This window comes from Dyella choica, from assembly GCF_003977665.1.
Lineage (GTDB): Bacteria > Pseudomonadota > Gammaproteobacteria > Xanthomonadales > Rhodanobacteraceae > Dyella_B > Dyella_B choica.
In genome coordinates this window covers 115344-172512 of record NZ_RYYV01000004.1, presented here as the reverse complement: position 1 = coordinate 172512, position 57169 = coordinate 115344, and the positions used below count along the sequence as shown (strand labels likewise).

Annotated in this window: 52 protein-coding genes (2 of these 52 only partly in view); 22 read left to right on the top strand and 30 right to left on the bottom strand. The window is 61.0% G+C overall.

The genetic code is table 11. The annotated features are described in order from the left end of the window. A protein-coding gene (locus EKH80_RS06915) for a hypothetical protein (RefSeq protein ID WP_126683997.1) crosses the window boundary here: on the bottom strand, positions 1 to 13 show its 5' portion. It extends 338 nt beyond the left edge of the window; only the first 13 of its 351 coding nucleotides appear in the window; its start codon is at positions 11 to 13; its stop codon lies beyond the left edge, outside the window. Between the two features lie 216 nt (positions 14 to 229). Between EKH80_RS06915 and chrA the strand changes: the two genes are divergently transcribed. Further along, on the top strand, positions 230 to 1618 hold the full coding sequence (gene chrA / locus EKH80_RS06910; RefSeq protein WP_126683996.1) for a chromate efflux transporter: 1389 nt from the start codon (positions 230 to 232) through the stop codon (positions 1616 to 1618). 13 nt (positions 1619 to 1631) lie between these two features. On the opposite strand, the gene EKH80_RS06905 is transcribed toward chrA, so the two are convergent. From EKH80_RS06905 to EKH80_RS06895, 3 genes are all read right to left on the bottom strand, one after another. Continuing rightward, positions 1632 to 2660, bottom strand: a complete 1029-nt coding sequence (locus tag EKH80_RS06905) for a sialidase family protein (protein WP_126683995.1) — start codon at positions 2658 to 2660, stop codon at positions 1632 to 1634. A 666-nt stretch (positions 2661 to 3326) separates the two neighbouring features. Then, on the bottom strand, positions 3327 to 3653 hold the full coding sequence (locus EKH80_RS06900) for a nucleoside triphosphate pyrophosphohydrolase family protein (protein WP_126683994.1): 327 nt from the start codon (positions 3651 to 3653) through the stop codon (positions 3327 to 3329). Between the two features lie 308 nt (positions 3654 to 3961). Further along, positions 3962 to 4540 (bottom strand): hypothetical protein, encoded by a 579-nt coding sequence (locus EKH80_RS06895; protein WP_230473472.1) that lies wholly within the window; start codon positions 4538 to 4540, stop codon positions 3962 to 3964. A 441-nt stretch (positions 4541 to 4981) separates the two neighbouring features. On the opposite strand from EKH80_RS06895, the gene EKH80_RS06890 reads away from it, so the two are divergent. The 5 genes from EKH80_RS06890 to EKH80_RS06870 are packed head-to-tail and all read left to right on the top strand — an operon-like array spanning position 4982 to position 10921. Further along, on the top strand, positions 4982 to 5509 hold the full coding sequence (locus EKH80_RS06890) for a winged helix-turn-helix transcriptional regulator (protein WP_126683993.1): 528 nt from the start codon (positions 4982 to 4984) through the stop codon (positions 5507 to 5509). A gap of 14 nt (positions 5510 to 5523) precedes the next feature. Continuing rightward, positions 5524 to 6630, top strand: coding sequence for an HlyD family secretion protein (locus tag EKH80_RS06885; RefSeq protein ID WP_126683992.1), 1107 nt, complete (start codon positions 5524 to 5526; stop codon positions 6628 to 6630). Continuing rightward, complete coding sequence (locus tag EKH80_RS06880) at positions 6627 to 8204, top strand: DHA2 family efflux MFS transporter permease subunit (RefSeq protein ID WP_230473471.1); 1578 nt, start codon at positions 6627 to 6629, stop codon at positions 8202 to 8204. Before EKH80_RS06885 ends, EKH80_RS06880 begins: the two co-directional genes overlap by 4 nt. A 10-nt stretch (positions 8205 to 8214) precedes the next feature. After that, the gene (locus EKH80_RS06875; RefSeq protein WP_126683991.1) at positions 8215 to 9711 is read left to right on the top strand and encodes an efflux transporter outer membrane subunit; all 1497 of its coding nucleotides are present in this window, start codon (positions 8215 to 8217) and stop codon (positions 9709 to 9711) included. A gap of 28 nt (positions 9712 to 9739) precedes the next feature. Next, positions 9740 to 10921: a thiolase family protein gene (locus EKH80_RS06870; RefSeq protein WP_126683990.1), complete on the top strand. Its 1182-nt coding sequence runs from the start codon at positions 9740 to 9742 to the stop codon at positions 10919 to 10921. Positions 10922 to 11102: 181 nt separating this feature from the next. Here EKH80_RS06870 and EKH80_RS06865 read toward each other — a convergent pair whose 3' ends face one another. Then, positions 11103 to 13490 carry a phosphoketolase family protein gene (locus EKH80_RS06865; protein ID WP_126683989.1) on the bottom strand — a complete coding sequence of 796 codons (2388 nt, stop codon included), beginning with the start codon at positions 13488 to 13490 and terminating at the stop codon, positions 11103 to 11105. Between the two features lie 222 nt (positions 13491 to 13712). Here EKH80_RS06865 and EKH80_RS06860 point away from each other — a divergent pair, with 222 nt between their 5' ends. Next, positions 13713 to 13982: a hypothetical protein gene (locus tag EKH80_RS06860; RefSeq protein WP_126683988.1), complete on the top strand. Its 270-nt coding sequence runs from the start codon at positions 13713 to 13715 to the stop codon at positions 13980 to 13982. Positions 13983 to 14093: 111 nt separating this feature from the next. After that, positions 14094 to 14936 (top strand): polyphosphate kinase 2 family protein, encoded by an 843-nt coding sequence (locus EKH80_RS06855; RefSeq protein WP_126683987.1) that lies wholly within the window; start codon positions 14094 to 14096, stop codon positions 14934 to 14936. A 34-nt stretch (positions 14937 to 14970) separates the two neighbouring features. Here EKH80_RS06855 and EKH80_RS06850 read toward each other — a convergent pair whose 3' ends face one another. Continuing rightward, a complete protein-coding gene (locus EKH80_RS06850; protein WP_230473470.1) occupies positions 14971 to 16356 on the bottom strand; it encodes a cytochrome C in 1386 nt (461 codons plus the stop codon). A gap of 151 nt (positions 16357 to 16507) precedes the next feature. On the opposite strand from EKH80_RS06850, the gene EKH80_RS06845 reads away from it, so the two are divergent. After that, positions 16508 to 16840 (top strand): high-potential iron-sulfur protein, encoded by a 333-nt coding sequence (locus EKH80_RS06845; protein ID WP_126683986.1) that lies wholly within the window; start codon positions 16508 to 16510, stop codon positions 16838 to 16840. A 13-nt stretch (positions 16841 to 16853) separates the two neighbouring features. Here EKH80_RS06845 and EKH80_RS24325 read toward each other — a convergent pair whose 3' ends face one another. Both EKH80_RS24325 and EKH80_RS06840 read right to left on the bottom strand, forming a co-directional pair. After that, a complete protein-coding gene (locus EKH80_RS24325; RefSeq protein ID WP_268991831.1) occupies positions 16854 to 16979 on the bottom strand; it encodes a hypothetical protein in 126 nt (41 codons plus the stop codon). A gap of 607 nt (positions 16980 to 17586) precedes the next feature. Then, the gene (locus tag EKH80_RS06840) at positions 17587 to 18549 is read right to left on the bottom strand and encodes a GlxA family transcriptional regulator (protein ID WP_126683985.1); all 963 of its coding nucleotides are present in this window, start codon (positions 18547 to 18549) and stop codon (positions 17587 to 17589) included. A gap of 110 nt (positions 18550 to 18659) precedes the next feature. Between EKH80_RS06840 and EKH80_RS06835 the strand changes: the two genes are divergently transcribed. The 3 genes from EKH80_RS06835 to EKH80_RS06825 all read left to right on the top strand — a co-directional run bounded on the left by EKH80_RS06835 (position 18660) and on the right by EKH80_RS06825 (position 21692). Beyond that, positions 18660 to 18965, top strand: a complete 306-nt coding sequence (locus EKH80_RS06835) for a putative quinol monooxygenase (protein ID WP_126683984.1) — start codon at positions 18660 to 18662, stop codon at positions 18963 to 18965. A gap of 140 nt (positions 18966 to 19105) precedes the next feature. After that, entirely contained in the window at positions 19106 to 19864 is a 759-nt protein-coding gene (locus EKH80_RS06830; protein WP_126683983.1) for an alpha/beta fold hydrolase, read from the top strand. A gap of 106 nt (positions 19865 to 19970) precedes the next feature. Then, entirely contained in the window at positions 19971 to 21692 is a 1722-nt protein-coding gene (locus EKH80_RS06825; RefSeq protein WP_126683982.1) for a cytochrome c biogenesis protein DipZ, read from the top strand. A 37-nt stretch (positions 21693 to 21729) separates the two neighbouring features. On the opposite strand, the gene cyoD is transcribed toward EKH80_RS06825, so the two are convergent. From cyoD to cyoA, 4 genes are read right to left on the bottom strand one after another with little or no spacing between them, the layout of a single operon-like run. Beyond that, positions 21730 to 22038: a cytochrome o ubiquinol oxidase subunit IV gene (gene cyoD, locus EKH80_RS06820; RefSeq protein ID WP_230473469.1), complete on the bottom strand. Its 309-nt coding sequence runs from the start codon at positions 22036 to 22038 to the stop codon at positions 21730 to 21732. A 56-nt stretch (positions 22039 to 22094) separates the two neighbouring features. Beyond that, positions 22095 to 22697 (bottom strand): cytochrome o ubiquinol oxidase subunit III, encoded by a 603-nt coding sequence (gene cyoC / locus EKH80_RS06815; protein WP_126683980.1) that lies wholly within the window; start codon positions 22695 to 22697, stop codon positions 22095 to 22097. 2 nt (positions 22698 to 22699) lie between these two features. Next, complete coding sequence (gene cyoB, locus EKH80_RS06810) at positions 22700 to 24715, bottom strand: cytochrome o ubiquinol oxidase subunit I (RefSeq protein WP_126683979.1); 2016 nt, start codon at positions 24713 to 24715, stop codon at positions 22700 to 22702. Positions 24716 to 24720: 5 nt separating this feature from the next. Further along, the gene (gene cyoA / locus EKH80_RS06805; RefSeq protein ID WP_126683978.1) at positions 24721 to 25653 is read right to left on the bottom strand and encodes a ubiquinol oxidase subunit II; all 933 of its coding nucleotides are present in this window, start codon (positions 25651 to 25653) and stop codon (positions 24721 to 24723) included. Between the two features lie 167 nt (positions 25654 to 25820). On the opposite strand from cyoA, the gene EKH80_RS06800 reads away from it, so the two are divergent. Continuing rightward, the gene (locus EKH80_RS06800; RefSeq protein ID WP_230473490.1) at positions 25821 to 27140 is read left to right on the top strand and encodes an aminotransferase-like domain-containing protein; all 1320 of its coding nucleotides are present in this window, start codon (positions 25821 to 25823) and stop codon (positions 27138 to 27140) included. Positions 27141 to 27251: 111 nt separating this feature from the next. Here the strand turns inward: EKH80_RS06800 and EKH80_RS06795 are convergent, their stop codons facing one another. The 5 genes from EKH80_RS06795 to EKH80_RS06775 all read right to left on the bottom strand — a co-directional run bounded on the left by EKH80_RS06795 (position 27252) and on the right by EKH80_RS06775 (position 31802). Further along, complete coding sequence (locus EKH80_RS06795) at positions 27252 to 27824, bottom strand: hypothetical protein (protein WP_126683976.1); 573 nt, start codon at positions 27822 to 27824, stop codon at positions 27252 to 27254. Between the two features lie 115 nt (positions 27825 to 27939). Then, entirely contained in the window at positions 27940 to 28857 is a 918-nt protein-coding gene (locus EKH80_RS06790) for a hypothetical protein (protein ID WP_126683975.1), read from the bottom strand. 395 nt (positions 28858 to 29252) lie between these two features. Next, the gene (locus EKH80_RS06785) at positions 29253 to 29639 is read right to left on the bottom strand and encodes a VOC family protein (RefSeq protein ID WP_126683974.1); all 387 of its coding nucleotides are present in this window, start codon (positions 29637 to 29639) and stop codon (positions 29253 to 29255) included. A 161-nt stretch (positions 29640 to 29800) separates the two neighbouring features. Continuing rightward, a complete protein-coding gene (locus EKH80_RS06780; RefSeq protein WP_126683973.1) occupies positions 29801 to 30715 on the bottom strand; it encodes a hypothetical protein in 915 nt (304 codons plus the stop codon). An 85-nt stretch (positions 30716 to 30800) separates the two neighbouring features. Next, positions 30801 to 31802, bottom strand: a complete 1002-nt coding sequence (locus EKH80_RS06775; protein WP_126683972.1) for a LysR substrate-binding domain-containing protein — start codon at positions 31800 to 31802, stop codon at positions 30801 to 30803. A 57-nt stretch (positions 31803 to 31859) separates the two neighbouring features. On the opposite strand from EKH80_RS06775, the gene EKH80_RS06770 reads away from it, so the two are divergent. From EKH80_RS06770 to EKH80_RS06745, 6 genes are all read left to right on the top strand, one after another. Continuing rightward, complete coding sequence (locus tag EKH80_RS06770; protein ID WP_230473468.1) at positions 31860 to 32501, top strand: hypothetical protein; 642 nt, start codon at positions 31860 to 31862, stop codon at positions 32499 to 32501. 164 nt (positions 32502 to 32665) lie between these two features. Next, the gene (locus EKH80_RS06765; RefSeq protein ID WP_126683971.1) at positions 32666 to 33601 is read left to right on the top strand and encodes a GlxA family transcriptional regulator; all 936 of its coding nucleotides are present in this window, start codon (positions 32666 to 32668) and stop codon (positions 33599 to 33601) included. A 208-nt stretch (positions 33602 to 33809) separates the two neighbouring features. After that, a complete protein-coding gene (locus EKH80_RS06760) occupies positions 33810 to 34898 on the top strand; it encodes a hypothetical protein (RefSeq protein ID WP_126683970.1) in 1089 nt (362 codons plus the stop codon). Positions 34899 to 35110: 212 nt separating this feature from the next. Continuing rightward, positions 35111 to 36103 (top strand): VOC family protein, encoded by a 993-nt coding sequence (locus tag EKH80_RS06755; protein ID WP_126683969.1) that lies wholly within the window; start codon positions 35111 to 35113, stop codon positions 36101 to 36103. Beyond that, on the top strand, positions 36082 to 37335 hold the full coding sequence (locus EKH80_RS06750) for a TolB family protein (RefSeq protein WP_126683968.1): 1254 nt from the start codon (positions 36082 to 36084) through the stop codon (positions 37333 to 37335). Before EKH80_RS06755 ends, EKH80_RS06750 begins: the two co-directional genes overlap by 22 nt. Positions 37336 to 37461: 126 nt before the next feature. Further along, complete coding sequence (locus tag EKH80_RS06745; RefSeq protein WP_126683967.1) at positions 37462 to 37830, top strand: hypothetical protein; 369 nt, start codon at positions 37462 to 37464, stop codon at positions 37828 to 37830. Positions 37831 to 37971: 141 nt separating this feature from the next. Here the strand turns inward: EKH80_RS06745 and EKH80_RS06740 are convergent, their stop codons facing one another. Next, positions 37972 to 38676 carry a YceI family protein gene (locus EKH80_RS06740; protein WP_126683966.1) on the bottom strand — a complete coding sequence of 235 codons (705 nt, stop codon included), beginning with the start codon at positions 38674 to 38676 and terminating at the stop codon, positions 37972 to 37974. 416 nt (positions 38677 to 39092) lie between these two features. Between EKH80_RS06740 and EKH80_RS06735 the strand changes: the two genes are divergently transcribed. Further along, positions 39093 to 40952: a hypothetical protein gene (locus EKH80_RS06735; protein WP_126683965.1), complete on the top strand. Its 1860-nt coding sequence runs from the start codon at positions 39093 to 39095 to the stop codon at positions 40950 to 40952. Between the two features lie 221 nt (positions 40953 to 41173). On the opposite strand, the gene EKH80_RS06730 is transcribed toward EKH80_RS06735, so the two are convergent. Continuing rightward, on the bottom strand, positions 41174 to 41998 hold the full coding sequence (locus EKH80_RS06730; protein ID WP_126683964.1) for a ParB N-terminal domain-containing protein: 825 nt from the start codon (positions 41996 to 41998) through the stop codon (positions 41174 to 41176). A gap of 192 nt (positions 41999 to 42190) precedes the next feature. Between EKH80_RS06730 and EKH80_RS06725 the strand changes: the two genes are divergently transcribed. Then, a complete protein-coding gene (locus EKH80_RS06725; RefSeq protein ID WP_126683963.1) occupies positions 42191 to 42661 on the top strand; it encodes a hypothetical protein in 471 nt (156 codons plus the stop codon). Between the two features lie 347 nt (positions 42662 to 43008). Continuing rightward, positions 43009 to 43554, top strand: coding sequence for a hypothetical protein (locus tag EKH80_RS06720; protein ID WP_126683962.1), 546 nt, complete (start codon positions 43009 to 43011; stop codon positions 43552 to 43554). Positions 43555 to 43642: 88 nt separating this feature from the next. On the opposite strand, the gene EKH80_RS06715 is transcribed toward EKH80_RS06720, so the two are convergent. The 11 genes from EKH80_RS06715 to EKH80_RS06665 all read right to left on the bottom strand — a co-directional run. Next, a complete protein-coding gene (locus EKH80_RS06715; protein ID WP_126683961.1) occupies positions 43643 to 44659 on the bottom strand; it encodes a diguanylate cyclase domain-containing protein in 1017 nt (338 codons plus the stop codon). Continuing rightward, positions 44656 to 45693, bottom strand: a complete 1038-nt coding sequence (gene cheB / locus EKH80_RS06710) for a chemotaxis response regulator protein-glutamate methylesterase (protein ID WP_126683960.1) — start codon at positions 45691 to 45693, stop codon at positions 44656 to 44658. Before cheB ends, EKH80_RS06715 begins: the two co-directional genes overlap by 4 nt. Beyond that, positions 45690 to 47930, bottom strand: coding sequence for a hybrid sensor histidine kinase/response regulator (locus tag EKH80_RS06705; protein WP_126683959.1), 2241 nt, complete (start codon positions 47928 to 47930; stop codon positions 45690 to 45692). Before EKH80_RS06705 ends, cheB begins: the two co-directional genes overlap by 4 nt. Before the next feature lie 11 nt (positions 47931 to 47941). After that, positions 47942 to 48652, bottom strand: coding sequence for a chemotaxis protein CheW (locus EKH80_RS06700; protein ID WP_126683958.1), 711 nt, complete (start codon positions 48650 to 48652; stop codon positions 47942 to 47944). 1 nt (position 48653) lies between these two features. Next, a complete protein-coding gene (locus EKH80_RS06695) occupies positions 48654 to 49919 on the bottom strand; it encodes a CheR family methyltransferase (RefSeq protein WP_158628782.1) in 1266 nt (421 codons plus the stop codon). Beyond that, a complete protein-coding gene (locus EKH80_RS06690) occupies positions 49916 to 50377 on the bottom strand; it encodes a chemotaxis protein CheW (protein ID WP_126683956.1) in 462 nt (153 codons plus the stop codon). Before EKH80_RS06690 ends, EKH80_RS06695 begins: the two co-directional genes overlap by 4 nt. A 46-nt stretch (positions 50378 to 50423) precedes the next feature. Further along, the gene (locus EKH80_RS24385; RefSeq protein ID WP_126683955.1) at positions 50424 to 52064 is read right to left on the bottom strand and encodes a methyl-accepting chemotaxis protein; all 1641 of its coding nucleotides are present in this window, start codon (positions 52062 to 52064) and stop codon (positions 50424 to 50426) included. Between the two features lie 345 nt (positions 52065 to 52409). After that, positions 52410 to 53183, bottom strand: coding sequence for a type I methionyl aminopeptidase (gene map / locus EKH80_RS06680; protein ID WP_126683954.1), 774 nt, complete (start codon positions 53181 to 53183; stop codon positions 52410 to 52412). Next, positions 53180 to 53392: a ParD-like family protein gene (locus tag EKH80_RS06675; RefSeq protein WP_126683953.1), complete on the bottom strand. Its 213-nt coding sequence runs from the start codon at positions 53390 to 53392 to the stop codon at positions 53180 to 53182. The genes map and EKH80_RS06675 overlap by 4 nt, the downstream gene beginning before the upstream one ends. A 559-nt stretch (positions 53393 to 53951) precedes the next feature. Then, a complete protein-coding gene (locus EKH80_RS06670; RefSeq protein ID WP_126683952.1) occupies positions 53952 to 54920 on the bottom strand; it encodes a Csu type fimbrial protein in 969 nt (322 codons plus the stop codon). After that, positions 54917 to 57169 carry the 3' portion of a fimbria/pilus outer membrane usher protein gene (locus EKH80_RS06665; RefSeq protein ID WP_126683951.1) on the bottom strand. The gene runs 84 nt beyond the window's last position, so only the last 2253 of its 2337 coding nucleotides appear in the window; its start codon lies off the right edge, out of view; the stop codon is at positions 54917 to 54919. Before EKH80_RS06665 ends, EKH80_RS06670 begins: the two co-directional genes overlap by 4 nt.

Sequence of the window (57169 nt, the reverse complement as noted above, 5' to 3'; positions counted from 1 at the left end):
TGATATCCGGCATCGGAAGCTCCTTGATGCGGTGGTTGTTCTCGCAAGCCAGCTTTACGTCAGAGGATATCTGCTAATCCTGACCTTCCGCAGCCCGCAGCGGCCGGTGCCCGCGCCCGCCGCCGCACCATTGGACACAGCCGTTCGCAAAGGGCTGTCTGAGCCATTGATCCTTGCTCATCATGAGAACGATCATGACGGCGATTCCACCCGTTGAGCGTTTGACCGCATGGCAACGACGACAGACCACATCGATCCGCGTGCAGCCGAAGTGCCGTCTTTGCGTGAAGCCACCCGTGTCTGGATGAAAGTGGGGCTGCTGAGTTTTGGCGGGCCGGCCGGTCAAATTGCCCTCATGCACCGTGAACTGGTGGAGCGGCACAAGTGGATCAGCGATCAGCGCTTTCTGCATGCGTTGAGCTACTGCATGCTGTTACCCGGTCCGGAGGCCGCCCAGCTTGCCATTTACATCGGCTGGATGCTGCATCGAACGCGAGGCGGGCTTATTGCGGGTTTGCTGTTCGTGCTGCCCGGCTTCGTCACCATTCTGGGCTTGAGCATCGTCTATGCGCTTTATGGGCAGGTTCCGGTCATTGCGGCCGTGTTCTTTGGGTTGAAAGCCGCCGTGCTGGCAGTCGTGGTCGAAGCCGTGCTTCGCATCGGCCGGAAGGCGCTTAAGAATCGGATCATGGTGGGCATCGCCGCGCTGGCCTTTATCGGCATCTACGTCTTCAGGATGCCGTTCCCACTGATCGTTGTGGCGGCGGGTACGCTCGGTGCGCTGGGCAGATGGTGGTTGCCCCGAGGGTTTTCGCCGCCGGCATCGACCGCCATGGATGCATCGTCGGAATACCTCATCGATCGCCTGATCGGGCAGGGGCAACTTCGGCATACGAAGCCGTCTGCGAGACGCTCGATTCGCGTTACGCTGATCTGGATGGCTATCTGGCTCTTGCCCGTCATGGCCGTTATCGGCGCCTTTGGCTTTCGCAGTGTGCTGGCCCAGGAAGGCATTTTCTTTTCCCAGACCGCGGTGGTGACGTTTGGCGGAGCTTATGCCGTATTGGCTTATGTCGCCCAACGCGCGGTCGAGCACTTCCACTGGATTACGCCAGGCCAGATGCTCGATGGATTGGCGCTTGCCGAGACGACGCCCGGCCCTTTGATCATGGTGTTGCAGTTCGTGGGGTTCATGGGTGCTTTTCATCACGAAGCGGCCTTGTCGCCAATGGCTGCTGGCGTGGTGGGTTCGATCCTCACCACGTGGGTAACCTTCGCGCCCTGTTTCCTGTGGATCTTCCTCGGCGCGCCTTATGTGGAAGCCCTGCGCGGCAACCGCACGATCAACGCGGCGCTATCGGCCGTCACCGCAGCCATCGTCGGTGTTGTGCTGAATCTCTCCGTCTGGTTCTCGCTTCATGCGCTTTTCCGGGAAGTCCATCGCTGGGGAGCTTGGTCCATGGAGGTACCGCAATGGCGTTCCGTAAACCTTTTGGCACTGCTCCTGGCGGTGCTGGCGCTAGTGGCCATGCTGCGATGGAAAGTAGGGATGGGCTGGGTTCTGGGTGGCAGCGGCCTGGTTAGCGTGGTGTACATCAGCTTGGCAGGCGGGTTGTAAGGCCGTTTCCGGTTCAGGGGATGACGCTATCCGGTGGAATGACGCGCCCGAGGCCGCCTGCGAAAGGCAGGTGTCCCACATAGACCGAGCAGCCCGGCCCGAACTTCGCGTCCGCACGATCGGCCTTGGTGGCCAGCTCGACGATGCCTCTTCCATCCGGATAGCCGAGCAGTGCCGAAGAGTAGTTCTCGCAATTGATGTGCGTGGCTGTCGGTATGCCGGAAATCGGCACGGGTGCAGGAATACGCTTCCACACGCCACGCCCGTCCGGGTCGTCATTCATGAACAGCACTTGCCCGTCCAGCGGTGCAGGTTGTCCGTTCGCCTGGACGAGATTTCTGCCGACGACAAAGAGGCTGCCGGCCGGATGCGAAGGCGTAGCGATCCACACATTCGAAGGCGCGACCTCGAAGTACTCGCCTTGCTCGTCGGTGGGGCGAAACCCCAGCTTGGCCGGATCGCCAAAATCCCAGCCATCTTTCGAAATGCGCGCGTACACGGCCCCTTGGTGGGCGGAACCCTGCACTTCATAGGTCATGAAGAAGTCGCCAGCGGACAACTGGTTCACCACCGCCATGCCGGGACGATCGCCAGGTACACGGCTTGCGACCGTATCCTTCTCGTCCTGCCAGCCATGACCCTGGAAGTAGTTGCGCATCTGGGCGAGCTTCTGACTATGTGCGGGATCGGTTTCATCGGACCAGAACATCACCAGCGCACCATCCTTGGCGACCTCGAACTGCGGCTCCCATAGCCCATGATGATCGGCATTGCCCCTGACCACGGGGGTGCCCTGAAAGGCCCAGGTCCGGCCGTGGTCATTGCTCAGGTAATACCCAATCGCCGGCGTGTCGCCTTTCAGGTAGGACGCGGCGTAGATCAGAGTTCCTTCCCGGAGCTTGCCCACTGGTCGCGGGAGCTGGAACAAGGTAGAGCAGCAGCGCCACGTCAGGCCATCTGCCGCCGGATCAATCGTGGCGATCACCTGCCAGGTATGGCCATGATCGTAACTCTCGAAAATCTTGTCCTTGGAGCTCGCCACAAGATCGCCTGTGACGCGACCTGTAGCGTCAACGACGCGAACCACTCTCGGGTATCCAGAACTTCCATCGATATGCGATTGGAGCTGGGGCGCAGCGGGAAAAGACATGGCTGCCGTTCCATCCGCTGCGACGGAGGTGGTCATCGTTCGAGCACCCGCGGCCAAGGCCGCGCTCAAGCAGAAAAAGCTTACAACTCCAAAGACATACACAGATGGTTTGCGCATGTTCACACAGCTCCTTATCTATCCCTAATGACGACCAGCCAGCGCACTTCCTCGTCACAGCAGTGAACTTGCCTCTGCTTGTGAGCGACTACGAAATTCGGGACGACGCCTCTCCCCGCAGATACGCTAAACGAGCGCGCCAATGGCGCGTTGACCTGCCATCCGGGAGCAGGCCAAACGATTCAGCGCGCGCTTAGCTTCGAATCCATGCGGCATGGTCGATAGCGAGCGGCGTGTGGCCGGTCGCGACGCGGTCCGGAAACTTCGGGTCGCCTGCAGAACGATTTTATCAATCCGTTGCATCGACCGGCTGAATCCGCAGTCGAATGCGGACACTCAAAAATCCACGGTCGTCCTCTGATCATGGCACGTAACGTCCGTGTTCACGCGCGAGTTTGGTGACGCAAAGCGGCACCGAATTCGTCGCCGTGTGACCTCTTGTTATGTGACAAGCTCGCTAGATACATGTTCGGCTAGCTCTCTGGTGTTTCTGACAAACTCAGCCTCTAAATCAATGCCACACTTATTTGCAAGAACAATAATCGACCACAAACAGTCCGACAATTCATGACCAAGTTTAGCTTTGCAGTTATCAATATCTCGAATACCAGCGTTTGCCTGGATCAGTTTTGCCAGATCGCCTACGTCCCCCACGAAACCAAGCGCAAGTTCTGCTGTGGTCCAGATGCGCCCCCACCTCTTGATCTCAAGCTGTTCGTAGAGCTCGTTTAGCTGTAGTGCCGACTTCTCAAGATCACTGAATTCCATATTGATTGCACCTAACACAGGTTATACGACGCGATGATGATGGTGCCCCCATCGCCATCATTTCAAAGAGATGATTGTAGCAGCGCCTATTCTTTTTCTCGTCATTCCGGCGAAGGCCGGAATCCATGGCAAGTACGAAGCATGGATTGACCAGCTTCGCTGTTGTAAAGCGCCTCGGCCTTCGCCGGAATGACGACCCGCTTTGAAACGGCATCAACGTAACGTAGATTTTTGCGGGAATGATTGCCGGAAAAACGCGGGGATGCCTCAGACTCTGACCCTCGTTCCTGCAAGCGGACCTTACTGCGTCAACCGAGGCCAGAATCACCTACGTCACCGACGGAGTAGACGGCGATGATGCGATAAGGTCCCGGTTCACAGCGGTGAAAGCTGCCTTGCTCGATGACAGCCTTCGCTTCCTCAAAGCTCCCAAGCAGGCAATGCTCGTTAGTAAGTAATTCATCAGCCCGTGCGTTGCATGACAAAGGGGAGCATTCGGGTGCATTTCCAAGCGAAAACGATGTGATGTCGAATCCCTCCAATCTCCGGTTTTTTGGGGTGGCAATCTCGGTGGTAAAGGACAACTCGGGTGTGAATTTTGACCAAGTCTGCGCATCTTCGTCGTATTGAAGCTCGTAGGCTTCGTAGTAGAAAAGCTTTTGTTGCTCCATGGACAGCGAGGCATCGTTGACGATTTCAGCGATGATGTCAGGCGAATCGAACAGCCAGTAGCCGTTGTGCTTCCAGTAGCGGACGTAATCCGTGAAGTCCTTTGATACACAGTTACTGAGAGAGTAGATGTCGGTTACCTGCGCGGCCTTCAGCCACTCAGGACGGCTGGCGACCTGCTTATAGAGATAGCCCAGCGGGATCATGAGTCGTGTCATGGATTTCTAATCGACGGCGCAATTTTTGGCCCGGTCCGTTACGAAGGAAAGGGCCGCTCCGGGTTGAAAGCGGGACCCTTTACAGAATATAGCCCGGGGGCCAGACAGCAGCAGGCCATTCGACCCTGGTCAGCACCAGCAGGGCGTTCAGCGCTGGCCGAAATCAAGGTTCAGCGTGACGAGCATCCGCGCGAAGCGCAGGAAGAGGCTGGCATCCCGCCCCAGGGCGGTGGGGGAATGAACCCCGAATCGACGTCGTTGAGACGCAGGCGCGGAATCTCCCGGGCCAAGGCCATCGCCGCGGCGAGGAGGCCTTGCTTCGAAGTGGCGTAGGCGCCCGTGCCCGGCATCGTGGAGCCGTTGGACGAAGTAACTTGCATAATGATAGTTACTAGGGCATGATACGTACCCATGCAATCCCTGCCTGGGTGGTGAACCGCCATGCAACGAACCAGTTTCAGTGACGCGCGATGCCCGATCGCGCGCAGCCTCGAGCGCGTCGGGGAGTGGTGGAGCATCCTGATTCTGCGCGATGCTTCGCTGGGCATTACGCGTTTCGACGATTTCCAGGCCAGTCTCGGCATCGCGCCGAACATGCTGACGCGGCGCCTACGCGCGCTGACCGAATCCGGCCTGCTGGAGCGGCGGCGCTACAACGACAAGCCGCCGCGCTACGAGTACGTGCTGACGCCGCGCGGGCGCGACTTCCGCCCGGTAATGGTGGCCTTGCTGGCATGGGGCAACCGCCACTTCGCGGTCGAAGGGCCAGCCATGCAGCTGATCGACGAAGTCACCGGTGAAGCGGTCGAGCCGGTGATGGTCGACGCGAAGACGGGCGAGCTGATCGACCGTGCACGTCACAGGATGCAGGCAGGGCCTGCCGCCGACGAACGCATCCGCGCACGCGTCGAAACCTATTTACATCAGCGCGCACAACAGCGTGCGGCGTCAACTCCTTCAGCGCAGTAATTGCGGAGCAAGTCATGAACACCGTGGTAGCCGACAAGCGGCTCGATCTTCCCGACGTGACCGAGGCGCCTCCACGCAGCAAGCGCAAGCTCGCGCTGCGTATCGCCTTGGGCGCTGCATTGCTGGCGGGCGTGGTCTACGGCGTTCACTGGTGGACCGCCGGCCGATTCATCCAGGACACCGACGATGCCTATGTCGGCGGCGACATCACCGTGATCGGGCCCAAGGTGTCGGGCTACGTCACCGTCCTGAATGTCACCGACAACCAACGGGTGCATGCCGGCGAGCTGCTGGTGAAGATCGACGATCGCGACTACCGCGCCGCGCTGGCCAAGGCCGAGGGCGCCGTCGCCGCGCAGGAAGCCTTGCTGTCCAATCTTGACGCCACCGAGCAATTGCAACAGGCCGTCATCAACGAAGCCAAGGCCAGTATTGCCGCTGCCGGCGCCGAAGCCACCCGCGCGCATGACGACGAGGTGCGTTACCGCGACCTGGCCGGACGCGCAGCAGTGTCCGTGGAAAGCGCGCAGCGTGCGGATGCGGAAGACAAGACTGCCCGCGCCAATACCGAAAAGGCCGAGGCGGCGTGGGTCGCCGCGCAGCGCCAGCTCAACGTGATCGCCTCGCAGAAACAGCAGGCGCGCGCGGCCCTGGCGCAAGCGAAAGCGGAGCGAGATATTGCCGCCCTGAACGTGGGCTACACCGAATTGCGCGCGCCGGTGGATGGCGTGATCGGCAATCGCCGTGCGCGGGTAGGCGCGTATGCCGCCGCTGGTACCCAACTGTTGTCCGTGGTGCCCGCGCACGGCTTGTGGGTGGATGCGAATTTCAAGGAAGACCAGTTGGCGCGCATGCAGCCAGGCCAGTTGGTGCGGATTCGCGCCGATGTGCTGCCGGGCCGCGTCTTCCATGGCCGTGTGAGCAGTCTCGCGCCGGCCACCGGCGCCGAGTTCAGCGTATTGCCGCCGGAAAACGCCACCGGCAATTTCACCAAGATCGTGCAGCGCGTGCCGGTGCGCGTCGTGCTGGACAAGCAGGACGACGCGCTTGGACTGCTGCGCCCCGGACTGTCCGTGATTGCCGATGTCGATACGCGCGTATCGGGTGGCGGCGTGCCGTGAACCTCCGCGCCATCCTTACTGCCGCGCCGATCGATCCGTCCAGGCTGGGCAACGCGCAGAAGATCTTCGCCTTCGCCAGCATGTGCGTGGGCATGTTCATCGCGCTGTTGGACATCCAGATCGTATCGGCCTCGCTGCGCGATATCGGCGGCGGGCTCTCGGCCGGCGTGGATGAAACGGCGTGGGTGCAAACCAGCTACCTGATCGCCGAGATCGTGGTGATTCCGTTGTCCGGCTGGTTGTCGCGCGTGTTCTCCACGCGTTGGCTGTTCGCTGCGTCGGCCGTGGGTTTCACGCTCGCCAGTCTGTTGTGCGGCGTCGCCTGGAACATCCAGAGCATGATCGTGTTTCGCGCGCTGCAGGGTTTTCTCGGCGGCTCGATGATCCCGATGGTGTTCACGAGCGCTTTTGTGTTCTTCGGCGGCAAGCAGCGTGTGATCGCCGCGGCGACCATCGGCGCCATTGCCTCGATCGCGCCGACGCTAGGCCCGACGCTAGGCGGCTGGATCACCGATCATTGGTCGTGGCACTGGCTGTTCTACATCAACTTGGTTCCTGGCCTGTTCGTCACCCTAGCGGTGCCGATGCTGGTGAACATCGACTCGCCGGACCTTTCGCTGCTGCGTCGCGCCGACTACCTGGGCATGCTGCTGCTGGCGGTGTTCCTGGGCTGCCTGGAATACACGCTGGAAGAAGGGCCGCGCTGGAACTGGCTGAGCGACAGCACGATTACCGCCACGGCCTGGCTTTCCGGAATTTGCGGGGTGGCGTTCGTGATGCGCAGCCTTACCTACGATCATCCGGTGGTGGACCTGCGCGCGCTGCGCGATCTCAACTTCGCGCTGGGCTGCCTGTTCTCCTTCATCACCGGCATCGGCATTTTCGCCACCATCTACCTCACGCCGATCTTCCTTGGCCGGGTGGAAGGCTATAGCGCCCTGCAGATCGGCGAGGCGGTGTTTTCCACCGGCGTGTTCCAGATCCTCACCATTCCGCTGTATGCCTACCTTGCGCAGCGCTACGACCTGCGCTGGATCCTGATGGCCGGGCTGGCCGTGTTCGCGCTGTCGATGTGGGATTTCACGCCGATCACGCACGACTGGGGCGCGCACCAGCTGCTGCTGCCGCAGGCTTTGCGCGGTGCGGCGCAGCAGCTGGCGGTGCCGCCGGTGGTAACGCTGACGCTTGGCGGATTGCCGCCCGCGCGCCTGCGGCTGGCATCCGGGCTGTTCAATCTGATGCGCAACCTCGGCGGCGCCATCGGCATCGCGGTCTGCGCGACGATCCTCAACGATCGCACCAACCTGCATTTCTACCGGTTGGCCGAGCATCTGAATACGACCAACGAGTCGATGAACCAGTGGCTCGCGCAAAGCGCCGGACAATTCGCGGCCGTGGGTGATCCCAACGGGGAGTTTCGCGCCTTGTGGCAGCTCACCTTCCGCGAGGCGCAGACGCTCTCCTACGCGGATGCGTTCCTCGCCATCACCATCTGTTTTGTGCTTGCCACCGTCCTGGTTCCGTTGATGCGCAAGGTGGTGCCACCTCCCGCGCCTTCGGCCGACGCGCACTGAGGACTGTCTTATGCGTTCGTTATCCCTGCTTGTTCCCGCCGTGCGCCGCGCGCTCGCACCCACCGTATGGCTGGCCATGGCCGCCACGGGATTGGCCGGCTGCATGGTCGGCCCCGACTACACCAGGCCGGCGGTGTCGGTGAATGAGCACTACGTCGGGCAGCAGCCACTGGCTCAGCGCACGGCTGCGTCGGCCGCGCCAGCGCTCGACACCTGGTGGACGGGCTTCGACGATGCGGAACTTGCGCGCATCATCGGTCGCGTGACCGCGCAGAACCTTGACCTGGCGGCCGCGATGGCGCGTGTCGATCAGGCGCGCGCGGCCGCACGGGAAGCGGGCGCTGCTCTGCTGCCGCAAGGCAGCCTGGATGCGCAGGTGGCGCGTCAGTATCAGTCAGTTGAAGGACCGCTCGGCGAAATCGGCAGCGCCCACCCGGGCTACCGTCGCAATCAGACGCTGGAAACCATCAGTGCGGGTGCGAGCTGGGAACTGGACCTGGCCGGCGGCCTGCACCGCGGCGTTGAAGCAGCGCAGGCGGAAGCGCAGGCGGCGGAGGCCTCCGGCGTAGGCGTACGCGTTTCGCTCGCGGCGGAAGCGGCTGATGCGTATTTCCGCGTGCGCGGTGCGCAGGCGCGTATCGCGCTGGCGCAACAGCAGGTGGATACGGAACAGCGTTTGCTGGATCTGGTGCAACTGCGCCTTGCCGGCGGCCTGGCCACAGCGCGCGAACAGGCGCAGGCCGAAGCGCTGGTGATGCAGGCACGCGCCATCCTGCCGCCCCTGCAAATCGAACTCGAACAGCAGCTCAATCGACTCGATGTGCTGATGGGGGCTGCGCCCGGCGCGTATCGCAACGAAGTGCTCGCCAGCGCGCAGAACTTCGTCGTGCCTTCCATCAAAACCGGGGGTGGCCCGGCGATGCTGTTGCAGCGACGCCCGGACGTGATCGCAGCGGAGCGCCGGCTGGCCGCATCGAATGCGCGCATCGGCGAAGCGACGGCCGAGTACTACCCCAAGGTATCGCTGAGTGCGTTGCTGGGATTGGAGAGCCTGCATACCGGCAGCTTGTTCACCTCCGCAGCGTTCCAGCCGCAAGCCGCGCTCGGCCTGCATTGGCGCCTGTTCGACTTCGGTCGCGTGGATGCCGAAGTGGCGCAGGCCAAGGGCGCGAACGCGGAAGCACTGGCTACGTATCGCCAATCGATGCTGCGCGCCACCGAAGATGTCGAAAACGCGATCGTCGCCTTGAGCGAACTCGAACATGAGCACGACGTGCTGGCCAAGGAAGTCGACGCGCACGAGCGTGCGCGTGCGGCGGCCGAGGATGCCTACAAAGGCGGTGCCGTCAGCCTGCTAGAAGTGCTGGATGAAGATCGCCAATTGCTCGCCTCGCGCGACCAGCTGGCGCGCGTACATGCCGATGATGCGCGCGCTGCGGTTGCTACTTTCCGTGCGCTTGGCGGCGGCTGGGCAGCTGTTGCCGATACGCGCACAGCAAGCCGCTGACCTCTCTTTCCCCCAACGGAGTTTCCCCATGCAACGCGATATCGTGCTTTGCCATCCTCTTCGCACCGCGATCGGCGGCTTCAACGGCGCCTTGCGCGACGTGCCCGCCACCACCCTCGGCGCGACGGTTATCCGCGCGGTGCTGGAGCGCGCCGGCCTTGCCGCCGATGCCGTCGACGGCGTCGTGATGGGGCAAGTGGTGCAGGCAGGTAGCGGCATGAATCCGGCGCGCCAGGCTGCGATCCACGGAGGATTGAACGTGTCGGTGCCGGCGATGACGGTGAACCGCGTGTGCGGTTCGGGCGCGCAGGCGATCGTCTCCGCCGCGCAGGACATCCTGAGCGGGCAGGGCCAGCTGATGCTGGCCGGCGGCATGGAGAACATGGATCGCGCCCCGTACCTGGTGAGCAACGGCCGCTGGGGTTATCGGATGGGCCACGCGCAGATCTACGACAGCATGTTGCTCGATGGCCTGCATGATGCGTTCTCGCAGAAGCATTCGGGCTGGCATACCGAGGACCTGGTCGCGAAACATAAGGTGGATCGCGAAACGCAGGACCGCTGGGCGTTGCGCTCGCAGCAACGCTTCGTCGCAGCGCGCGATGCCGGGCATTTCGAGGCCGAGATCGTGCCGGTGGAAGTTCCCACGCGCAAAGGCGTCGAACGCTTCGACCGCGACGAGGCGCCGCGGCCGGATACCACGTTCGAAGCGCTGGCGCGCCTGAAGCCCGCCTTTCGCGAAGACGGCAGCATCACCGCCGGCAATGCGCCTGGTTTGAACAGCGGTGCGGCGGCGATGTTGGTGGCCGAGCGCGGTGTGGCCGAGGCGCGCGGGCTGGCGCCGGTGGCGCGGCTGGCCGGTTTTGCCATAACGGCGGTGGAGCCGGGCATGTTCGGCATCGCGCCGGTTTCGGCGGTGCGGCTGGCGGTGCAGCGCGCCGGCTGGCAACTCGGCGAGGTCGAGCGCTTCGAGATCAACGAAGCCTACGCCGCCATCGCGATCATCGTGGCCAATGAGCTGGGCCTGGACCATGCACGCGTCAATGTGGAAGGCGGTGCGGTGGCGCACGGGCATCCGATCGGCGCAACTGGCGCGATTCTCACCACTCGCCTGCTGCATGCCATGCAGCGCGAAGGATTGCGCCGTGGCGTGGTGACGCTGTGCATTGGTGGCGGGCAGGGTATTGCGCTGGCTCTTGAAGCGCTTTGATGCATCAGCTTCCTCCCGTACGTGTATTAGGGGCCGCGCTATCTTTCTCCCCCTGCAAGCAGGGGGAGGAGCTTGCTTCGGGCACGGCTTGAGCTGTGCGATTTTCCCAGGACGGCAGTGGGCGTGGCCGGATTGACGAGACGTGTTGAAATAGCCTGTAGAGCAGGGCGATGATCCCTGCCTACACCTCGACGGCCTGTTTGCCCGCCAATCCATGCGCAGGCCAGCGCCAGGACCGTACCTCCGGCATGTCCTCGCCGTGTTCGCTGATGTACAGCTTGTGCCTTTCCATGATCGACCAGTAACGCTCGATCGCGTGACCGACGTACTTGTTGAAACGCGGAATGCGCATGATGGCGTCCAGTGCCAGTTGATAACGGTCCAGGTTGTTGAGTACCACCATGTCGAACGGCGTGGTGGTCGTACCTTCGTCCTTGTAGCCGCGTACATGGATGCGATCCGAGCAGCTGCGGCGGTAGGTAAGTTTGTGGATCAAGGAAGGGTAGCCGTGGAAGGCGAAGACGACCGGTTTGCCCGAGGTGAACAGCGCGTCGAAGTCGCGATCGGACAAGCCGTGCGGATGCTCGGACTGCGGCTGCAACACCATCAAGTCCACCACGTTCACCACCCGAATGCGGATATCGGGCAAATAGCCGCGTAGCAGTGTCACGGCAGCCAGGCATTCGAGCGTGGGCACATCACCGGCGCAGACCATCACCACGTCCGGATCGCCGTCGTCGTTGCTGGCCCACTCCCAGATGCTGGCACCGGCGGCGCAATGCATGACCGCGGCATCGATATCCAGCCACTGCCACTCGGGCTGCTTGCCGGCCACGATCAAATTGACGTAATCACGGCTGCGCAGGCAGTGATCCGCCACCGAGAGCAGGCAATTGGCATCCGGTGGCAAATAAATGCGGACCACCTCCGCCTTCTTGTTCGCCACGATATCGATGAAGCCCGGGTCCTGGTGCGAGAAGCCGTTGTGATCCTGCCGCCACACATGCGAGGTAAGCAGGTAATTGAGCGACGCGACCGGCGCGCGCCAGGGAATGTGGCGACTCACTTTCAGCCACTTGGCATGCTGGTTGAACATCGAGTCGACGATGTGGATGAAGGCCTCGTAGCATGAAAAAACCCCGTGGCGGCCACTGAGCAGATAGCCCTCCAGCCAGCCTTCGCACAGATGTTCGCTGAGTACCTCCATGACCCGGCCGTCGGCACTCAAATGATTGTCATGGGCTTCGAAGCCGGCTTGCCAGGCCTTGCCGGACACCTCATACACCGCATCCAGCCGGTTGGACGCCGTCTCGTCCGGGCCGAACAGGCGGAAATTGCGCTGCGAGAGGTTGAGCCGCATCACTTCGCGCAGGAATGTGCCCAGCACACGCGTGGCTTCCGCCTCGACGGCGCCCGGTTGCGGCACGTCGACGGCATGCTCGCGAAAATGCGGCATGACGAGCGGCTTGAGCAGTTCGCCACCGTTTGCGTGCGGGTTCGAACCCATGCGGCGGTGCCCGGTCGGTGCCAGTGCAGCGTATTCCTCGCGCAAGCGACCATCGTCATCGAACAGCTCTTCGGGCTTGTAGCTCCTCATCCAGGCTTCCAACTGCGCCAAGTGGGCAGGCTTATCGAACTGCGCCAGCGGTACCTGGTGCGCACGCCATGTGCCTTCCACTTGCACCCCGTCGACGAAATCAGGTCCGGTCCAGCCCTTGGGGGTGCGCAAAACCAGCATCGGCCAGCGCGGACGCGCATCGCTCTGGCCGGAGCGTGCGGCCTCCTGAATGGCCCGGATGCTGGCCAGGATGCGGTCGAATGCACCAGCCAGATCTTGATGAACAACCAACGGATCGTTGCCTTCGACGAACCATGGCTCATAGCCGTAGCCATGGAACAGGTCGATCAACTCTTCACGGGTGATGCGCGAAAGAAGAGTAGGGTTGGCGATCTTGAAACCGTTCAGATGCAGGATCGGCAGCACCGCGCCATCATGCGCCGGGTTGAGGAACTTGTTGGAATGCCAGCTCGCTGCCAGCGCGCCGGTTTCCGCTTCACCATCGCCGACCACGCAAGCCACGATCAGGTCCGGGTTGTCGAATGCCGCGCCGAACGCATGCGCCAGCGAGTAGCCGAGTTCGCCTCCCTCGTGAATTGAGCCGGGTGTTTCCGGCGCCACATGGCTGGGTACGCCGTATGGCCAGGAGAATTGGCGGAACAGGCGCGCCATCCCATGACGGTTGCGTTCGACCGCTGGATAGCGTTCGGTGTAGGAGCCTTCCAGATACGTTTGTGCGAGCAGCGCAGGACCGCCATGGCCGGGGCCGGTCATGAACAGCATGTTGAGATCATGCTGCTTGATCAGCCGGTTCAGATGCACATACAGCAGGTTCAGGCCCGGCGTGGTGCCCCAGTGCCCGAGCAGGCGCGGCTTGATATGCGCGCGTTCCAGTGGTTTTTCCAGCAAGGGGTTGTCGCGCAGATAGATCTGGCCGACCGAGAGGTAATTGGACGCGCGCCAATACGCATCCATCCGCTGCAATTGGTGTGGCGACAAGGGGTTTTGCATGGGAAATTTCCGCGGCTGACTCTGGGACAGGTTTACGCCGTGCGCGGAAACGTCGTTTGACATACATCAAGGCACGGTGGGCTGGATGACAATCGCGGCGTCAAGTGTTTCGCACGCATGCATGGCAATGCGGTTTCCTGGAAGGGCGGACTTGATTTGGATCAACGCCCCTCTGGGCCCAGGCATGACACAGTATTGTCATGGTTGCGAAGGTTTCACGCTGTGTCCCCGGCCGATGACGTGATCGATTTCTACATCGTGTTGCTGCACTACGCGGCCATCGAACGCGGGTCATGGCTGATCTGCGCCGGGCCGGCTTCCCATTGCCTTGCCGTGCATGAAGACCAGGCCTCCGCCATCGCCCACGCCCGCCGCATGGCGGACTATCGCGTCAGTGCCGGCAGGGCGGCGCAGATCCATGTGCGGGACGAGGGCGACCGCTTCTGGAAAACCATCTGGTGCTCGGCGGGTACTGAGCCGAAACACCCGTAGTCACGGTCCACGGATTAGGGAAGCTCTGATTTTTTCAGACCTCCTTAGATTTCCGGGGACAGCTCCGATACATTAACCATTCCCATGCCGATGACCGCCGGGAGCGTGGATATGGGTTACCGCGAGGAATTCTTGGTGAAGCCGGGCGCGAAACCGCAGCTTGGCGATATCGATCCTGCCTACAAGGGTAAGCACAAGTCGCACGAAAAGGCCGCCCTGGTGATTGCCGAATCGTTGGCGCAGATCGGCCAATGGCAATATCTGCTGCACGCCGATGCGAGCCAATCGCTGCTCATCGTGCTGCAGGGGTTGGATGCGGCAGGCAAGGATGGCGTCATCCGGCACATCTTCACCGGAATGGATCCGCAGGGGACGCGGGTCTTTGGCTTCAAGCAACCCAGCGCGGAAGATCTCGCGCATGACTTTCTTTGGCGAATCCACCAGCGCGCGCCCGGCCGTGGCGAAGTGGTCATCTTTAACCGCTCCCACTACGAAGACGTGCTGGTGGTGCGCGTCCACGAGCTGGTGCCGCGCGAGGTGTGGTCCAGGCGCTACGAACTGATCAACGACTTCGAGAAGATGCTGGCACAAAACGGCACGCGTATCCTGAAGTTCTATTTGCATATCAGCCCCGAAGAGCAGCTTGAGCGCTTCAAGCGCAGACTCGAAGATCCGGCGCGGCAGTGGAAGATCAGCGAGAGCGACTACGCTGAGCGCGCGCTATGGGGCGAATACATGCAGGCCTACGAGGAAGCGATCGAGCGCACCAGCACCAGGCTTGCGCCGTGGTTCGTGATCCCTGCCAACCACAAGTGGTTTCGCGACCTGGCCATCTCGCAAATCGTCGCCGAGACGATGAGCGAGATGGATTTGAAGACGCCGCCGCCGCGGGTCGACCTGGCGGACATTCGCAAGAAATACCATGCCGCCATGCGCGGACCGGATCAGGCGTAATCGACTGGACTTGCTCCCGCCACTGTCCAGCGGATCAGAACGCCAGCCACACGTAGAAATAGAGCGTGTTGTTGTCCGACGCACGCCGTCCTGCGCCATCCACGTTGTAGACGAGGCCACTGAAGCGCGTGTACCAGGTGTACTGCAAGCCCAGACGCACGTTTGCATACGGCTGAGCCCAGGAATCGGCCTGGCCGAAAGGATTCCAGTTCAACTCCATGATGCCGCCGTTGGTGTTGGGGCTGCCGTTGTTGCCGTACAGGATCAGGTCCTTGCTGCCGTCGTTGGCGAACGCGCCCAGCGTCACGCCCCAGGTGTTCTTGTACCAATAGCTGGCGTTGGCGTTGAGGGCATGCAGGTTGTTGTGAAGGTTCGATGAGCCGCCTGACAAATACGTGGCATCCAGCCTTTGCTGCTCGGTCAGGTACAGGGCGTTGACAGTGACGATGTGGTGACTGCCGTTCAAGAGCTGGTAGCTGGCATCCACGCCATAATCATGGAACTTGTCGGTGGGGCCGGCCATGGCAGCGGGTTTGCCTTGCGCATTGGCGCCGACCTGCCCCCGCGCCGTCTCGAAAACAAATCCGCCCAGCTCGACGTTGCCGTTGGGAAGATTCCACGTATACGCCATGCGTGCATAAGGCGAGACGCCCTCCAATCGTCCGGTGAAATGGGCATTGACGTCGCGCAGGAACGCGGGCGAAAGCGAACGGTAGATGCCGGTTTCCAGATACAGCGCATTGTTCCATTGCGTATAGGCATTCAAGCCGATGACTTGCTGCGCGAGAGCGCCAATCAGAATGGGAGTGGCCGGCGATCCAAAGGCGAGATTGGATGACATGTAGGGGTACTGCCAGGCCGGCGCGGTATTGAACACATCCGTCAGGCTGGGATTGTTGTTGAGCGACAGGCCCCAGATCGCCGGATGGCCCGCGACCGTGATGGACCGGGCATAGCGCAGGTCGCTGTTGTCCCAGCCAAGCAAACCGCCGTTCTGCGAATAAGTACCTTGCGCGAGGATGCCAAGGTTATCGGCAAGGCGGCCGACCACGAAGATGGACGCCTGTTGCAGCTCGACGTTGTCGTTGGTGCTGAAGTTGTTGGCCGGCGGCGAGGTCTGCGCTTTGGCGGTATGCGTATACGTTTCGACCAGCATGAGCGACAGCGGTACCTTGGTGTCGTTACCTACGCTAAGCGTGTAGCCCATCAATTTGAACTGCCGGCCGAAAGGGGTGAGCTGCGGTCCGAAGCCGCCGATGTGGCAGGCGGTGCAGGGCTGGTGCGTCTGGCGCGCAAAAGACGGTACGGCATGGCTGGTGGAAGGGGCGAGCAGCAGCACCAGCAAGCCCAGGGCAAAAGCCAGAGTGCTGCAGGAGAGGTATCGGCTCAGGGTGCGCACGCACGTGGTTTTGCCGGCCATGTTTTTTCCCCTACGTGATGGGCGTCTACGCTCCGCAAGGAGCTGGGGAAAGCTTGCGCGTCTTGCGCGGGCTTCGTTTGATCTACGTCAAACGAACGATGCGGGCGATGGCTAGATTGGCACCATCCAGTCAATCACGTGGGGAACGGCCATGTCACTGCCCAACCGAAGCATCGAATCCCGCCGCCGCTTCCTGCAGCTGTTGGCCATCACCGCGGGTGGCGTCTGCATGGGTGGCATACCCCTGTTCGTGCGTGCCGGAGAACTGCCGCACCTTACCGATGCGGACCCCACCGCAAAGGCGATGAATTACATCGAAGACGCCACCGCATCCAAGAACGCGCTGTACCGGGTCGGGAGTCTATGTGCCAACTGCCAGTTCTATCGTGGTCCCGACGCGGGTTACGGCATCTGCCAGCTATTCCCGGGCAAGGCCGTGAATGCGAAGGGCTGGTGCTCGTCCTATACGCTGCAGAAGGCGTGAGACCAGGGATACCTCATGCGCGCACCCGCCAAGCCGATGCATCGACGACAAAGGTGCCGCCATCCCTGGCGAGGGTGGCGAGTCGCCGGATGGCGCACATGACATAGGTTTCGACTTCGATTGCCAGTCCGGACGCCACGATCGGGTTACCGGGATAACCCGCTGGTGGTGGACCGACAAGGATGGCAAACCAATTCCTGGTTCCACCAAGACCGCGCCGCCCGCTCCTGGCGGAGTTGGCATCAGCACTAGCGGCAGCATCACAGAGGCAAGCTGGACGCCGCCTAACGTCAACAATCCGGAAATTCCCATTCCGAAGACCGGTAGCGGCGAACTACCCAATGACGTCCACTGGAATGCCGACGGCAAGTTCCCATGGGGCAGAACGGTCTCCTCGACTAGCCGGCACAATCTATCGAAGGGTGAAGCTCTCGCCGTCATCCGTGTGCTCGGCGACGTAATGGCGGCGACGTGGACAGGCTTGCGAGCAGATCTCGACAAAGGGATTCGGAAGGACGAGTGAAGGAATAACTGGACTCGCCACAACATTGTCCGCCTACGACGGCATTGATGAGGCACGCAGCAGCAGGGTATTGATTCTCGTCAAGCGTAGGCTGGGATGACAATCCCAGCACAAAAGGTGCAATGAGTGCTGGGATTCCATCCCAGCCTACGCCGCATTGAAGGTCGCTGCTTTGCGGGTCTCAATGAAGCCGTACGGGTGGGCCGCGCCAGGACGCAAATGCTCAGTCCCTGGGACGCAACTCGCGGATACCCTTGCCAAGCCGCCGGCGCAGCAGGGTGCGCAGGGTTACGCCGTCCGCATACCCGACCTGTTCGGCGATCTGATCGACGCTGTGCTTGCTGGTTTTCAGCAAATGAACCGCGCGCTCGATGCGTAGATCCTGGATGTATTCCAAGGGCGTTTTGCCCAATACGTCGGCGAGACGCCGCGACAAAGTGCGCTTGCTCGTTCCTAGCGCTTCGGCGATCGAATCGAGCGCGAGCGACGAATCAAGCCGTTCACGCACCCAACGGTCGAAACGCTCGATCAAGGGATCGGAGTGGGCGAGGTGATCGGAAATCACATAGCCCGACTGGGACAGGCGCGAGTCGAAAACCAGGTATTTGGCGACGAGGGCGGCCAGTTCGGGGCTGTTGTTGCGGATCAGCCACAGGGCAAGGTCCAGGTGACTGAGCGCTGCGCCTGCCGTCACCATGACGCCGCTGGGAACGACCAGGCGATGCGCATCCAGGCGCACATCCGGATAGCGTTGGTGGAACACCGGTGAGAGCCACCAGGTGGTGGTGGCTTCGCAGCCGTCGAGCAGGCCGCTTTCGGCCAGGATGAACGTGCCGGTACAAGCTGCCGCAAGGCGGGCGCCGGCGTCATGCCAACGACGCAATACGCCAAGCGCATCCACCACGTCGCTGCGCGCAAGCGTGGGTAACAGCCGCTCCGGCACGATGTTGGCGAGCGCCGGCACGATCACCCAATCGGGAGTCGGCGTGTCCGCCACTTCGCATACCGGCACCTGCAGCCCGAGCGCAGTGCGCACTTGCGGGCGCACACCCATCAACGTGAAGTCAAAACCCGGCGTGGGTATGCCGGTCCACTGCGCGAGCGTATTGGCCGTCGCCAGCGCATCGAGCACCGTCGTCAGCCCGGTATCGAACATCCCTTCCAGGGCAAGGATGGCAATTTTCATGGCGCGATCGATATCAAATATGTCAATCGGGACAGTATTGGCCCGGGCGACCCGTTTGTAAAGTTCCTCCCACTGCGCAGCCCACCTAAACCCAAACGGGAGAGAAGACGATGGTCAAATGCGGATTGTTGGTCCGGCTCGAAGCCAAGCCGGGCAAGGAACAGGCGGTAGCGGACTTTCTGGCCGCCGGCCTGGAAATGACGAACCGGGAGGCGGGAACGCCGATCTGGTTCGCGATCAAGTTGTCACCTACGACATTTGGCGTGTTCGACGCCTTTGCGAACGAAGCTGGCCGCCAGGCGCATCTGAACGGCGATATGGCCAATGCCCTGATGGCACGTGCCAGCGACTTGCTGGCCACGACGCCGTCGGTGGAGCCGATCGATGTGCTGGCAATGAAGAACGAACTGCCCTGACGTCTCTGCGTCCAGTTCGCCTGCGTGCAAATGCGCGGGGGCTGGACGCCCTTTACACACAACCCTAAACGCCCAGCGTTTGCCCGGCCGCAGATGGCCCGAGCAAATGCCGGGTATGCAAACCCTCTTGGAGAAAAGAAATGCTTACACTACGAAAGAAGACTGCGTTGGCGTTGCTGCTTGCGCTGGGCGGCGCGACTGCGCAGGCCGCGCCGCAGCCGGCCGCGAAAGACATCGTCATCGTGCATGGCGCCCTGGTGGATGGTTCGGGCTGGCGTGCCGTTCACGACATTCTTGCCAAGGATGGTTTTCACGTGACCATCGTGCAGGAGCCGCTCACCAGCCTTGCCGACGACGTCGACGCCACCCGGCGCGTTCTGGACCAGCAGAACGGTTCGGTCGTCCTGGTCGGCCATAGCTATGGCGGCTCGGTCATCACGCAGGCCGGTGTCGACGCGAAGGTCAAGGCGCTCGTCTATGTATCGGCGCTGCAGCCCGATGTCGGCGAAGCCGGCGGCCAACTGCTGTCGAAGTTCGTTGCGCCCAACGACGCGATGCGCGCAACCCCGGACAAGTATTTCTACATACCGGCGGCGAAATTCCGCGCGACCTATGCGGCGGATCTTCCGGCAGCGGAAGCCCAGTTCCTGGCCGATTCGCAACAGCCGCTCGCCCAGAAAGCCATGGGCACGCCGATCAGCGTGGCGGCATGGCGAACCAAGCCCAGCTACGCCATCCTCACTACCGAGGATCGTGTCGTGAGCCCCGAGCTGCAGCGTTGGATGTACCAACGTGCGGGTTCGAAAATCACCGAAGTCGCCGGAAGCCATGCTTCGTTCATTTCCCAGCCGGCTGCGGTCGCTCGAGTGATCGAGGCCGCCGCAAAACAGACAGACTGATAGCTGGTCTGCCGCAAGGGAGGCATGTCGGCTTCCGCTGGAAGCCGGCTTCGCCGCAAGTCGGCAGCCTGCATCGCTCCATGCATCCACCACGGATATCGCCCGTATGCTTTTATTGATCCTTGCTTATCTGGGTGGCGTTCTGACCATCCTTAGTCCGTGCATCCTGCCGGTGCTGCCGTTCGTCTTCGCACGGGCAGACCGTCCGTTTGTGCGCAATGGACTGCCCATGCTGGCGGGCATGGCGCTCACCTTTGCCGTGGTCGCCACGCTGGCCGCAGTAGGCGGAGGCTGGGCTGTTCACGCCAACCAATATGGCCGCATCATTGCCTTGGCTGTGCTTGCAGTACTTGGCCTTACTTTGCTTTCCAGTCACGTGGCCGAGTGGATTGGCCGGCCCTTCGTGGCGCTCGGCAACCAGCTTTCCCAGCGTGACGGCAGCGAGAACGATTCGGTGCTCTCGGCGGCGGGCCTGGGCGTGGCCACCGGACTGCTATGGGCGCCGTGCGCAGGTCCCGTCCTGGGCCTCCTGCTCACCGGGGCGGCGCTCAATGGCGCCAGTGTCCAGACCACTTTATTGCTACTCGTCTATGCAACCGGCGCCGCTACATCGCTTGCATTGGCGCTTGTCGTCGGCGGGCGCGTGTTCGCCCTGATGAAGCGTTCACTTGGCGCCGGTGAATGGGTGCGTCGCGTCCTGGGTGCACTGGTGCTGGCCGGCGTTGCCGCCATTGCATTGGGCTTGGACACCGGATGGCTGACTCGCGTGTCACTCGCCAGCACCGGCGGCATAGAACAGATGCTGGTCGCTGCCGTACGAGCTGCGCCTGCGGTGCAATCCGTCGTCAAAGCCGGCGAACCCTTGCCGGTGGAAGGAGAGATGCCTTCGCTCGAAGGCGCCACCCAATGGCTCAACGGCCCGGTGCTCACAACACAGTCGTTGCGCGGCAAGGTGGTCCTCGTCGATTTCTGGACCTATTCCTGCATCAACTGCATCCGCGCGCTGCCTTACGTGCGCGGCTGGGCCGACAAATACAAGGATCACGGCCTGGTGGTGATCGGCGTACACGCGCCCGAGTTCGCCTTCGAAAAGGACCCGCGCAACGTTAGCAACGCCGTGAAGAACCTGGGCGTCGACTATCCGGTCGCGCTCGACAACAGCTATATCATCTGGAAAGGCTTCGACAACGAGTATTGGCCTGCGCATTACTTCGTCGACGCGCAGGGGCGCATCCGCCATCATCATTTTGGCGAAGGCGGCTATGAGCAGAGCGAGGATGTCATCCGCGAGCTGCTCGCTGAAGCTGGCCAGAAGAACCTGCCCGCCGGCTATGTGCAGCCGAACGCGCAAGGTGCGCAGGCCACCGGCTCCGGCGGCGCCGGTCTCTCACCGGAAACCTACCTGGGCTATGCGCGCACCGAAAACTTTGCCGGTGGCCCGGCAGCGCAAGACAAGAGCTTCGCGTACCACACACCTCAGTCGCTGAAGGCCAACCAGTGGGCGCTCGACGGAAGCTGGACGGTAAGCGATGAAAATGCACGGCTCGACAGCGCCCCTGGCCGCATCGTCTATCGCTTCCGTGGCCGCGACTTGCACTTGGTGATGGGCCTGGGCCGTGACGGCAAGCCGGTGCGTTTTCGTGTACTGATCGATGGCAAGGCGCCCGGCGCCGATCATGGTGTGGATGTCGATGCAGATGGCAACGGTACGGTCAGTGCGCAGCGCCTCTACCAGCTTGTGCGGCAAGCCGGCGGTAGCGGCGAGCGCAGCTTCGAAATCCTCTTCCTCGATGCCGGCGTGCAAGCTTACGCCTTCACCTTCGGTTGAGTCCCGGTTCAATGCGGGCAGGGATGCCCGCAGCGCATCACTCATTCTGGCTGATGGCCTGAGTCGGCATCATGTTGATGTTGGCGTTGTGCATCACCCACAAGGAACCCGCCACCACGATCACGATCAGCAAGCCGGTGCAGGCGAAAATGGCCGTATTCTGCGCCTGGCTCTTGCCGGTGCCCAGATGGAGGAAATACGCCAATTGCACCAGCAACTGGATCACGCACAGGGCGACCATTGAGCCGAGCCGCCACGAGTGGGGCACGATATCGGACATGATGGTGGCGAAGGAAGCCGCGGTCAGCGCCAGCGAAAGCGCAAAGCCGACAAAATAGGATTTCATGTCGCCATGCCCGTCGGCTTGGGGCTGACCTGCAACAGAATGAGTAGAAGAACTGTTCATAGAAACGCCCGCAGGTAGACGAAGGTGAAGACGCAGATCCAGATCAGGTCGAGGAAGTGCCAGAACATGCTGAGGCAGGCGAGCCGGCGCAGCACCACCTCATCCAGGCCGTAGTGCCACGCCTGGTGCAGCATGACGCCGAGCCACAATATGCCGAGCGTGACATGCAGGCCGTGCGTGCCGACCAGGGTGAAATACGCCGACAGGAAAGCGCTGACGCCCGGGCCGGCACCGTCGTGAACGAGCGCGGCGAATTCATGCAGTTCCATGCCGACGAACGCGGCGCCGAGCAGCGCTGTGGTGACCAGCCATGCCAGCAGTGGCCCGCGACGGCCCGCGCGAGCGCTCAGCATGCCGGCACCGAAGGTAAAACTGCTCAGCAGCAACAGCGCCGTTTCGCCAGCCACATAGGGCAGGCTGAAGATGTCGCGGCCCGCCGGGCCATCGGCTGTATTGCCTACCAGGACGCCAAACGTGGCGAACAACACGGCAAAAATCAGGCAGTCGCTCATCAGGTAGACCCAGAACCCTGCCGTGGTCTGGGATGAAGCGTCGTGATGTGCTGAATCGTGCGTGGCGGAGAGAGAGGGGTTGCTCATGATCAGGCTGCCTTCGGGCGGCTGGAAGAGGGACGCTGCACTTGCGTCACGCGAACGAGACGCGCGTAGCGTTCGTTCTCGATGCGCGCCACTTCGCTGGCCGGCACGTAGTAATCCGTGTTGCGGTTATACGTCCGTGCGATGAAGTGCACGATGACGGCGGCCAGCATCAGCATGGCCAGCGGCCAGATGTGCCAGACCAGCGCAAAGCAAAGCACGAACGACCAGGTGGCGATCAGGACACCGTCGCCGGTATTGCGCGGCATGTGAATGGGCTCGTAGTGCTCCGGCTTGAGGTAGGCACGGCCGGTGAGCTTGTTCTCCCAATGCTGTTCCAGCGAAGTGATCGTCGGGATGACCGCGAAGTTGTAGAACGGCGCCGGCGAGGAGGTGGACCATTCCAGGCTGCGTGCGTCCCACGGATCGCCGCTGAGGTCGCGGTTTTCGCCGCGATGGCGAATGCTGACGATGAGCTGGACGCCCATGGCAAGAATGCCCAGGCCGATCACCACGGCACCGCATAGCGCCACCACCAGCCACGGATGCCAATCGGGGTTGTCGTAGTGGTTCATGCGCCGTGTCATGCCGTCGAAGCCGAGCACGTACAGGGGCATGAAGGCCAGGTAGAAGCCGATCTGCCAACACCAGCACGCGATCTTGCCCCAGCGCTCGTCCAGCGTGAAACCGAACACCTTCGGGAACCAGAAGCTGATGCCAGCCAGGCTGCCGAACACCACGCCGCCGATGATGACGTTGTGGAAGTGCGCCACCAGGAACAGGCTGTTGTGCAGCACGAAGTCGGCGCCGGGTACGGCCAGCAGCACGCCGGTCATTCCGCCGATCGCGAAGCAGCCCATGAAGCCGATCGTCCATAGCGTAGCCGAGTGATAGCGCACGCGACCGCGGAACATGGTGAACAGCCAGTTGAACAGCTTTACCCCGGTGGGGATCGAAATGATCGAGGTCATGATGCCGAAGAAGGCATTGACGTTCGCGCCGGAGCCCATGGTGAAGAAGTGATGCAGCCACACGAAGAACGACAGCACGCCGATGGCCGAGGTGGCGTACACCATCGATTTGTAGCCGAACAGCGGCTTGCCGGAGAAGGTGGCGATGATTTCCGAGAACGCGCCGAAGCAGGGCAGGATCAGGATGTAGACCTCCGGATGGCCCCATACCCAGATCAGGTTGATGTACATCATGGCGTTGCCGCCACCCTCGTTGGTGAAGAAATGCATGCCGAGGTAGCGGTCGGCGCTGAGCAGGGCCAACGTGGCGGTGAGCACGGGAAACACGGCAATGATCAGGATGTTGGTGATCAGTGCGGTCCACGTGAACACCGGCATCTTCATCAGGTTCATGCCCGGCGCGCGCATGCGCAGGATGGTCACCAGCAGGTTGATGCCGGTGAGCAGCGTGCCCAGGCCGGATACCTGTAATGACCATATGTAGTAGTCGACCCCTACGGTGGGGCTGTAGCCAAGCTCGGACAGCGGTGGATAGGCCACCCAGCCGGTGGCGGCGAAATCGCCCACGAACATCGACATCATCACCAGCACTGCACCGGCCACCGAAAGCCAGAAGCTGAGCTGGTTGAGGAAGGGAAAGGCGACGTCACGTGCGCCGATCTGCAGGGGCACGACCACGTTCATCAAGCCAAGGATCAGCGGCGTGGCCACGAAGAAGATCATGATCACCCCGTGCGCGGTGAAGATCTGGTCGTAGTGGTGCGGCGGCAGGTAGCCAGCATGGCCGCTGTCGGCAATGGCTTGTTGCGCGCGCATCATGATCGCGTCGGCAAAGCCGCGCAACAGCATGACCAGCGCGAGAATGATGTACATCGCTCCGATGCGCTTGTGATCGACGGACGTCAGCCACTCGCGCCAGAGGTAAGCCCACTTGCGGTAATAGGTGACGACGCCGAGCAGGGCAGCGCCGAGCACGGCTACCACCAGCAGCGTGCCCATGATGATGGGCTCGTTATAAGGGATGGCATCGAGGCCTAGTCTTCCAAGCATGACGGTTACTCCTTGGCCTGGGTCATGGCGTTGTGCATGCCGGGCATGCCTTTCATGCCGGGCATGTATTGATTCACCACCTGCTCGAACAGGCCGTCTTCGACGCTCGCATAAAACATGGGGCTGCTGTTTACGCTGGGCTTGGCGAGCGCGAGATAGCCGTCGTGCGTGAGCTTGTTCGAGCCGTTGCGGGCGCTGGCCACCCAGGCGCGGAAATCCGCCTCCGAGGTCGCCTTGACCTCGAAGTGCATGTCCGAGAAGCCGGGTCCGCTGAAGGCCGAGGACATGCCGCGATACGTGCCCGCCTGGTCGGCAATCAGATGCAACTGCGTCTGCATGCCTGCCATCGCGTAGACCTGGCTGCCCAGGCGCGGGATGAAGAACGAGTTCATGATCGAATCGGCCGTCAATTCAAAATCGATCGGCGTCTTCGCGGGCACTACCAGCTGGTTGACCGTGGCAATGCGGTAGTCGGGATAGATGAACAACCATTTCCAGTTCAGCGCGACCACCTGCACTCGTACGGGTGGAGTCTTCGAAGCCAAGGGGCGATAAGGATCGAGCGAGTGTGTCGTACCCCAGATCAGCACCGCGAGGAACAGCACGATCACGCAGGGAATGCCCCACACCACCCATTCGATGGTGGTGGAATGCGCCCAGGTCGGGGCATAGGTGGCTCGCTTGTTGGTGGCTCGGTAGCGCCAGCAGAACAAGAACGTCAACGCGATGACCGGGATCACCACGGACAGCATCAGTGCCAGCGACACGATGATCAGGTGGCGCTCCTGTACGCCGATGTCGCCGCCCGGGGCAAACAGCGCCAGGTGGCAGCCGGCCAGCAAGGTGGTGACGCCCACGGTGGCCCAGCGCAGCGGGGACAGGGACGAATAGGATCGGTATCGGCTGATCCGTGCAAAGTTCGGAGGGTAATGGCGCATAAGTCCAGCGGCTTATGGAGGGATGGGAGCTTTGCGCGCATACTAATCAGCAACAAAATCCATACATGGGTGGCAAGTTGACGCGGACAAAATCCATACAAAAGGACGCCCCGCTTAAACGATGGCGGGCGGCTGCAGCCGGGCAGGGGCCGCGCTATTTGCGCATCGTGGGATTCATCGAGCGCGCCATCGCGGATGGACGGCTGGTTCCCGGCGACCGTTTGCCGCCGCAGCGGCAACTGGCCGACTTGCTCAAGCTGGATCTCACCACCGTTACCCGCGCGTATTCGGAGGCGAAGGCGCGCCAGCTTGTCCATGCGCGTGGGGCCTATGGCACCTTCATCGCCGCGCCCAAGGTGGAATTGGCGCCGCTGGTCGACTTAGGCATGAACATGCCGCCGCCTCCGGCGGGCCTGGACCTGGGTGACCTGATCAAGCGCGGGATCGAGCAGGTGCTTACCCGCGTCGACGCCAATTTGCTGATGGCCTATCACGCAAGCGGCGGCGGCAAGGCGGACCGCGCCGCCGGCGCGTTATGGCTCGCACCGATGCTTGGCCAGGTCGATCCCTCACGCATTGCCGTTTGTCCTGGCGCACAGGCGGCATTGGCGGGCTTGATCGTTGCGCTAACGCAGGCCAACGACGGCATCGCGGTCGAGCCCTTGGTGTATCCCGGCATTCTTGGCGCCGCGCGGCAACTCGGCCGCCGCATCGTTAGCGTGGAATGCGATGAAGACGGCATGCGGCCCGACGCATTGATGCGCGCGTGCCGGGAGCAGGGTGTACGGGCGGTGTATCTGAATCCCACCTTGCGCAATCCCACCGCGCAAACCATGCCCGAGCAGCGGCGCCGCGATCTGGCCCTGGCCGTTCGCGAATGCGGCGTGCCACTGATCGAAGACGATCCGTATTGGCGCCTGGCCGACCATGCGCCACCGCCGATTGCGCATTGGGCGCCCGAGTGCGTGCATTACCTGTCGACGCTGTCCAAAAGCCTTTCGCCCGGCTTGCGCATGGCTTATGTAGCGTCACCCGATGAAAGCGCCCAGCTGCGTTTTCTCGCCGCGATGAACGCCACGGCCTTGATGCCATCGCCACTGACGATGGCATTGAGCACGCAATGGATGCACGACGGCACCGCCATGCAATTGCTGCAAGGCGTGAGAGCCGAAGCACGGGCGCGATTGCAGCTGGCCGAAAGTTTGCTGGCATTGCGCGAACAGGCATGGCCGGCCGCCGGCATCCATGTCTGGTACACCTTGCCGGAACCCTGGACCGGACAAACCTTCGCCCGCGCTGCCCGCGCCGAAGGACTGGCGGTCAGCGCTTCCAGCGCATTTTCGCCTGGCGACGAAGATGTGCGCGCGATCCGCTTGTCGTTCGGTGGCGTCACCGAGCACGCCCGGCTTGCCCAGGCACTGCGCAAGCTGGCCGGCATCCTGATGCGTGGCGAAGACCCAGAGCTGGCTGCGAGGCCGATCATTTAGCAAGCGACGTCAATGCGTAGGCTGGGATGACAAACCCAGCTTTGCACATGGCATCGTGATGCTGGGATTGCCATCCCAGCCTACATTGCACTGGACGCGCAATGCCGATCCCTAGCCGCTGCCAGGCAGGAAAATCAGGCCGGTGGTGAGGCCGGAGCATTGGTGGACCGTCGTAAACGTGCCGCCATCCATCGGCACGGCGCGGATCGCTCCGCTGAGGTCACTGACGAACGCCCGCCGTTGCTGCAGATCTAACGTCAGCCCGATGCCTTCCTTCAATCCCGTTGCCAACACCTGCTGCTGTGTGAGTCCCGCAGGCGTGATATCGGCACGGTTCAAACTATTGCCACCCACGGCGGGATCGCCGCGATCGGTCCAATACAGTTGCTGTCGCGCGTGATCGATTTCCAGGTCGATGGGCTCGGGCAGTTTGTCGAGCAGCAAGGCCACGTCGGTGCGGGTTTCGGCTGTGGCGCCCGGCGGCATGTCCAGCCGCATGCGAAAAATGCGGCCGAGTCCTCCGTCGGGAGGCCCCTTCTGGGTCCAGTAGAGATAGCCATTGGGTACATCGAGTGCGATACCGACGCAATGGCGCAAGACATCACCCATATCCTCGGGCCATCGGCCGGTGCGTAGCAGCGCAGTCAACTCGCTGCCATCGGTACGACAGCGAAAGATGGCCATACCTTCGCGATCGCACCAGCGCGTAGGCTGGGATGATAATCCCAGCTTTGCACGTGGCATCCCGATGCTGGGATTGTCATCCCAGCCTACGCTGCGCGATGCGCGCAATGCAGACCTAGTTGGCGCCAGGCAGGAAAATCAGTCCGGTGGTAAGGCCGGAACATTGGTAGACCGTCGTAAACGTGCCGCCATTCATCGGCACGGCACGGATCGCTCCGCTGAGGTCACTGACGAACGCCCGCCGTTGCTGCAGATCTAGCGTCAGCCCGATGCCTTCCTTCAATCCCGTTGCCAACACCTGCGGCTGTGTGAGTCCCGCAGGCGTGATATCGGCACGGTTCAAACTATTGCCACCCACGGCGGGATCGCCGCGATCGGTCCAATACAGTTGCTGTCGCGCGTGATCGATTTCCAGGTCGATGGGCTCGGGCAGTTTGTCGAGCAGCAAGGCCACGTCGGTGCGGGTTTCGGCTGTGGCGCCCGGCGGCATGTCCAGCCGCATGCGAAAAATGCGGCCGAGTCCTCCGTCGGGAGGCCCCTTTTGGGTCCAGTAGAGATAGCCGTTGGGCACATCGAGCGCGATACCGACGCAATGGCGCAAGACATCACCCATATCCTCGGGCCATCGGCCGGTACGCAACAGCAGGGTCAACTCGCTGCCATCGGTACGACAGCGGAAGACGGCCATGCCTTCACGATCGCACCAGTAGATCAGGCCATTGGCGGTATCCAGCTGCATTTGCTTAGGTGTAACGGTGGCGCCGCCATCGATCAGTATCTGGTGGTTGCGCCCATCGAGGTCGCAGCACTCAATGGCGCCGTCGGGATCGGCAAAGACTTCCCCGCTTGCGGGGAAGGCGCCCATGCTGGTCCAGTAGATCGTGTTGCCCGGCCCATCCACCTGCACGCCATCCGGCGCGCCGTGGGGGAGGGCGAGAAGGGTTTTTGCTTCACCGCTGTCGGGATCGAGGACGAGGATGGCAGCAGGATTAGCCTGCAGGATGTAGAGGCGGTTGAGTCTTGCGTTGCTCATGCCACGGCACCGCCTTCACGCAAGTCTTTGGCTTGGTCAATCTTTTGCATTGGGGGTTACTCCCTCCGAACAAATGCGGCCATACAGCCAACTCGCGACCGTTGGTGCTGCCTCGCGGCAGATGACGGGAAAGCTGGACCGGAGGAGTGGTGGACTCCATGGCCGCAAGGTATCGGCGATACCCTGCGGGGGATTGCAGAAATTTGCGTCGGATTGAAGAAAGATGACGTTTTCTGGAGGGCTCGGTGATGAGCGGCAGGGACGCGGCATGCGGGATTGCCGCAGTTGCCGCGACTCAATAGCCGTCAGATCGAGTTTCATCATGGCAAACACGGCGAAGCGAGTGCTTCGCCGTGCGTTCTCAGACTGTGCTTGCTCTGTCGCCCCGTTGCCGCTTACTGACCAACGGGCGGCTGCCAGAGTTCGACCTTGTTCCCATCGGGGTCGACGACCCAGCCGAACTTGCCGAACTCGGACTCTTCCACTTTCTCATCAACCTGCACGCCTTCGGCGCGTAGCGTCGTCAGCAAGGCATGCAGATCCTCGACCCGGTAATTGATCATGAAGGCCGCGGGACTCGGAGCGAAGTGGCTGGTGTCTGCAGCGAACGGGCTCCAGACCGTGGTGCCAATCCCCTCGGGGTTGTCAGGGCCTTTCCATTGAAACGCAGCGCCGCCCCAATCCTGGACTTCGACTCCGAGATGTGTCCGGTACCACGCGCCAAGGGCCTTCGGGTCCTTGGATTTGAAGAAGATCCCACCGATGCCAGTGACTCGTTTCATGGTTGCTCCCGTGCAAGAGGATCGAGACGCAGGTATCGCCTCATCGCTGAGGAGATCATTGGTATTCCCAAGTATCGCTGCGCAGACCCAAGGCGGCGATTCTGAGGATCTTGATCATAGGACTGATCGCGAGCTTGGGCAAAGTGCGGGCACCGAGGGTTTCACAAGCCAGTTGGCAGATCACGAGTGTCACAAAGGGAGTCGAGAAAGAGCGGAGTATCGCCCTCTAGCTGATAGCCGGTTGCTCTGCACGACCAAAAGCCGCCTGCTTCTTCAAGCACGTAGTTGCCGGGTTCTTCGGCCCGGGTGAAGCTGAGCACGACCCCATAGGTCGAGGCGCCAAAGAGCACCACCACGGGGTCGTTGCGATACGTCAATGTCACCTTTCCCTGAGCTATACGCACTGATTGCACGTACCGGCTTTGCAGGCCTTCCGGCGGCGGGAGTCCCGCGCTGCGATTGTCCACAGGCAGCTCGCCCTGGTGCAGATCTTGATAGTGGCGAACCGCGCGAAGCGCGACGGACGCCAGGCTGCGCGCCTCTTCCCCCTGCTGCACTCGAATGTATTTGCCGTAGCCGGCGAAGGCGAGCACGTAGCCGGCGGGAACTATCAGGGCCGCGACGGCGACAACCATGCCAGCAATCCGGGCCAGAGAGTTGTATCTCCAAGACGCGTCCTGTGTCGGATGACGGGGCACCAGCAGCATTACGCCCAAGAACAGCGCCAGCAGCAGAAAGTTCGCGGATGCATAGCCGGCGCCCCGCATCCAGTCGATGGCGTGTTGCTGATAAGCCGTATTTGCGCGAAGCAGGGACAGGCCCGACAAGGGGGCCGGCAAGGAGCAGGCAAGCAGGGCAAGTACGAGGCCGCCACGCCGCGATACTATGCGAGGCCACATCAGGCCAAACCATGCCATCGTCAGGCCGACCAGGCCGAGAAAGCCGCACAGGCCGGGGGCGATGAGCACTAGCCCCATAAACGCGAAGGGAACAAGTATCAATACAGTGCCCAGCACGCCTGGCGCCAAGGCGATAAAAAGCCATGGGCGCCGATGGCTGTAAAACGCTGACTGCATGCTTCCTCCTGATGGTTTTATAGCCGTCTATACAGCTTTTTGAGTGAATGATTCGCGTTTTAAGCCTAGGGAGCCTCTGATCTCACTAGGTGGCTTCCTGGTGCAAGCCGCCAGGCTTGGCTCTGCGAAGGTAATCGCGGGCGGCGCGCAGATCGTCTTCGACTTCGCCGCACAGCCATTCGCGAAAGCGGGCGATCTTCGGGCGGCGCTCCTTTGCACTGGGAAAGACCATCCAGAACGCGCGGCCGTCGGTGGCGACGAAATCGTGCGCAGGCACCAGCCTTCCTGCATCGATTTCGGCGCGGAACAGAATCGGCGAGCCGATCGCGATACCGTGCCCCGCCACCGCTGCGGCAATATCCAGGTATTCGGTGGGAAGGCTAGTGCCGAACTCGCCCGGAAGCGTGTCGTCGCGGCAGCCCTGCGCGCGGTACCACGCGGCCCACCAATCCGGCCGCCCAAGCAGCGGAACATCCAGCCGCGCATGCGGATTGGCGATGTTTTGCGCCGCATCCTTCAGCGCGGGTGCGCAAAGCGGCATGAAGATGCTCGGAAACAGCGGTACCGCACGCATCCCCGGCCAGCGGCCGTGACCGTTGCGAATGGCCGCATCGAAGCGGCCTTCGGTAAGGTCGTGTGCGGACACGGAGACATCGAGCTCAATCGTGATCTGCGGATGCCTTGCGCGAAACTTTCCCAACCTTGGCGTGAGCCAGGTCGTACCGAAGGTCGGCAGGGTGGTCAAGCTCAGGTGCGATTCGTCGGTATCGAAGGCCTTGATGAAGCTGGCGCGCAAGGCGGCGAAGGCCTGGGTGGCCTCGGTCGCCACCAACTGGCCGGGCACGGTCAATTCGACCTTCTGTGCATGGCGTGAAAACAGCTGTACGCCGATCTGCTGTTCCAGGCGACGCACGTGGTAACTGACCGATGCGGACGTAGTGTCCAGTTCAGTGGCCGCCTTGGCGAAGCTGCCCAGCCGTGCCGCGGCCTCGAATGCGCGGATCGCCGTAAGCGACGGCAGCCGGTAGTCCTCGACCCCAAGTGCAGTTTGGCCTCGACGCCGATTCTTGAGTGGTGGAGGGCTCATGGGGCTGGCCAGAATGGTCTGGCTGCATCCTCTCATCGCCGACACTGGAGGTCCACAATGACGCTGTTTAGTTGCAAACCGTATACCTTTCTACTGGCACTGTCGTTCGCCGTTGCGGCGGTCGCCGCCGCAGCAGCGACCGATTCGCCGCAAGCGGCCCCTGGCGAGCTGCCTCCGGGTTACTCGACCACGGTCACCGGGACCACGCACGATTTCGACTATTTCATGGGCAGCGGCTGGCTTACCACGCAGCACCGCCTCAAGGCCACGGGTGTCGGCAGCAAAGAGTGGGACACGTTTTCCGCTACGCTGTGCGAAACGCCTTACCTTGGTGGCATGGCTACCGTGGATGAAATGTACATGCCCAGCAAAGGCACTGCGGGCCTGACCCTTCGCAGCTTTGATCCAGCCAAGCAGCAGTGGTCCGTTTACTGGATCAGCAGTCGGGATGGCTTGTTGGAACTGCCGGCCATGCTGGGTGGATTCCACGGCAAGCAGGGGGAGTTCTATAACGAGGATCATGACGCGCAAGGCCGCCCGGTCAAGGTGCGCTTCCTCTGGACCTTGCGCGATCACGACCATGCTCGCTGGGAGCAGGCGTTCTCGTACGACAATCGCACCTGGGAAACGAACTGGATCGGGGATTTCGTGCGCGGCGACCGCGCCAAGCTGTGCGATGAAGGGCGGCCCCGGCGCTAAACCCCAACACGCCGGCCATCCGGACGCTGAATCGCCGATGCGGGCTATGCGTTTGATCCAAGCGCATAGCCCGTGTCATGAATGCTGATTGCCATCGGCCAGCTTGACGCCTGCCTGGCCGTTACGTCACTTTCCCGGGCCTGGATCCAATCACGCGGCCCCCCATGCGACGTGAGATCGCCATCGTCATTTTTCCGGGATTTCAACTGCTGGACGCCGCCGGCCCGGTTGCCGTGTTCGAAATGGCGGAACGATTCCGGCCTGACAGCTACGCGATCAAGGTGCTGGCCCCGGGCGGCGGCATAGTGCGCAGTTCGTCGGGTGTGTGCCTGGCGGCGGAGCCGATTGAACAGCGATGTTTCGACACGGTGATCGTATCGGGCGGCAATATGGCGCAGGTCGAGGCGGGCCAGATCGACATCGTGGCCTGGCTCGGTGACGATGCGTGGCGGCGTGCGGCGGGTGTCTGCTCAGGAGCATTCTTCCTCGCCCAGGCCGGGCTGCTCGACGGTCGGCGCGCCACCACCCATTGGGCCGCGGCGGAGCGCTTCCGGCAGCTTTATCCGCAGGTGCGACTGGATGCCGACCGGATGTTCGTCAGGGATGGCAACGTGTGGACCTCGGCCGGCATTTCCGCTGGGATCGACCTTGCGCTGGCGCTCGTCGAAGACGATCTTGGTCCCGGTATCGCGCGACGCACGGCACAGCAGCTTGTCGTGCACCAGCGACGGCACGGTGGACAGTCGCAATACTCCGTCCTGGTGGAGCAGGGCGGCAAGACCGGGCGCTTCGGCGACCTGATCGGCTGGATGCGTGCGCGTCTTGCCGAGCCGATGACCGTGGAGCGACTGGCCGAACGCGCCGCCATGAGTCCCCGGAATTTTTCCCGCGCCTTCATGGCGGAGATCGGTGCAACGCCGGCGAAGGTCGTGGAAGGCCTGCGGCTGGAGGCCGCGCGCATCGCGGTCGAGACCAGTCATGTCCATCTGGACCATATTGCCGCAGCGACGGGCTTCGGCGATTCGAGCCGGATGCGCCGCGCCTTCATCCGGGCCTTTGGTATGTCGCCCCAATCGCTGCGCCGCAGCGCGGGCGTGTGATGGCAGATTGAAGTCAAATCAACTGCTTGGACAGGGGAAGGATTTCAGAAGAATCCCCATCTCAGGGGCTACTAAGCTCCCATTCGATTGGCAAATTGCTTTGACCCGTGCGCAGGCACCCATGCATCACAGGGCCGTCAGCAAAGGTCTGTCCGTTTGCCTTCAGCCGTTCCAGACGCCGACGCATAACTCACAATGGAGTCCCGTCATGAGCACGCCACAGATTTATCCGATTTTCTGGTGCCAGTCGATTTTTCTGGGTTTTCCCTGCTCGAAGCAGAACCCCTGCATCCAAACCAGTGGGTTGCCTTATTACGACTCCTACGCTGATCCGCAGTACAGCATTCCGATATCAGGCAGCATTTCCGGGATCGCGAACCCGGATAACTATGTCTTGGGTCTTTGGGTTTACACGGGAACCGACTGGTTCATGATGGACTGGACAGGGAACGCCGCTACCCACTCCCAGGCAATTGGAGCAGATGGAAGCTGGTCGTTACTGGGCAATCGCTGTGGGACCAATTTCGCCCTTGTCCTCATGACGCAGGGTTTTTGGCAAAACAATCTGGCCACCTACAATGAAAATCGTATCAGTGCATATCCCAGCCCTAACGGCAAGGATGAAGATGTCGTTCTGAGCTGTGAATACCCCATCGGGTATAACGCCAATGTCAATGTGTATGTTTATGATACGCAAAGCCCCGGTTTCTTTAATGGGCCGACATTGATGGCGAACGGACAATGCTGGCAGGCACCTGATTATCCCTCTGAGATATGGCCCATTTCCTACGCACCCGGCTATGAGGACCCAACTAGTATTGGTAACAATGCCTCTGCCAAGCAGAGCCTGTTTGTGAACTGGCCTTATCCAGCGCTGATTTTGGCCGGGTTGGACCAAAGTGGCAACGAAACAGGCTGGCAGATAAAAATCGGGCTTTACGGTAGTGATGCCAATAACAGTGGAGTCTATTTCATCATGGCTGCTGGATTTTATGACAAATCCAATCCAAACTGGGAGCCAGGCCTAAACTCCGTGCCAACCATCGACTGCACTTTCCTAGGAAATTACAATTCCAGTAACAAGAAAGGAAACTACGATTATCAGGTGGCGGCAAACTTAAGTTTTGGGTTATTCCCGCAAATGCTGATGACCCAGATCGATGCCGGTAACGTTTCCAGTGACGTCTTTAAGGAGCTAAGCAGCAAATCGGGCGGTATATGGAAAGATTTGCTCAAATCGCTCTTCAAGAGTTTGGAATCCGCGGTTGAAGACGCAGCAGAGGCTGCGTTAGCTTGACTGGCCTGGCAATTTGTCGTTGTAAGAGGGGGGGGGCGCAGCGCAAAGCATCATGCGCGGAGCCCCCCCTTTCGCGCTGGCCGTTTTTGCTCGGAAATTGTCCTTGTGGGTGCCGATCGAACCACCCAAAAATGAGCGCCTCGCAACACCCCCGAGCGCCATGCCATCCACTGCTCGCTCAAGATAAACCTCCTTCCCAGCAAGGATTTCGCATGCGTCTGGTCCTGTTCGTTGCAGCTTGGTTTCTGTCTCTGAGTGGCGCACTAGCCGCGGCATTGCCCCCTGCGCCGGTAGCCGCCACCACGCGGCTTGACCACATCCTGCTTTGGGGGCACGGGATCGACCCGGTCACATCGGTCATGGCGGTCAAGCTGGGCTTCCAAGTCCGGCCCGGGCACGATCCCGCAGGCGTGGCCAACCGCTATATCCGCTTCTCGGACAGCAGCTTCATCGAACTGCTCGGCATCACCCGGCCCGATCCGAAGTTCGATCCGGGCATGCAGGAAGATCAGCAGGTGCTGAAAGGTGGTCCGGGCTCGCGCAGCTTTGGTTTTCGCACCTCGTCGCTCGATGCGATCCATCGCTCGCTTGAGGCGCTGCACTACGCAGTCACCCCTTTCTTCTCCGGCCCCGATAGCGCGAAGCCAGGCTGGCGCCTGTTCGCGTTCGACCATGCGCCGTTGTCGAGCAACACTTTCTTCATCGATTACAAGGCCGATTACGCCCCCGATCAGTACGACCCCAGCAATGCCGACGATTACCGTGTAACGCGCGAACATCCCAACGGAGCGCGCAAGCTCTCGTCGATCTGGCTGGTGTCGGCCGATGCCGATGCCGATCGCCGGCAGCTGGAGAAGATGGGCTTCGGCCATGCGGTGCCAGCGAAACTGCCCGCGCTCGGCGCGAAGGGCTACTGCGTGCCGGTCGGTCCGACAGCGCTGTTGGTGCTTCAACCCGATGGTGTGGGTTTGGCAGGGCAGACCATGGCGAGCGGCGGTCCGCGCATTCTGGGTGTGAGCTTCGCGGTGGCCGACCTCGAACGTGCGCAGCGCTGGGTCGAGCGTGGTTACGAGCGCAAACTGGAGACCTATCGCGGCTTGTCCGGCGAATCCTTTCTCGCCCCCACACAGGACGAGCTCGGCCTGTCCATCGAATTCCACGCAATGCAGCAGGGCGGCTCACCATGTGCAACGTCAAGTCCCTAGCGGAGGTATCCCCGGTTTTTCCAAGGATTCCCGCGAAGATCGGGATTTATATTGATGTTGGTTCAGCGCGAAACGTCATTCCGGCCTACGCCGGAATGACGAGCAAAAAAATCGTCCCGCGACGCCGCTTGCAGTGCGCAGGATACCGCTCACCCCACGCTGGATGTTCTTGGTCACTTCGTACTTGCCGCTGCAGGCGCTCCCTGCGAAGTTCAGCTTCCAACGCCAGGCCTGATTGCCGGCCGGCCTTCTCAACGCTGATCCAAGGCAAGACAGGCATGTCAAATCGCTTATTCGCCCCGCACTTGCTACGCAGGCTTTCCATTACAAGGATCTCCCTGGCGTTCGGCTTTTTCCTGGTGGCGATGCCAGCAGTGCTCAGTAAAGCGGAAGCAGCCGCTAATCCCGCTGCAGCGCCAAGTCTTTTCCAGCCCGAGGCGGCATGGCCGGGCGGCAATGATTCGGCGCCCGCCTTCTCGCCTGACGGCAAGACTGTGTTTTTTACGCATAGGGACGGCGCCATCACGATCATGATGGCCACACTGCACAACGGTCGTTGGTCCCAACCTCAGGTAGCGCCATTCTCGGGTCAATGGCGTGACATCGAACCGGCCATGGCGCCTGACGGCTCTTACCTGGTCTTCGTTTCCAACCGACCGGTGAAGGCGGGTGATGCGCCACTGACCGGTTTTTTTGGCGGGCGATCGCAACCTGGCGCGGGCGGCAATATCTGGCGGGTCGACCGCAAGGGCGACGGCTGGGGCGAACCCGTGCGACTTCCCGACAGCATCAACAGCAATTCGGCGATCTATTCGCCCGCCGTCGCCGGCGACGGCAGCATCTACTTCAACCAGCCGGACCCGCTGACGAGGAAGAGTCACGTCTATCGCGCGCAGGCCAAGAGGAATGGCTTCGAGACACCCGTCGCGCTGTCGATCAGCGACGGGAGCCATCCAGGCTACGATGTGGCCGTCGCTCCCGACGAATCGTTTCTCGTCTTCTCAGCCAATCGGGTGCCGGCTGAGAAGGATCAGTCATTGCTGTTCGTCGCCTTCAGGCGAAATGGCAAGTGGACCGAGCCGCAAGCGCTCGATCCTCATCTGGAGGGGATCGAAGCCCGGCTTAGCCCCGATCTGAAGACCCTTTACTTCGAAGCGGATGACGCTACCGGAAGCAAGCCTTATGGCCGGATTTTTCAGGTTCCTTTGCACGCATACATCCCGCTGCGTTGAGGGCGTCTTCAAGTGATCATGACGTTCAAGTAACGGCGTGGCGGGCATGTTCATTCCCCGGTGCTTCCGTTTTGGGTCGTTTTGATCGGTAGCCACATTGACCCCGGCGGCTCCGAAGGAATCTCCATGCACGACTCTCTTGGCATCATGCTCTTACAGCTTGTCCTGGTCGCTGTCCTGTTGTTGATCGGCGCATCGCTGGTGATCCTCATTCCAGCCATGATTTATCGAAAAGGCCTGCCGCATCGGCGCGAGATCAAATGGGCCGCCAACTTCTGCCTGTCGCTTGGCGTCATCGCATCGCTTGGAATGGTAGACATGTTCCTAAGGAACGGCGGTGATAGCGGCCTGTTCGCTGTGTTGACGATAGCCGTTTCAGCGGCCTATTGGTTTTGCCTCAGGCATTGGTCGACTCGTCCCGGCCTGAAGCCCAAACTCAACCCGCGACGAATGCGTACACATAGAGTCCGGATGGACGTGACTTCCCATCGCTGACCCTCGGATATCTCGTACTTCTCCAATGTGTAGGCTGGGTTGAAAACCCAGCATTGCCATGCAGCAGCACGCGCGATGCTGGGATTGTCATCCCAGCCTACATTCCGCCAGACGAGCATACGGGGCGTTGGCGGAGCATCGCTAGTTTGCCGAGGATGCCTTGCTGCCAGCCAGTGGCGGCCCCATGAACTCCGCTTCGATCGTCACGTCGACCAGGTCGCCCACACCCATCGTGGTGCCCGGCGCAGGTATGCCATTGCTCATTCCGAAATCCGAGCGCTTGAATTGCCCATGCGCGGAAAATCCAGCGCGTGCGTGCGGGTCCATGTCAGGCATGCCTGGATAGCCGCCGTTGTAGGTGGCGGTAAGCGTCAATGGCCGAACGACACCGTGAAGTTTCAAGCTGCCGGTGATTTCAAAGGTCTTGGCACCGGTCATTCGAATCGTTTCCGAGTGGAATACGATCTTGGGATACTTGACCGTGTCCAGGAACTGAGGTCCTTTCACGATATCCGTGCACATCTTCGGCGCCGCATCCATTTCCAACGATGCAGCGTCGACCGTGACCGCGAGCTTGGACGCGGGGATGTTGCCCGGATCAAAGCTTAAAACGGCATCGAAACGGCTGAAGCGCGTGGTGTAATTGGAGAATCCCATGTGGCTTACACGAAGTTGCAGGCTCGCGTGGGACTTGTCGATGTGGTACCCCCCGGCGGGTGGTGCGGTCACGACCGGTGGCGTGGACGAATCTGAAGCGTGGGAAGTCGTGCAAGGCAGACCAAGCAGAATGGCAGCCGCGCCCACGGCAAACGGCTGCAAAGCTCTTGCGACAATGTTGTAGTTCATGACGGTTGATTCCGTATCAAGTTGAAGTATCCCGTTTCGCGGCTTGCGCCCCTTACGGTTCCGCGTGCCATGCGCGCAGGTCGCGCACACTTGCATTCGTACGACGAACCACTTCCAGCTGAATCGACACTTGCCTTGCCCAAGGTCCAGGCCGGCGCAGAGCCCCTTGGCTTACGTTACCCGATGACAAGTCTGGGCACGTAGCTTCACGCTTCGGTTCGCACGCGCCGAGCAGTGCTACCCCATTTCACAAAAAATTGAACCTGGCCGCACGATGGCCAGCTCTTGCGAAAGCGCGTATCGTACGCTGGCGCATATGCCAAATATGCGTACTTGCGCGAACGCTCATCCACCGCCCAGTCGGCGTTCAGCAGGGGGGCGCGGTCACCTAACGTAACAGACAGGAGACCGGCAATATGAAGACTCGACTGCTTATCGCAGTGGCGGTGATGGCGTTTACTACCTGCGCCATGGGGGCGACCCCAACCACCCTCAAGCTGCAACGAGGGGGCACCACGGTACCCACGACTACCGCTGTTGGGGGGGCGCCACTGACGAACCTGGAACTGGATCCGGCCATGACCGGCGGTGATACCCATGATGCCCCATTGGGCCAGGGTCTCGGCCTGGGAGCGCAGCCGCTGGTCAATCGCAGCATCGCTCATGGCCACGCGGGCAGCAACAGGATGGGCAGTGCCACGCGCACCAAGTCGAACCCCCAACTTTTGGGCGGTTTCAACGGCCTCGACTTCTACGACACGCGTTTCGCCAATGGCGGCAACCAGTTTTCGGTGGAACCGCCTGATCAAGGCTTGTGTGCTGGCAACGGCTTCGTCATGGAAAGCGTCAATGACGTGCTGTCGATCTATGACCGCGCCGGCAATAAACTGGTAGGGCCGGTCGATCTCAACACTTTCTACGGCTACCCGGCGGCGATCAATCGCAGCACTCTTGAGTACGGGCCCGAGCTCACCGACCCTTCCTGTTACTTCGATGAGAGCACGCAGCGTTGGTTCCAGCTCATATTGACGCTCGACAATATTGGCACGACGTCGTCTTTCGCTGGCACCAATCACCTGGACCTCGCGGTCAGCCAGACCTCCGATCCTACCGGTGGCTGGATCATCTACAAGTTGCCGGTACAGAACAACGGCACGCAAGGCACCCCGAATCACGGTTGTCCGTCCGGGTTCTGTCTGGGCGACTATCCCCACATGGGCGCGGATGCCAACGCGATTTACCTGACCACCAACGAGTTCGATTTCTTCGGCTCAGCCTTTATCGGAGCGCAGATCTACGTCGTCTCCAAGCATGCGCTGGCGTCGGGCGCAGCATCGGCGAATGTGGTGCTGTTCAACACCGGCAGTCCGCTCGTCTCGGTGGTCGGATTTGCGGTGATGCCGGCTCGTTCGTCGGGTGGGCATTTCGTCAGCTTGCATGGTGGAACCGAGTACCTGCTCAGTTCGGACGCCGTGTTCAGCAGCCAGGGCACGTCGAACAACATCTGGATGTGGTCGGTGTCGAACACGCGGGCTATCGATACCATGCCTCAGAACTTGAGACTGAACTTCTCATTGGTGACCGTGCAGCCCTATGCCGTGCCGACCAGTATGGCCCAGCAGAAGGCCGGCAGTACGCCCTTGCTTGACTGCTTTGCGACCAGCTGCGCGCCGACCTTTCTGGGCTATCCGACCAATGTCTATCCCGGACCGCGGGCGTTGGGGGTAAATGACTCGCGCATGGAGCAGGTGAGCTTCGCCAACGGCATGCTCTGGGGCACGCTGGACACCGACGTCTTGCTGGCTGACAGCAGCCATGGTTCGGGCATCAATTACTTCGCCATCAATCCGAACTCCGGCGTCGTCTCCGTCAACGACACGCTGTCCCTGCCGGATGCGAACCTGACCTACGGCGCGGCGGCCGTCACGCAAAGAGGAAACGGCGTCATCGCGTTCACCGTAGTTGGCCCCAACGAGTATCCGAGTGCCGGCTACGCCGGCCTGGATGCAAAGGTAGGCGCCGGCCCGGTGCATATCGCCGCGGCGGGAGTCGGTCCTTGGGATGGCTTTACCGGCATTCCCTTCTTCGGCAGCGGCCCGCGCTGGGGCGACTACGGTGCCGCTGTGGTCGATGGCACCAGGATCTGGATCGCATCCGAGTTCATCGCGCAAACTTGCACCCTGACCGAATATCTGACCGCTCCCATTGGGCAGTGCGGTGGTACGCGTGGTTCTTTGGGCAACTGGGGGACACGTATCTCGGCCATCAGTCCCTGAGCCTTCGCGCGCTTTCTTGAATAGCGTGTATTTGCTCCCTCCCCTACGTGTAGTAGGGGAGGGTTGGGGTGGGGTGAAGCAATCTCGCGGTGAACTCAAACACTGCAGCAAGCTCGTGCAACCCCACCTTGGCCCTCCCCTGCAAGCAGGGGAGGGAATTTCCTATCGCGCAGCTGAACTTCGACGCTGATCAGATAGGTCTAGTAGGGGAGGGAGTTGCTTCACGCCGACGCTGTCCGCAAATCCGCTAGCTCCTTGCGCAGCGCTGCGTTTTCTTCCTGCAATTCGGCCACTTGCCGGCGAAGTTGCGTGAGTTCGTCGACACCGTCATCGACGCTTGCCTCGGGTGAAGGCGTGATCGGCTCCTTGGCGGCCGTTGGTTTGCGCTTGGATTCGCGCACTCGCCTGGCCACTTCCTTCAGTTCCTTGCTTCCCGCCAAGGCGGCCTCGCGCTGTTCCTCTTCCGGAAGGCTCGACACAGCAGCTGCGGCATTGATCGAGATCACGCCTGAGCGTACGGCCGCCACGACCTCGGGCGCCGCTTGCTTCTGGATCTTTTCGATCAGCGCCACTTGATTGCCGCTGAGCTTGGCCTCGCGCGCGAGCGCCTCACGGCTGGGTGGCCGCTCGGTGGAGGCCGTGGCGGAGGCGGCCGGCTCGTCGGCCGAAATGGGCTCGTCCTCGGTGGTGGGCGCAGGGGCCGTTGGAGCCTGGGCGGCGGATCGTTGCGCCAGGATCTCGCGCTTGCGCAGCGCCAGCACGCCGCGCTGAAAATCCGACACGCTGCGCCGCCCCAGGTGCTGGTCGATCATCCACAGATGCACGTCTTCGATCGACTGGAACCGAGGGTTTTGCACGGTCTGGAACGGCAAGCCGTGCTGCTGGCAAATGCCGTAGCGATTGTGGCCATCCACCAAGACATTGCCCCACAACACCAGGGCATCGCGGCAGCCCTCCGTAAGCAGGCTGCGCTCCAGCGACTCGTGTTCCTCCGCGGTCAGGGGATCGATATAGGCCTTGAGTTCTTGGTTGACGACGATGTCCATCAAAGTCCGCTTGGGTCCGGCTTCAGCAGAAAAGGGCGCGCATTGTAGTGCGTCAGGCCGGGAAGGAACACCGTATCAGAGGCTCCCTAGGCGCCAAGGATGAGGCTGATTAAAATGACGTGCAGCCACGGATTTCAGGGGACGACATTGACTGACAGGCGCTTTTATGAAGAGGCCGAGAGAGAGACTCTCATGGGCCACATTGATCAGGCGTTATGGTCCAAGGTGGAAGGCGAACTGCCCGAAGCGAATAGAGCCATTCGTCAGGCAAAATACATCCAGTTGCGCGCTGAGATGATGGAGAATATCCATCTTCGCGTGGAAAGCTTGAAGAGTGCGCGCAAAACGCCGCGATCGACCGCGTTCGTCCCGTCATCCGACGATACGCCCCATGATGAAGCGTCGGATGATACGTCACCCCTCAAATGGTCCCGCCGTAAATGGTTCCTTGTTGCAATCGCCATCCTGGATGCCCTTGCCCTGGCGATCCTTGTCGACTACGGCGTACATTTACCCGATAGTGCGCCCATGGCTAAATATGTCGTAACCATGATTGGCTTTATAGCCTTGATGGTGGTCTGCTTTTACGTCAATCGCTCGCTTGGATGGCTTGGAAGTTGGCGCCCGTCGTGGCTCGAATCATGGCTTGACGACCTTTTTTGATGCGAAGGGCCATTCAGCGCCCCAAACACTGCTGATGGCGCTCACTACCGCCCTTTGAGTAGGCTGGGATGATAATCCCAGCTTCCACCCGGCATTCGGTTGCTGGGATTGCCATCCCCGCCTACTGGTCGTCATGCCGGGCACGTGGAATGGATCAAAACTTCCCCAGGCATAGAGCTGATAGACTCCGGGCGACGTCTGCTCAGGCTTTGTGTGCGCGCTGCCGAACATCGAGGGTACGGGCTACTTCTTCATTCGAGTTACCCCGGCGATGTTTGCGGCCTGGTGCAGGTTGGAAATGGACACGTATCCCCATCGATGCGTCAATACCCAAGCCGGAGTGCATTATGTCGCACGTACAAACGACAAGTTCCTTAGTAGCGCATGCAAGAAGCATAGCCAATCTCAAGTTTCAGAATAACAGTGGCAGTCCCAATGCCGACAAGGTATGCGCCGTCGCGCTGGATCTGAGCAATCTGAACAACCATTACGCGTTGTTTTCGGGAGGCCCGGGATTTCAGGAGCTGACCAGCATCGTAAGCAACGGCAGCAGCCCTGGTGCGGCCAAAGTGACCATTACGTCAAGGCTTGAAGCCTTCCTCCGCTCCAAGGCGGGAGGTGGCTTCAGCGATGACCAGATCAAGCACAAAGGTTACGACCCGCATGGGCGCGGCGCGATGAATTGTGCAGAGCCCAAGATGTACTACCTGCTGAGATATCAATTGAACCAGTCGCTTCGCAACTGGGTACTGATACCGTTCAACCAGAACCAATCGCAAATCCTCTACAACCCACCCTGCAAGAACTGCCGGCGCTGGGTCTACCAGCACTTTCATTACCTGTCGGCGTGGGTCGCGAGAAACCAGGCGGGAATGAGTGCCTTGGTGAAGTAGGGGGGCTACGCTGCTTGCGCTTGCCGGCGCGTCCGCCACCTATGGCGTAGGCTGGGATGTTAATCCCAGCTTCCCGCATCGCTGCATGTCAGCCACGCACGATCACGCGGTTTCTGCCACCCCGTTTGGCATCGTAAAGCGATTCATCCGCCGCCTGGATGACCGATGGAAAGCTGCTGTCGGCGGTGGGTATCTGCGACGCACCACCAACGCTGACGGTCACGATCGTGGCTACGGAGGATTCGCGATGGGGTAGGGCGGCACGCTCCACTTCGGCGCGTATTTTTTCTCCCATCACCCGTGTTTCGTCAGGAGAGGAGGGTGAAAGCACGACGGCGAATTCCTCGCCACCGAAGCGGGCTGCAAGATCCGTGGGACGGCGGCAGGAATCCTGGATGATGTTGGCGAGTTTCTTCAGCACCTCATCACCGGCCAGGTGGCCGTAGTGGTCGTTGTAGCGCTTGAAGTCGTCCACATCGATCATCAGCACCGAGAGCGGTTCGCCTTTTCGCCTGGAACGCCGCCATTGGATCTCCATGAACTCGTCCAGGTAGCGGCGATTGCTGAGGCCGGTAAGGCCGTCCACGTGGGTGAGGCGCTCCAGCTCCAGGTTTTTTTCCACCAATTGGCGCTGGCTTTCATGCAAGGCGCGATACGCTTCGTCGCGCTGGATCTGGTTCAAGTAGGCCCTCGAATGATGCCTGATGCGCGCCACCAACTCGATGCTGTCCGGCAACTTCACCAGATAATCGTTGGCACCGAGCGAAAAAGCCTCGCTTTTCACCGCGGGCTCTTCCGTGGTGGAAAGCACGATGACCGGAACACCCTTGAGCGTCGGGCTGCTTCGGTATTGCGTCAACAACGCCAGGCCGGTAACGCCGGGCATGACCAGGTCCTGCAGGATGACGGTGGGCTTGACCTGTTCGGCCACGCTCAGCGCCTCGAACGGGTCAGGGTTGAAATGGAAATGGATATCCGGCTGGCCGATCAAAGCGCGGCGGATGGCTTCGCCGATGATGGGCTGGTCGTCGACCAGCAGCACCATGATCTTGTAGTCGTCCCGTGCGATCGTGGGCGGGGATACAGCATCTTCACGTGCGGTCATGCTCCTATCCCCTGGTGGACGTCTTGAAAGCCCGTGCCGATCAATTCGATCAGGCGGGGCGCTATGCGATCCAGCGGCAGTACTTCGGTCGCCGCATCCAGCGCCGCTGCCGCTTTTGGCATGCCGTACACCGCGCTGGTGGCCTGGTCTTGCGCAATGGTGTGGCAACCTTTGTCCCGCAGGGACTTGAGCCCAAGCGCGCCGTCGCGCCCCATGCCGGTCAGCAATACGCCGACGGCTTTGCCGGGCCAGTGATAGGTAATGCTCTCGAAGAATACGTTGATGGATGGGCGGTAGGGATAATCACGCGGTATGGGCGTATAACCGACCAGCTGCGTATCTTTCAGTTGCAGATGATCGCCGGTCGAGGCCAGCAGCACCGTGCCGGCGAGGGGTTGGTCTCCTTCCATCGCTAGCCGTACCGGCAAGGTCGAATGCTGGTTCAACCAGTCGGCCAGGCCCGGTGCAAACTGCGGATCGACGTGCTGGATCACCACGACGGCCGCCGGAAAGTGGGCGGGCAGGGCTGCCAGGACGGCCGATAGCGCTGCCGGACCTCCCGCCGAAGCACCGATGGCAACCAATTGCCGTGCGGGCGCATGGTTCGATGTTCGGCGTCGCAGCGCTTGGTCCGCGCGTTTTTCTCCGATGAGCCTGCCGATGATCGCGACTTTCGCCATGAGTGGCGCGACGCGGCCCGATTCCATGGACTCGAACGTCGGGGTATCCACGGCATCCAGTGCACCCCAACCCATCGCGTCGAACACGCGTGAAGCATTGGCGCCGACATTGCCGGTAACGATCAGGATGGCGCAAGGCGTGGCGGCCATGATGCGGCGCGTGGTTTCCACGCCGTCCATCCCGGGCATAATCAGATCCATGAAGATCAGGTCGGGCGTGTCTTTCGCACATAGCACGACGGCATCTTCACCGTTGAACGCGATCCAGGCGATCTGGTGTTCCCGTTGGGTGGCTACCGCTCGACGCAGTGCTTCTACCGCAAGCGTGGAATCGTTGACGATGCCGATCCTCATGCGTTTGCCTCGCCGATCAAGTCGATCACCGCTTGCAGGAGCGAGTCGTCATGGAAACTGCCCTTGGTGAGGTAGTAGTCCGCACCGGCTTCCAGGCCGCGCAGGCGATCTTCCTCACGGTCCTTGTAGGAAACGATTAACACGGGAATGTCTTTCAGGTGAGGATCGCGTTTTATCTTCGCCACCAGTTCCATGCCGTCCATGCGAGGCATGTCGATATCCGTGACCAGCATGTCGAAGCGGCCCGTGCGGATCGCATTCCATCCATCCATGCCGTCGACGGCGACTTCCACCTCATAGCCGGCACCATCCAATAGACTGCGCTGGAGTTCGCGGACAGTCAGCGAGTCGTCGACTACCAGCACCCGACGGCGCTTTGCAGTGGTCGAGTTGTCTTCACGGTGAAGCCGGCTCAAGCGTTGTTCGGAAATAAGCTTGTCGATGGACTGGACAAGTTCATCCGTGTCGACGATCAACACGGGCGAGCCGTCTTCGGTCAACGCGCCGGCCGCAATGTCCTTGATCTTGCCTAGCCGTGGATCGAGGGTGCGCACGACCAACTCATGTTCACTGAGCAGGTGATCTACGACGAGTCCATAGGCTTGTCCGGTATGGCCAACTACCACTACGGAAAGCTCGTCATCGCGGCTAGTTGCTGCATCGCCATGCAGCACTTGACGTGCGCTAATCAGGCCTACGGCGTCTGCGTTGAGCATAAAAAACTGGCGGCCTTCGAGCAGTTGAATGGCCTCGCTCGTCAACTTCAGCGTACGATGGATGGCGCTCAAGGGAAACGCGTAGCGTTCGCCATGAATGTCGACCAGCAATGCCCGCACCACGGAAAGGCTCAATGGCAACTGCAGCTGGAAGCGCGCCCCTTCGCCGGAAGAGGTGGAAATGTGCACCTTGCCCCGCAAGCGCTTCACCATGTCCTGCACCACATCCAGCCCGACGCCACGGCCGGATATCTCGGTGACGCTGTCCCGCATGGTGAAGCCGGGAAGGAACAGGAATTCCAGCAACTCTTCGTCGGAGAGCCGCCCTGCCATTTCGGCTGTGGTCAAATTGCGCCGTACTATCGCCTCGCGCAGTCCCGGCAGGCTGATGCCGCGGCCATCGTCTGACACACTGATCATCAGCATGCCGTTGTTGTGGCGCGCTTCCAGGCGGATGGTGCCTTCGGCGGCTTTGCCAAGCGCAATGCGCTCGTCCGGCAGGCAGATGCCGTGATCGATCGCATTGCGGATGAGGTGTCCCAAGGGTGCTTCCAGTTTTTCCAGCACTTCGCGATCCACCTGGGTCGATTCGCCGACGATCTCCAAGTGCACCTGCTTGCCAAGCCCGCGCGCCACATCGCGCGCCATGCGTGGCAAGCCACGCACACCATCGGCGAAGGGCAGCATTCGGCAGGTCACAGCTTCGTGATACAGACGATTGGCCAGGTCGGAGGACCGGTAGGCGAAGTTCTCCAATCCGACGAGGTTATCGGCGAGCAACTCTTGAGAACGCGCGATATGATCGTGCAAGGTCTCCAAGACTTGTGCGTCACGCTCGTTCAGCATCTGCGTAGGCAGGGAGTGATGAAGTTCTTCCATGGCCTTGCGCGCGCCATAGTGAAGCCGCTTAAGCTTGAGCAGCGAATCGACGAAGGGCCTTAGCTGGCGCGAATCCACCAGCGCTTCGCCGGCTAGGCCGAGCAGCCGGTTCAAGTGATTGGCGGTAATGCGCAGTGCTTGCTCACGCGAATCCCGTGCATCGCCGGCAGCGGTTGCCACGGCAGACGGAGCGATCGCGTTGGATTGGCTTTCAGCGGCAGGTTCCTGTGGCGCTGCCGTGATCGCTTCGTCGGCGATGAAGGATGAGGTGAGTAGGCCGCGCGAGTCGGCCAAATGAGCATCGACTTCCGCATGAAGCTCGCTGGTCCAGCGAACGAGATGGGACTCGGCGGTATTGGCGATACGATTGAAAAGATCCAGGCCCCGCAACAGCACGTCAATGTGCGGCTGCTTCAAGCGCAGCGTGCCGTGCTGTGCGGCTACGAAGATGTCTTCCATCGCATGCGCTACATTGACGCCCGCGGCGATGTCGACAATGCGCGCCGCTCCCTTCAGGGAATGGGCGGCACGCATGCAGGCCTCCAACTGCTCGGGTGCGCTCGAGTCGCGCTCCAACGCAAGCAGTCCGGAAGTAAGAACCTGTACCTGGCTTTCGGTCTCCAGGCGGAACAGATCCATCATCGACAGCTGGCTCAGGTCGTGGCTAATGTCAGGCTCCGGTTGATGGTGAAGAGCAGCAGCTGATCGTCAAGCAGGCCGGCGGATCGGCCCTGCCACGTAACAATGGCCTTGACATAAGTGGATGCCGCTTTGGCCAGCGTCGATGGCACATCACCGAAGTCCGCCACCCGGAAGCGTCCCACTTCGTGAATTTCATCCACGGGAAAAGCGGTGTGCGTTCCTTTGTGTTCGATCACCAGCATTCGTTCGTTCAGCATGTTCTGCTTGTCGCCTTTTTTCTTCGGGGTCGCCTCCAGGCCGAGCAAATGCAGCAGCGAAGCGCAGACCACCAATTCACCACGGATATTGGTGATTCCAAGAATGACGCCATCGCGTCGATGAGGAATGGCATGGATCATCCGGTGCCCGACTACTTCCTTGAACGTCCTCGTTGGCAAGGCCAGCAGTTCGCCGCCGGCACGAAATATCACCAGTGAGAGAACTTCCGCTTCTTCCGTCGACGTGGGCGCCTGCGCAACCAGCGGTGTCCAGAACGACAGGTGGTCGTTCGGCAAGGGCGCATCGAGCAGTTCGGCGGCGGCGGCGGCGTAGACCGGGCAATTGCGACAATGCACGTGCTGCACCAAAGCCGCGCAACTGTGGTCGCCGCGAACGCCGATGCTGTTCCAGCATGCGTCGATATCGGCGCGTCGCATAACGGGTGCTTCGGTGTCCGTGACCATCTCATCGCCCCGGTTGACGAGTCAGACGTTTCAGTCGTCGTTGCATGGCTTGCGCGCCCGTGGCATCACCCTGCTTCTCCAGCAGCAGGGCCAGATGCGTCATGGCTTCGTAATGGTTGGGGTCCAGATAGAGCGCTTTGCGAAAGTAAGGTATGGCATCCCTGGCGTTACCGGCCGCTTGCCGTATCAGGCCCATCAGGTGACAGGTCCATGCGGACAGGCCGTGCGCCTGAATATGCGCCTCGCATGCTTTTGACGCTTCGTCCAAATGACCTTGATCCGCAAGGCGTGTGATGGCATCCCTGCTGTCCGGCGGCATCGACACCGCTGGCTGCCGCTCAATGGTTGGCCGCGTGGCGGGAGCGTGTCGCGATGGTATCGACGGCCTGGTCGCAGCCGGTGCTGCGCGTTGTCGAACGAGGTCGTCCATCGACTTGCTTACCGCAACTGGCGCCTTGGCGGCTGGCATGGAGGAGGGCGGCCGGAACACAAAGGCGTTGGCGATCTTCGCGGAAATGAAACGGTGGCTGAGCAACACTCCGCTTTCGGCAGGGCCGATGAAAAGATAGCCTTCCGGCTTGAGCAGGCGCAGCAGCACTTTGATACAGGCTTCCTGCGTTGCACGATCGAAATAGATGAGTAGGTTACGGCAGAAGATGACGTGGTAGATTGCCTCGCCTGGAAAAAAGTCGGAGCCCAGCACGTTACCCAGCTGAAAACGCACGGCCTGGCGAATTCGATCGTGCAGATGCCAAAAGGTGCCGACCTGCTCGAAATGAGTCTGTCGAAAGCCCAGGTCGCCGCTGCGGAAAGAGTTGGCTCCGTACACCGCGGACCTGGCCAAGGCGAGCGATCGCGTGCTGATGTCGACCGCATCGATGACAAATCGATCGAGGGGAAAGCCACACTCAAGCAACGTCATGGCGATCGAGTAGGGCTCTTCCCCGGTCGAGCAGGGCAGGCTCAGCAGTCGCAACGTATCGCACTGGATGGCATTTTGCAGATGGCCGTCGCGGACCACGCTGGCCAACGCTCGATAGACTTCCTTGTCGCGGAAGAACCACGTCTCGGGCACCACCACGGCTTCGATCAATTCCTGCAGTTCATGGGCAGACGCATTGAGCTGTGCCCAATACACTTGGTGGTCCGAGAGCCCGCTTGCCGACATGCGTTCCTGCGTGGCCCGTGCGACAGCCGAGCGCCCGATCGATGCAGCGTCCAGACCCATGGTGTCCTTCAGCAATTGCTCGATCGCCTCAAGCGTCATGGCGCCGGCGCTCCTTGCGTGAACAACCGGCTTCGCGCCTCTTCGGAAAGCAAGCGGTTCGGCTCGACCCATTGGATGAGCCCGTCGTCGTCCGAACAGACCGGGCCAAGATAGCTGGCGCCATCCTGGCGAATACCGGCCGACACGAAATCCGCAGGGTCTCGCTGCAGCGTTTTAGTGGCGTGTTCCACCAGCAGGCCGAGCAATCGATCGTCGCCCATGGGCGCATAGCGCACGAGAACGATGCGGGTGCTCAGCCTGATCGCGGCCGGTTGCCGCAGAGCCAACTGGCTCACGTCGAATACGGGCACAGGCCACCCTCGATAATCGATCAAACCGGCGATACCGAACGGCCCATGAGGCACCTGTTTCATCCTGACAAGAGGGATGACTTCGGCGATCCGAGCGGTTTCCAGAACGTATCGATCTTGCCCAATGCGAAACAGGAGGAAGAGCATGGCACCTTCCCGATCGAACTCAATGGCAAATGGAGAGCATGGTCGTTCAATCCGCGACGGCCAGCTTGAAGCGCGAAATGCCGTTACGCAAGGTGTGCGAGGTTTGATTCAGTCCATCGATGGCCGTGTTTGACTGGCGTAGGGATTCCACGGTCTGTTGCGCGGCCTCGCTCAGTTGAGTCAGTGCCTGCGTAATCTGCTCGGCGCCATTGGACTGCGCCTGCATGCCTTCGTTGACAGCTTCGATGCGCGGTGCGAGCGCCTGCACCTGCTGGATGATCTGCATGAGTTGACCGCTTACCCGCTGAACTTCGTGCATGCCGCGCCGCACTTCTTCGGAGAACTTGTCCATGCCCATGACGCCTGCCGACACGGCGGACTGAATCTCCTTGACCATCAGCTCGATATCGTAGGTCGCCACCGCCGTCTGGTCGGCAAGCCGGCGAACTTCGGTGGCTACCACCGAGAAGCCGCGGCCATATTCGCCGGCTTTCTCCGCCTCGATGGCAGCGTTCAGCGAAAGCAGGTTGGTTTGATCGGCGACCTTGGTAATGGTGGTGACGACCTGATTGATGTTGCTCGCCTTCTCGCTCAATACGGCAAGCTTTCCGTTGATCGTCTTGGCCGCGTCCATCACGTTATGCATGGTCTCTTCCATTTGCACGAGACCTTCGTGACCTTCGCCCGCCAATTGCGCCGATGCCTCCGCGACATCGGCCACCTCGCCGAGGGTCGTGACCAATTCCCTCGAGGTTGCGGATATCTCCTTTGAGGTGGCGCCTATTTCGACGGTGGTGGCGGCAATTTCGCTGGCGGTAGCCTGCTGCTCCTTGGCCGTTGAAGCAATTTCGGTGGCGGATGTGTTCAGCAGGATGCCGGAGGCTTGCACCTGGCCAACCAGTGAAGAGAGATCTTCACTCATGCGATTGAAGCCGTCCGCCAGTTCACCGAATTCATCCTTGCCCTTCAAGTGCACTCGACTGGAAAGATCGCCGACTCGGATTCTTTCGACTGACCGCAGCAATTGGGCCAGTGGCGTATTGATGGAGCGTGTAATCCAAAGGATCAGCATCACGCTGATCGCAAGGCTCAGCGCAACCAGCGACCAGATGTTGGTTCGGGTGTTGTCGTAGGCCTGATCGACCAAGCCCCGTTCGTTCTGAACGACGGCGGTTTCGACATTGGTCAAGTTGTATAGCTTGTCGATCACCTTCAACTGCGCAGGACGGATTTCCCCAAGAAGTTTGGATTTTTCGGTTTGGATTTGCCCCGTCTCGGCCAGATGCAGGTATTCCCGCTCCAGCGGAAGATAGGCTTCATCGGCTGCGATGACCTCGGCAAGCGCCGCCCTACCTTGCGGCGTAACAATGCGGGCCTTCAGCTGCTCTCGAAATTGGCTACGCTTGGCCTGGCTTTTATAGACCGCTGCGATCTCGCTTTGAATTTCCCCGGGTGTTTCGAGAATAAGAATGTTGTGGGTATGTCGTGCAGCCTGTAGTTGCTCGATGACCCAGTCGCCGGACGTCATCAGATTCGAAAGCTTCGTGACGCTGAGATCTTCGAATTCCGCATGCATGGAAGACAGGCGCCACAGTGCGCTGCCGGCGACCAGGCAAGTAAGCAGGAGCGCTGCGCCAAAAGCGATAACCAGCCGATGCAGGACCTTCAGCTTGTCGAGCTGCTTCATTGCTTCCCCCGTCAATGTGGCAGTTCACGCGTTTGGAATTGTCTTGGTATCGTACCGATTACGTTGCGATGCAACATTTTGTGCACGTAATATGCACGCAGTCGTGTGATTTTTTTGACAAGACGAGCCGCCCGGTCATGGCGGTATTCGCACGGTTTTCCCCATGACGCTTTGGGGCGGCTCTGTATGCGCGTCTTGCCGAACGTAGGCTGGGATGGCAATCCCAGCATCACGCGGCGGTAGGCAAGCCAATGCTGGGTTTCTCAACCCTTCACGAGCCCATCGTGGAGAAGGCATATTGCCGGTCGGCGTTACGTTTTAACTGCTAGAGCCCATGAAATTCGGTTATGCGCCCAAAAGCGGCTTCTCTCCAGGCCGCATGGTCAGCACCCGCGCGCCTGTACGGGTGACGGCGACTGTGTGCTCAAACTGGGCCGACAGCTTGCCGTCGCGGGTATACACCGGCCACTGATCAGGGGCGGAGCGAACCGCAGCCTTGCCTTGATTGAGCATGGGCTCGATGGTGAAAACCATGCCTTCTTTGAGTTCAAGCCCGGTACCTGGCCAGCCGTAATGCAGGATCTGCGGTTCTTCGTGCATCTGGCGACCGATCCCGTGTCCGCAGTACTCCTTGACGACACTGTAGCCGTGAGCGCGCGCGTAATGCGCGATGGCATGACCGATGTCTCCCAAGCGCGCTCCAGGGCGTACCGCTGCGATGCCCTTCCACATGGCGTTGTAAGTGGCGGAGACCAACCGCCGTGCCGGATAAGCCACTTCACCGACCAGATAGGTGGTGCTGGAATCGGCGATGTAGCCGTTCTTCTCCAGCGTGATGTCAAAGTTGACGATCTGGCCGCGGCGCAGCACGTCCTTGGCCGAAGGCATGCCATGGCAGACCACATCGTCGATCGAGGCATTCAGCACATAGGGAAATTCGTACTGTCCTTTGCTTGCCGGGCGTGCGTGAAGATCATCAATGATCATCCGCTCAACGAAATCGTTGATATCAAGCGTGCTTTTGCCTTCCAGCTCAAGCTGACCAAGCGCATGGAACACTTCAGCCAGCAGTGAACCGGCTTCTGCCATCAAGGCGACCTCGGCGGCGCTTTTGATCACGCCCGCCCCGACCGCAATGGCTGGGGCTGCACCCCGGCCGCGCGCAATTCCTTGGCGACGATTTGCTGGAAGCTGAGCTCCGGGTTCAACTCGCAAAGCATGCCGACCTTGATCCAGAAGTTGGCTTGCGCGTTGATCGATCGACTGGTCACGCTGCAGGCGCGTCGCAGCTGGTCGTGCAAGTCGTCATCTATGTTGACGATGCCCATGGGGGTGCTCTTTGTGGAAGATATATGAATCATATATGTTTCATATATGACGCACAAGTTCGGCCCTTTGCCCCGGACTTCATGTGCTTGCTGTTACAAATGGCCACGCGTGGCTCTTCGATGGAGCGCTTGTCAGGTGAAAGGTGCTTAGGCTTAGTGGTGCGTCCTCCATTTTTGCTGCCGCTGGCCGATACCCCGTGAAGTGCCCCGTGTTGGTGATGCGGGTGTCGTCTACTGTCATGTAAAGCGGGTTATGTCATCACGTTGGTTGCATACCGGAATTGCCGTTCTTCTTCTTTCAACCGTTGCCGATGTCTCTATCGCGTCCAATCGGTCGGCCTTGATGCAGGTCAGCCTGAGGATTGAGGAGCTTTGTCAGGTCACTACGCGAATCGACTTACGAGTGAAGGAATCCCCTGTGGTGCAATGCCGGCACGAAACGTCCTACCGTCTGTTTCGGCGTGCGCCAGGAATGCAGGATGCCGATTCGATCTCGCCCGATGCGACTTATCAGGGAAAGCCCACGGAAGGGCTATGGCTAGTCGAATTTTGAGCGCCTTCAGAACGCAACAGTCGCCGTGACGGTATCGCTGTAATTGCCGGGTGCCGGTGTCGTTTGCGCAGGTACGAGGCCGTAGACGGTTGCGGTTTGAGCATTGCCGGTGCCCGTGCTTGTATACATGCTGGTTCCCGCGGTGCCGTCGCCCCATGGCGTGCCGTGTGCGGCATCCAGGTAGAGCTGATAGGACACCGCGCCACCACCCCCTCCTTGTTGAGCCATGCTGCGAGCACTCACATTGCCGCTGCCGCCGCCATTGAGCGCGATGCGATAAGCATCGTTGTTGGTGCAGGTTACCGAGATCGATGTCGTGGCATTGATGCCGCTGCTCAGCAGGCCGGTCGTACCGAAACTGAGGTTGCTGGCGTTGATCAGGCAATCGTTGACGACCGTGGCACTGACCGTAAAGGGAAACGCCGTGGCCGGCGTGGAGATGGCCGCACAACCCGGAGGAGTGAGCAAATAGTAGGCATAGTCGAGCGCAGTCTGAGCGCCGCTGAAGGCTTGGCTATAGACCGTACTGCTGTCGCTGACGGTCGGTACCAGCGGCTGGTTGGCTGTGATGAGGCCATAGAACGAAACCGTCTGGTTTGCCGAGGTGCCAATCAGCGGTTTGGCCAGCGTGACGGATATCGGCGACGTCCCTGCGGAGATCGATCCCCAGGCTACGGAATCGGCGGCATCCTGGTACAGGCCATACTGCAAGGCATTGCCGCCGTTGGTCATGCTGAGCGGTGTGGTTGCATTGAGGTTGAGGCAGGCCTGCGCGTTGGGCGACAAGGAAACCAGGGTCCAGTTGCAGGTCACGGTGATGGAGCCGCTGGCTGACACGGCGGCGCCGTTGATGGGATTCACATTGCCGAAATTGATGGTCGTGATCGCAGCCGAGCAGGTTTGCGCATGCGCCATTTGCCCGATGAGCAGGAGCAGGGCGGCCAGCAGCAGATGCCATCCGTTACGCCTGTTCATGGCTGCATGGCTTCGCGGCGACAGATGAATGGCCCTATCGACGGCAGGGCATGATTCGTCGGGGGCGTGTACGAGAAAGTGACGGTACAATGCCATGCGGGGCCGTCGAGCTGAAGATGATTGGTGGCTTGCAGGTCATTGATGAACGTAAGACCGTCGTAGCCGACAATGGTGTCCGCGCCGCTTTCAACGTGATGGACCCGCGTTCCCGCCGCTATCGGCTTGCCTGATGCATCATGTAGCAGAACCGAAGCCGCGGCATATCGCGTGATCGAAAATCGCCCCAGCACACCCGATTGCACTTGCGGCACAACGACCATGGCCGTGGCATCGATGCGCATGTCGACCGGCAGCCTGGAGGGGTCGATCGATATATGGTTGTCCTGATAGGCATTCAGGTCCGGGACGAGCAGGTGCCCGTGATCGTCGGTACGGCCGAGCAGGCGATTCTCATGAAGGACCGGCACGCCCGCCACGCCGTTGGTCGAAACAAGCGCGAAGCCATCATAGATGCGGCGGGAGAATTGAATGTCGCCGTCCATCAGCACGATGGAGCCAAGTGCGTCGAACGATGCGGTGGTGTGTCCGGCATAATTCTGCACGAGGCCGGTAAGCTGGCCGGCGCTGCCCAGGTACTGCAGCTGCGCCTGGTGAAATCCAAGCTGGTTGAATTGGCCGGTCTGCAGACCCCAGCCCCAACCGCCGGCGTAGTCGGCCGGACGCAAGGCTTGCAGGTTGTTGTACGCGCGTCCGCCCTGGCTTCCCGCCACCGCGTTCAACGACACGTTGTTTTCCAGTCCAAGGCTGACGTTTAGAAACACCCCGCGTGAACGGTGCCGGTCAATATCCCGGTAAGCGCTCAGATTCAGCGACAGAGCGTGACGCAAACTCAGGCCGTAGGACAGTGATGCGATACGCGATGCTTCGACCTGCGGAAGTTTCGTCCCGATGTAGCTCAGGGCGAAATTCTGGTTGCCGAAAAAAGGCAGGGATACCGTCAGCCGATCGGTGTGCGTGGGAACAGGGGCGCCGTCGCGTGAGGCAAGATCGCCATAGTGGCCAAACGTACGAATGCTCTGTGCATCGATGGCGTAGTGCGGTTCGATCCATTGATATCCCAGGCTGAGTTGGGTGCCTGCCCAGCGCCCGGCACTGAAGCCGATCGCACCATTGAGGACACCGTCGGTGCCGAGCCTGACCAAGGCGCCGGTGCCCGCATTGAACAGATGATCGGTCGCCTCGCCATGCGCTTCGACGGTAAGCGCATCGCTGATGCCGCGGCGCCAGGACCCGCTGCCGGCGAGGTGCGGGTCGTAGTGGAACGAAGCGGCGCCGTAGTCGCGCCGCAAAAAACCAGCCTCAAGCGAATAGCTCGACAGTCCTGTCGCCAGCATCTGGGTATCGATGTAGATGGGCATCGCCAGCGTAACGGTTTGCCCTAGTGCGTTGCGCGTTATCAGCGTGGCATTGCCACCGCCGGTGATACCGGGTACTTCATTGACCACAAAGGGGCCGCTCGGCACCTGCACGTTGAAATGCTGCATGTTGTTCACGTACAGGTCGAGCGATGACGGCACCACGGCTGACCCGGTCAGGACGGGAAGAGGGAAGGTGACCAGGTCCGGACGCAGGGCGAAGTTGCTGCGCCACTGAAAGCCGGCGAAACGGATCGAGCGTGACCAGGCCAAGGACGACGTAATGGCGTCACCCCATTGGACGGTGCGCAACGTAGCGGGGTCGGACCGGCTCCATGACGTGTCATACCGCAGATAGCGTCGCGATGCGGCGTCGAGATACGCAATGCCGGTGTTGCTGAACACGCCATCCGGATCGAAATAGCGCTGTTCCAGCCAGAGTGCGTAGCGATTGCCTGTTTCGTTTTGGGCAACGGCATCATAGTTGAGCACTACGCCGCGTCCTGATGTCGCCGGCATCGCTTGCGGTAATTGCCGTGAATCGACCACGAAGGGTTTGCGCACGTCGTCCGGTAGCGTTATGGCGACACGCTGGTGCGTTTTGTCGTAGCGATAGCGAACCCCCGCCAGGGCATCGAGTGCCACCTGGTCTGATCCGGCGATGCCCAGCTTGTCGATCGCTATGCCGATACGCGCTAGTTCGGCACCCGTGGCGGACAATTTGGCTCCGCTCGCCCGAAAGTGCACGATGAATGGAATCCCTTCTCCGTTCACCTCCACCTCCAGGAAAACGTCCTGGGTCTGTTGCATGTCCGCCAGGTAGGTGGCGGGAAC

What these genes read in the sequence shown, in the direction of transcription:
- chrA (WP_126683996.1), top strand. Translation starts at nt 230, where the DNA reads ATGGCAACGACGACAGACCACATCGATCCGCGTGCAGCCGAAGTGCCG.
- EKH80_RS06900 (WP_126683994.1), bottom strand. Translation starts at nt 3,653, where the DNA reads ATGGAATTCAGTGATCTTGAGAAGTCGGCACTACAGCTAAACGAGCTC.
- EKH80_RS06895 (WP_230473472.1), bottom strand. Translation starts at nt 4,540, where the DNA reads ATGACACGACTCATGATCCCGCTGGGCTATCTCTATAAGCAGGTCGCC.
- EKH80_RS06890 (WP_126683993.1), top strand. Translation starts at nt 4,982, where the DNA reads ATGCAACGAACCAGTTTCAGTGACGCGCGATGCCCGATCGCGCGCAGC.
- EKH80_RS06885 (WP_126683992.1), top strand. Translation starts at nt 5,524, where the DNA reads ATGAACACCGTGGTAGCCGACAAGCGGCTCGATCTTCCCGACGTGACC.
- EKH80_RS06875 (WP_126683991.1), top strand. Translation starts at nt 8,215, where the DNA reads ATGCGTTCGTTATCCCTGCTTGTTCCCGCCGTGCGCCGCGCGCTCGCA.
- EKH80_RS06870 (WP_126683990.1), top strand. Translation starts at nt 9,740, where the DNA reads ATGCAACGCGATATCGTGCTTTGCCATCCTCTTCGCACCGCGATCGGC.
- EKH80_RS06865 (WP_126683989.1), bottom strand. Translation starts at nt 13,490, where the DNA reads ATGCAAAACCCCTTGTCGCCACACCAATTGCAGCGGATGGATGCGTAT.
- EKH80_RS06855 (WP_126683987.1), top strand. Translation starts at nt 14,094, where the DNA reads ATGGGTTACCGCGAGGAATTCTTGGTGAAGCCGGGCGCGAAACCGCAG.
- EKH80_RS06850 (WP_230473470.1), bottom strand. Translation starts at nt 16,356, where the DNA reads ATGGCCGGCAAAACCACGTGCGTGCGCACCCTGAGCCGATACCTCTCC.
- EKH80_RS06845 (WP_126683986.1), top strand. Translation starts at nt 16,508, where the DNA reads ATGTCACTGCCCAACCGAAGCATCGAATCCCGCCGCCGCTTCCTGCAG.
- EKH80_RS06840 (WP_126683985.1), bottom strand. Translation starts at nt 18,549, where the DNA reads ATGAAAATTGCCATCCTTGCCCTGGAAGGGATGTTCGATACCGGGCTG.
- EKH80_RS06835 (WP_126683984.1), top strand. Translation starts at nt 18,660, where the DNA reads ATGGTCAAATGCGGATTGTTGGTCCGGCTCGAAGCCAAGCCGGGCAAG.
- EKH80_RS06830 (WP_126683983.1), top strand. Translation starts at nt 19,106, where the DNA reads ATGCTTACACTACGAAAGAAGACTGCGTTGGCGTTGCTGCTTGCGCTG.
- EKH80_RS06825 (WP_126683982.1), top strand. Translation starts at nt 19,971, where the DNA reads ATGCTTTTATTGATCCTTGCTTATCTGGGTGGCGTTCTGACCATCCTT.
- cyoD (WP_230473469.1), bottom strand. Translation starts at nt 22,038, where the DNA reads ATGAAATCCTATTTTGTCGGCTTTGCGCTTTCGCTGGCGCTGACCGCG.
- cyoC (WP_126683980.1), bottom strand. Translation starts at nt 22,697, where the DNA reads ATGAGCAACCCCTCTCTCTCCGCCACGCACGATTCAGCACATCACGAC.
- cyoB (WP_126683979.1), bottom strand. Translation starts at nt 24,715, where the DNA reads ATGCTTGGAAGACTAGGCCTCGATGCCATCCCTTATAACGAGCCCATC.
- cyoA (WP_126683978.1), bottom strand. Translation starts at nt 25,653, where the DNA reads ATGCGCCATTACCCTCCGAACTTTGCACGGATCAGCCGATACCGATCC.
- EKH80_RS06795 (WP_126683976.1), bottom strand. Translation starts at nt 27,824, where the DNA reads ATGGCCATCTTTCGCTGTCGTACCGATGGCAGCGAGTTGACTGCGCTG.
- EKH80_RS06790 (WP_126683975.1), bottom strand. Translation starts at nt 28,857, where the DNA reads ATGAGCAACGCAAGACTCAACCGCCTCTACATCCTGCAGGCTAATCCT.
- EKH80_RS06785 (WP_126683974.1), bottom strand. Translation starts at nt 29,639, where the DNA reads ATGAAACGAGTCACTGGCATCGGTGGGATCTTCTTCAAATCCAAGGAC.
- EKH80_RS06780 (WP_126683973.1), bottom strand. Translation starts at nt 30,715, where the DNA reads ATGCAGTCAGCGTTTTACAGCCATCGGCGCCCATGGCTTTTTATCGCC.
- EKH80_RS06775 (WP_126683972.1), bottom strand. Translation starts at nt 31,802, where the DNA reads ATGAGCCCTCCACCACTCAAGAATCGGCGTCGAGGCCAAACTGCACTT.
- EKH80_RS06770 (WP_230473468.1), top strand. Translation starts at nt 31,860, where the DNA reads ATGACGCTGTTTAGTTGCAAACCGTATACCTTTCTACTGGCACTGTCG.
- EKH80_RS06765 (WP_126683971.1), top strand. Translation starts at nt 32,666, where the DNA reads ATGCGACGTGAGATCGCCATCGTCATTTTTCCGGGATTTCAACTGCTG.
- EKH80_RS06760 (WP_126683970.1), top strand. Translation starts at nt 33,810, where the DNA reads ATGAGCACGCCACAGATTTATCCGATTTTCTGGTGCCAGTCGATTTTT.
- EKH80_RS06755 (WP_126683969.1), top strand. Translation starts at nt 35,111, where the DNA reads ATGCGTCTGGTCCTGTTCGTTGCAGCTTGGTTTCTGTCTCTGAGTGGC.
- EKH80_RS06750 (WP_126683968.1), top strand. Translation starts at nt 36,082, where the DNA reads ATGTGCAACGTCAAGTCCCTAGCGGAGGTATCCCCGGTTTTTCCAAGG.
- EKH80_RS06745 (WP_126683967.1), top strand. Translation starts at nt 37,462, where the DNA reads ATGCACGACTCTCTTGGCATCATGCTCTTACAGCTTGTCCTGGTCGCT.
- EKH80_RS06740 (WP_126683966.1), bottom strand. Translation starts at nt 38,676, where the DNA reads ATGAACTACAACATTGTCGCAAGAGCTTTGCAGCCGTTTGCCGTGGGC.
- EKH80_RS06735 (WP_126683965.1), top strand. Translation starts at nt 39,093, where the DNA reads ATGAAGACTCGACTGCTTATCGCAGTGGCGGTGATGGCGTTTACTACC.
- EKH80_RS06730 (WP_126683964.1), bottom strand. Translation starts at nt 41,998, where the DNA reads ATGGACATCGTCGTCAACCAAGAACTCAAGGCCTATATCGATCCCCTG.
- EKH80_RS06725 (WP_126683963.1), top strand. Translation starts at nt 42,191, where the DNA reads ATGGGCCACATTGATCAGGCGTTATGGTCCAAGGTGGAAGGCGAACTG.
- EKH80_RS06720 (WP_126683962.1), top strand. Translation starts at nt 43,009, where the DNA reads ATGTCGCACGTACAAACGACAAGTTCCTTAGTAGCGCATGCAAGAAGC.
- EKH80_RS06715 (WP_126683961.1), bottom strand. Translation starts at nt 44,659, where the DNA reads ATGACCGCACGTGAAGATGCTGTATCCCCGCCCACGATCGCACGGGAC.
- cheB (WP_126683960.1), bottom strand. Translation starts at nt 45,693, where the DNA reads ATGAGGATCGGCATCGTCAACGATTCCACGCTTGCGGTAGAAGCACTG.
- EKH80_RS06705 (WP_126683959.1), bottom strand. Translation starts at nt 47,930, where the DNA reads ATGATGGATCTGTTCCGCCTGGAGACCGAAAGCCAGGTACAGGTTCTT.
- EKH80_RS06700 (WP_126683958.1), bottom strand. Translation starts at nt 48,652, where the DNA reads ATGGTCACGGACACCGAAGCACCCGTTATGCGACGCGCCGATATCGAC.
- EKH80_RS06695 (WP_158628782.1), bottom strand. Translation starts at nt 49,919, where the DNA reads ATGACGCTTGAGGCGATCGAGCAATTGCTGAAGGACACCATGGGTCTG.
- EKH80_RS06690 (WP_126683956.1), bottom strand. Translation starts at nt 50,377, where the DNA reads ATGCTCTTCCTCCTGTTTCGCATTGGGCAAGATCGATACGTTCTGGAA.
- EKH80_RS24385 (WP_126683955.1), bottom strand. Translation starts at nt 52,064, where the DNA reads ATGAAGCAGCTCGACAAGCTGAAGGTCCTGCATCGGCTGGTTATCGCT.
- EKH80_RS06675 (WP_126683953.1), bottom strand. Translation starts at nt 53,392, where the DNA reads ATGGGCATCGTCAACATAGATGACGACTTGCACGACCAGCTGCGACGC.
- EKH80_RS06670 (WP_126683952.1), bottom strand. Translation starts at nt 54,920, where the DNA reads ATGAACAGGCGTAACGGATGGCATCTGCTGCTGGCCGCCCTGCTCCTG.